At 46.1% G+C, this 52,113-nt stretch carries 42 protein-coding genes, 2 pseudogenes and 1 riboswitch (1 of these 45 cut by a window edge); of the genes and pseudogenes, 23 read left to right on the top strand and 21 right to left on the bottom strand.

What is annotated here, in order from left to right; translation table 11 throughout:
• Window positions 1-328: pseudogene (locus tag QUA23_RS14365) on the top strand (hypothetical protein); the annotation flags it as partial.
• Between the two features lie 31 nt (window positions 329-359).
• Window positions 360-977: a hypothetical protein gene (locus QUA23_RS14360; RefSeq protein WP_333075037.1), complete on the top strand. Its 618-nt coding sequence runs from the start codon at window positions 360-362 to the stop codon at window positions 975-977.
• Between the two features lie 91 nt (window positions 978-1,068).
• Here QUA23_RS14360 and QUA23_RS14355 read toward each other — a convergent pair whose 3' ends face one another.
• The gene (locus tag QUA23_RS14355; protein ID WP_333075036.1) at window positions 1,069-1,623 is read right to left on the bottom strand and encodes a GNAT family N-acetyltransferase; all 555 of its coding nucleotides are present in this window, start codon (window positions 1,621-1,623) and stop codon (window positions 1,069-1,071) included.
• 73 nt (window positions 1,624-1,696) lie between these two features.
• Window positions 1,697-6,283, bottom strand: coding sequence for a glutamate synthase large subunit (gene gltB, locus QUA23_RS14350; protein ID WP_333075034.1), 4,587 nt, complete (start codon window positions 6,281-6,283; stop codon window positions 1,697-1,699).
• Between the two features lie 417 nt (window positions 6,284-6,700).
• On the opposite strand from gltB, the gene QUA23_RS14345 reads away from it, so the two are divergent.
• From QUA23_RS14345 to QUA23_RS14335, 3 genes are all read left to right on the top strand, one after another.
• On the top strand, window positions 6,701-6,961 hold the full coding sequence (locus QUA23_RS14345) for a hypothetical protein (protein WP_333075033.1): 261 nt from the start codon (window positions 6,701-6,703) through the stop codon (window positions 6,959-6,961).
• A gap of 325 nt (window positions 6,962-7,286) precedes the next feature.
• The gene (locus QUA23_RS14340) at window positions 7,287-7,706 is read left to right on the top strand and encodes a cupin domain-containing protein (protein ID WP_333075032.1); all 420 of its coding nucleotides are present in this window, start codon (window positions 7,287-7,289) and stop codon (window positions 7,704-7,706) included.
• A 146-nt stretch (window positions 7,707-7,852) separates the two neighbouring features.
• Window positions 7,853-8,182, top strand: a complete 330-nt coding sequence (locus tag QUA23_RS14335; RefSeq protein ID WP_333075031.1) for an iron-sulfur cluster assembly accessory protein — start codon at window positions 7,853-7,855, stop codon at window positions 8,180-8,182.
• 532 nt (window positions 8,183-8,714) lie between these two features.
• On the opposite strand, the gene QUA23_RS14330 is transcribed toward QUA23_RS14335, so the two are convergent.
• The 6 genes from QUA23_RS14330 to atzF form a co-directional block, all read right to left on the bottom strand.
• Complete coding sequence (locus QUA23_RS14330) at window positions 8,715-9,713, bottom strand: glycosyltransferase (protein WP_333075030.1); 999 nt, start codon at window positions 9,711-9,713, stop codon at window positions 8,715-8,717.
• Between the two features lie 105 nt (window positions 9,714-9,818).
• Window positions 9,819-11,033 carry a response regulator gene (locus tag QUA23_RS14325; protein WP_333075028.1) on the bottom strand — a complete coding sequence of 405 codons (1,215 nt, stop codon included), beginning with the start codon at window positions 11,031-11,033 and terminating at the stop codon, window positions 9,819-9,821.
• Between the two features lie 216 nt (window positions 11,034-11,249).
• A complete protein-coding gene (gene yidD / locus QUA23_RS14320; protein WP_333075026.1) occupies window positions 11,250-11,480 on the bottom strand; it encodes a membrane protein insertion efficiency factor YidD in 231 nt (76 codons plus the stop codon).
• Window positions 11,481-11,629: 149 nt separating this feature from the next.
• The gene (truB, locus tag QUA23_RS14315; RefSeq protein ID WP_333075025.1) at window positions 11,630-12,571 is read right to left on the bottom strand and encodes a tRNA pseudouridine(55) synthase TruB; all 942 of its coding nucleotides are present in this window, start codon (window positions 12,569-12,571) and stop codon (window positions 11,630-11,632) included.
• A 234-nt stretch (window positions 12,572-12,805) separates the two neighbouring features.
• On the bottom strand, window positions 12,806-13,552 hold the full coding sequence (locus QUA23_RS14310; RefSeq protein WP_333075024.1) for a calcium-binding protein: 747 nt from the start codon (window positions 13,550-13,552) through the stop codon (window positions 12,806-12,808).
• A 40-nt stretch (window positions 13,553-13,592) separates the two neighbouring features.
• Window positions 13,593-15,407 (bottom strand): allophanate hydrolase, encoded by a 1,815-nt coding sequence (atzF, locus tag QUA23_RS14305; protein WP_333075022.1) that lies wholly within the window; start codon window positions 15,405-15,407, stop codon window positions 13,593-13,595.
• 475 nt (window positions 15,408-15,882) lie between these two features.
• Window positions 15,883-16,037: riboswitch (guanidine-I (ykkC/yxkD leader) on the top strand.
• A 144-nt stretch (window positions 16,038-16,181) separates the two neighbouring features.
• Here atzF and QUA23_RS14300 point away from each other — a divergent pair.
• The 9 genes from QUA23_RS14300 (at window position 16,182) to QUA23_RS14265 (ending at window position 27,821) form a co-directional block, all read left to right on the top strand.
• Window positions 16,182-17,249 (top strand): ABC transporter substrate-binding protein, encoded by a 1,068-nt coding sequence (locus tag QUA23_RS14300; RefSeq protein WP_333075020.1) that lies wholly within the window; start codon window positions 16,182-16,184, stop codon window positions 17,247-17,249.
• 107 nt (window positions 17,250-17,356) lie between these two features.
• The gene (locus tag QUA23_RS14295) at window positions 17,357-18,208 is read left to right on the top strand and encodes an ABC transporter permease (protein ID WP_333075018.1); all 852 of its coding nucleotides are present in this window, start codon (window positions 17,357-17,359) and stop codon (window positions 18,206-18,208) included.
• Between the two features lie 163 nt (window positions 18,209-18,371).
• Complete coding sequence (locus QUA23_RS14290) at window positions 18,372-19,148, top strand: ABC transporter ATP-binding protein (RefSeq protein WP_333075017.1); 777 nt, start codon at window positions 18,372-18,374, stop codon at window positions 19,146-19,148.
• A 293-nt stretch (window positions 19,149-19,441) separates the two neighbouring features.
• The gene (locus tag QUA23_RS14285; RefSeq protein WP_333075015.1) at window positions 19,442-20,173 is read left to right on the top strand and encodes an urea amidolyase associated protein UAAP1; all 732 of its coding nucleotides are present in this window, start codon (window positions 19,442-19,444) and stop codon (window positions 20,171-20,173) included.
• A 79-nt stretch (window positions 20,174-20,252) separates the two neighbouring features.
• A complete protein-coding gene (locus QUA23_RS14280) occupies window positions 20,253-20,894 on the top strand; it encodes an urea amidolyase associated protein UAAP2 (RefSeq protein WP_333075013.1) in 642 nt (213 codons plus the stop codon).
• A gap of 152 nt (window positions 20,895-21,046) precedes the next feature.
• Window positions 21,047-24,664 carry an urea carboxylase gene (uca, locus tag QUA23_RS14275; RefSeq protein WP_333075012.1) on the top strand — a complete coding sequence of 1,206 codons (3,618 nt, stop codon included), beginning with the start codon at window positions 21,047-21,049 and terminating at the stop codon, window positions 24,662-24,664.
• Window positions 24,665-24,789: 125 nt separating this feature from the next.
• Window positions 24,790-24,903 carry a WG repeat-containing protein gene (locus QUA23_RS31060; RefSeq protein ID WP_445243497.1) on the top strand — a complete coding sequence of 38 codons (114 nt, stop codon included), beginning with the start codon at window positions 24,790-24,792 and terminating at the stop codon, window positions 24,901-24,903.
• A 233-nt stretch (window positions 24,904-25,136) separates the two neighbouring features.
• Entirely contained in the window at window positions 25,137-26,363 is a 1,227-nt protein-coding gene (locus tag QUA23_RS14270) for an FAD-dependent monooxygenase (protein WP_333075011.1), read from the top strand.
• 192 nt (window positions 26,364-26,555) lie between these two features.
• A complete protein-coding gene (locus QUA23_RS14265; RefSeq protein WP_333075009.1) occupies window positions 26,556-27,821 on the top strand; it encodes an alpha-L-fucosidase in 1,266 nt (421 codons plus the stop codon).
• Between the two features lie 445 nt (window positions 27,822-28,266).
• Here QUA23_RS14265 and QUA23_RS14260 read toward each other — a convergent pair whose 3' ends face one another.
• Window positions 28,267-29,055 carry a class II glutamine amidotransferase gene (locus tag QUA23_RS14260; RefSeq protein WP_333075008.1) on the bottom strand — a complete coding sequence of 263 codons (789 nt, stop codon included), beginning with the start codon at window positions 29,053-29,055 and terminating at the stop codon, window positions 28,267-28,269.
• Window positions 29,056-29,598: 543 nt separating this feature from the next.
• Between QUA23_RS14260 and QUA23_RS14255 the strand changes: the two genes are divergently transcribed.
• Window positions 29,599-29,778: a hypothetical protein gene (locus tag QUA23_RS14255; RefSeq protein WP_333075006.1), complete on the top strand. Its 180-nt coding sequence runs from the start codon at window positions 29,599-29,601 to the stop codon at window positions 29,776-29,778.
• 79 nt (window positions 29,779-29,857) lie between these two features.
• Complete coding sequence (locus QUA23_RS14250) at window positions 29,858-31,777, top strand: iron uptake porin (RefSeq protein WP_333075004.1); 1,920 nt, start codon at window positions 29,858-29,860, stop codon at window positions 31,775-31,777.
• A 1,124-nt stretch (window positions 31,778-32,901) separates the two neighbouring features.
• Here the strand turns inward: QUA23_RS14250 and QUA23_RS14245 are convergent.
• Together QUA23_RS14245 and QUA23_RS14240 are read right to left on the bottom strand one after the other, a co-directional pair.
• Window positions 32,902-33,792, bottom strand: coding sequence for a thermonuclease family protein (locus QUA23_RS14245; RefSeq protein WP_333075003.1), 891 nt, complete (start codon window positions 33,790-33,792; stop codon window positions 32,902-32,904).
• A gap of 96 nt (window positions 33,793-33,888) precedes the next feature.
• Window positions 33,889-34,467, bottom strand: a complete 579-nt coding sequence (locus QUA23_RS14240) for an ACP phosphodiesterase (protein ID WP_333075001.1) — start codon at window positions 34,465-34,467, stop codon at window positions 33,889-33,891.
• A 43-nt stretch (window positions 34,468-34,510) separates the two neighbouring features.
• Here QUA23_RS14240 and QUA23_RS14235 point away from each other — a divergent pair, with 43 nt between their 5' ends.
• A complete protein-coding gene (locus QUA23_RS14235; protein ID WP_333074999.1) occupies window positions 34,511-34,798 on the top strand; it encodes a hypothetical protein in 288 nt (95 codons plus the stop codon).
• A gap of 113 nt (window positions 34,799-34,911) precedes the next feature.
• On the opposite strand, the gene acs is transcribed toward QUA23_RS14235, so the two are convergent.
• The 3 genes from acs to QUA23_RS14220 form a co-directional block, all read right to left on the bottom strand.
• Complete coding sequence (gene acs, locus QUA23_RS14230; RefSeq protein WP_333074998.1) at window positions 34,912-36,882, bottom strand: acetate--CoA ligase; 1,971 nt, start codon at window positions 36,880-36,882, stop codon at window positions 34,912-34,914.
• Between the two features lie 121 nt (window positions 36,883-37,003).
• The gene (locus tag QUA23_RS14225; protein ID WP_333074996.1) at window positions 37,004-37,366 is read right to left on the bottom strand and encodes a DUF5615 family PIN-like protein; all 363 of its coding nucleotides are present in this window, start codon (window positions 37,364-37,366) and stop codon (window positions 37,004-37,006) included.
• Entirely contained in the window at window positions 37,344-37,694 is a 351-nt protein-coding gene (locus QUA23_RS14220) for a DUF433 domain-containing protein (RefSeq protein ID WP_333074995.1), read from the bottom strand. The genes QUA23_RS14225 and QUA23_RS14220 overlap by 23 nt, the downstream gene beginning before the upstream one ends.
• A 221-nt stretch (window positions 37,695-37,915) precedes the next feature.
• Between QUA23_RS14220 and QUA23_RS14215 the strand changes: the two genes are divergently transcribed.
• Window positions 37,916-38,515 (top strand): restriction endonuclease subunit R, encoded by a 600-nt coding sequence (locus QUA23_RS14215; RefSeq protein ID WP_333074993.1) that lies wholly within the window; start codon window positions 37,916-37,918, stop codon window positions 38,513-38,515.
• 21 nt (window positions 38,516-38,536) lie between these two features.
• Here the strand turns inward: QUA23_RS14215 and QUA23_RS14210 are convergent, their stop codons facing one another.
• Entirely contained in the window at window positions 38,537-38,758 is a 222-nt protein-coding gene (locus QUA23_RS14210; RefSeq protein ID WP_333074991.1) for a hypothetical protein, read from the bottom strand.
• Window positions 38,759-39,023: 265 nt separating this feature from the next.
• Between QUA23_RS14210 and QUA23_RS14205 the strand changes: the two genes are divergently transcribed.
• The 3 genes from QUA23_RS14205 to galT all read left to right on the top strand — a co-directional run bounded on the left by QUA23_RS14205 (window position 39,024) and on the right by galT (window position 44,782).
• Window positions 39,024-40,319: an AAA-like domain-containing protein gene (locus tag QUA23_RS14205; protein WP_333074989.1), complete on the top strand. Its 1,296-nt coding sequence runs from the start codon at window positions 39,024-39,026 to the stop codon at window positions 40,317-40,319.
• Window positions 40,316-43,513: a WD40 domain-containing protein gene (locus QUA23_RS14200; protein WP_333110409.1), complete on the top strand. Its 3,198-nt coding sequence runs from the start codon at window positions 40,316-40,318 to the stop codon at window positions 43,511-43,513. Before QUA23_RS14205 ends, QUA23_RS14200 begins: the two co-directional genes overlap by 4 nt.
• Window positions 43,514-43,759: 246 nt before the next feature.
• Window positions 43,760-44,782: a galactose-1-phosphate uridylyltransferase gene (gene galT, locus QUA23_RS14195; protein ID WP_333074983.1), complete on the top strand. Its 1,023-nt coding sequence runs from the start codon at window positions 43,760-43,762 to the stop codon at window positions 44,780-44,782.
• Window positions 44,783-45,035: 253 nt separating this feature from the next.
• Here the strand turns inward: galT and QUA23_RS14190 are convergent, their stop codons facing one another.
• Entirely contained in the window at window positions 45,036-45,320 is a 285-nt protein-coding gene (locus QUA23_RS14190) for a hypothetical protein (RefSeq protein ID WP_333074981.1), read from the bottom strand.
• Window positions 45,321-45,476: 156 nt separating this feature from the next.
• Complete coding sequence (locus tag QUA23_RS14185; RefSeq protein WP_333074979.1) at window positions 45,477-46,454, bottom strand: acetamidase/formamidase family protein; 978 nt, start codon at window positions 46,452-46,454, stop codon at window positions 45,477-45,479.
• Between the two features lie 324 nt (window positions 46,455-46,778).
• Here QUA23_RS14185 and QUA23_RS14180 point away from each other — a divergent pair, with 324 nt between their 5' ends.
• The gene (locus QUA23_RS14180; RefSeq protein WP_333074978.1) at window positions 46,779-48,575 is read left to right on the top strand and encodes a metallophosphoesterase family protein; all 1,797 of its coding nucleotides are present in this window, start codon (window positions 46,779-46,781) and stop codon (window positions 48,573-48,575) included.
• A gap of 459 nt (window positions 48,576-49,034) precedes the next feature.
• Window positions 49,035-49,233: pseudogene (locus tag QUA23_RS14175) on the top strand (IS4-like element ISAva3 family transposase); the annotation flags it as partial.
• Here QUA23_RS14175 and QUA23_RS14170 read toward each other — a convergent pair.
• The 4 genes from QUA23_RS14170 to QUA23_RS14155 all read right to left on the bottom strand — a co-directional run.
• Window positions 49,199-49,396, bottom strand: coding sequence for a hypothetical protein (locus QUA23_RS14170; protein ID WP_333075039.1), 198 nt, complete (start codon window positions 49,394-49,396; stop codon window positions 49,199-49,201). The pseudogene QUA23_RS14175 and the gene QUA23_RS14170 overlap by 35 nt on opposite strands.
• Before the next feature lie 126 nt (window positions 49,397-49,522).
• Window positions 49,523-49,825, bottom strand: coding sequence for a hypothetical protein (locus QUA23_RS14165; protein WP_333074977.1), 303 nt, complete (start codon window positions 49,823-49,825; stop codon window positions 49,523-49,525).
• 269 nt (window positions 49,826-50,094) lie between these two features.
• Entirely contained in the window at window positions 50,095-51,834 is a 1,740-nt protein-coding gene (locus tag QUA23_RS14160; RefSeq protein WP_333074976.1) for a sulfatase-like hydrolase/transferase, read from the bottom strand.
• A 95-nt stretch (window positions 51,835-51,929) separates the two neighbouring features.
• On the bottom strand, window positions 51,930-52,113 hold the end of the coding sequence (locus QUA23_RS14155) for a peptidoglycan-binding protein (protein WP_333074975.1). 293 nt of this gene lie beyond the right edge of the window; only the last 184 of its 477 coding nucleotides appear in the window; its start codon lies beyond the right edge, outside the window; the stop codon is at window positions 51,930-51,932.

The following is a 52,113-nucleotide window of genomic DNA, read 5'->3' as shown; positions in this document are numbered from 1 at the left end:
TTGCACGATCTGTTCGATCGCCCTATCCCCTAAGCCTTGCTGTATAAACCTTTTAGCTAATTATTCAGCAAGCCCTACTTATTGCCAAGTGGGTCAGACTTTATCAATTGTTATTGATCGCACCCAATGGGGCTGTATCAACATACTCACGCTCGCTCTGGTATGGGAGAAAAGAGCTATCCCTTTATCCTGGTCGCTGTTACCAAAACTAGGAAGCAGCAATGTAGCTGAGCAAAAGGATGCGATCGCAGAAATTTTACCAATATTGAAAGATTATCAAGTAGTAGTACTGGGAGACCGAGAATTTTGCAGGCGTCGAGCTAGCTAACTGGCTGAGAGAGAAGCATCTACATTTTTGTTTGAGGTTAAAATGCTCTCTCTGTATCGAAACCGAGCCAGAGATTTGGGAACCGTTGAAAGAGGTCGGATTGCTTCCCGGAATTTCTCTTTATTTATCAGGAGTCAAAGTCCGAAAAACTCAACCTATCGAGGGATTTGATATTGCTTGTAAGTGGAAGAGAAAATATCGAGGGGTGTCGGTTAAAGAGGGTTGGTTTATTCTGACAAACCTAGGCTCGCTCAAGAAAGCGATCGCTGCCTATCAGAAGCGGATGGGAATTGAAGAAATGTTCCGCGATTATAAAAGTGGAGGCTATTATTTAGAGGGTACAGGCTTAAAAGGTCAAAGATTAATCACCCTACTTTTATTAATAGCACTCGCCTACAGTAGTGCGATCGTGCAAGGAACAAACCTGAAAATGAAAACAGTCAAAAAGTATATTGTTCGCCCTCAAGAGTCCAAGAGAAAGGATGCAAGACGGAGTACATGGGGTAGTGGTAATGATAGCCAATACTGGCTAACATACCTGGACAAATACTCCGAAGCAATTCAAGAGTTAATGACATTAACTCCTCAAAAGCGCTATTTTTACCAACAGGGGATGAGGGCTATAAGTCAGATTCAGTCTAGCTCCTAGCCATCCTTGTCACCCCCCCAGCTCGCTTCTGGTAATTCCTGTTAGGATCGATTGAGGTCGGCTTCTGCTGGGAGACTCACTCATAATAAATTCAAGTTTCTTTAAACAGCAAAATACTTTCATAATTTTGTAAATCTAGAAATAGGTCAATTTGCAAAGTTCCTATTTGTTCAAACCCCTGTTTTTTGTGAAATATTAGTGAACGATTATTAGCTATGGGGCGGGTAACAATAAACAGCGAAATAAATGAATTTGGAAAAACTTGATAAATTTCTTTATACATAAATCGAGCAACACCTCTACCCATCCAATCTAACTTTGTTGCTACTCTTTCGAGATAAAAATGCCGATCGCTGGTGACTCTTTTCTTAAAAGCCACATCTTTCCAGATAATTTTATCCAAGATTTCATCAGATATTTTGGGTTGTGATATAGCCACAAATCCCACAATTTCCCCATCGGTTTTAGCTGACACAAAATATTTGCATGAACTATTTAAGCTTTGGACAATCTCATCTTCAGTAATTTGTGTTAGCAAAAAACCGCGCTCGATCGACGTATTTTGACCGCGCGCATGAGAGTTGTGAATATTGACGATCGCCTCTATGTCATCTCGATCGGCTTCTCTAAAAATTAGATATTCCATTGCATAGTGTGTAGGAACTCGGACAAGGGGCTTACAGCCCCTTGCTACATGAGTAGAATTCTACCGCCGAACCCTAGCTACCGCCAATCCGAGCGACATCGCGAGCATTTTCTTCAAACGCAGCCGTCAGCGCATCATCACCGCTTAAACCGGATGCGATCGCCCTTTCAATAGCCTGCAACACCCGCTTGTAATCCCTCGGCATCACCTTCACAAACACCGGCACCATCGAGTCCCACGCTGCCAAAACCTTCGATGCCTTCGCACTTCCAGTCAAATCAAAATGAGTCTGAATTAACTGCCGCAAATCGCTAATTTCCTCAACATCCTCCAATTTTTCCAAATCCACCATCGACATATTGCAGCGAGTAGCAAAATCGCCCGCTTCATCCAAAATGTAAGCAACACCGCCACTCATACCCGCTGCAAAATTGCGCCCGGTTTGGCCCAAAACTACAACTTTGCCGCCAGTCATGTACTCGCAACCGTGATCGCCCACACCTTCAACTACTGCATTCACGCCGGAGTTACGCACCCCAAAACGTTCGCCCGCTATCCCTCGGATGAAAACCTCGCCGGATGTCGCGCCGTAAAGCACTACGTTACCGACAATTACGTTTTCTTCTGCGACGAAGGTAGAATCTGGCGACGGATATAGGATGATTTTGCCACCGCTGAGCCCTTTGCCCAAATAGTCGTTAGCTTCGCCTTCGAGCTCCAGGGTGACACCCTTGGGCACAAAAGCCCCAAAGCTTTGCCCAGCGCTGCCTTGGAAGTGCAGGTGCACCGTGTCATCCGGCAAACCTTCCCAGTTGCGTTTGGTGATTTCGTTGCCGAGAATTGTCCCGACAACGCGGTTGACATTGGTAATCGGCAGTTTGGCGTGTACTTTTTCGCCATTTTCGATCGCACCTTTGCACAAATCCAGCAGTACACTCATGTCCAGAGACTTTTCCAAACCGTGATCCTGCGCCATCTGGCAGTAGCGCCCGACATCCGCCCCAACCTCCGGCTGATAAAGGATTTTGGAGAAATCCAAACCCTTAGCCTTCCAGTGTTCCACAGCTTGTTTCGCTTCCAAAACATCAGTCCGCCCCACCATTTCATTCAGGGTGCGGAAGCCCAACTGCGCCATAATTTCCCGGACTTCCTGCGCGACGAAGGTCATAAAGTTTACCGTGTGCTCTGGGTCGCCGGTAAAGTTTTTCCGCAGCAGCGGGTCTTGCGTCGCAACGCCCACCGGGCAAGTGTTCAGGTGGCAAACGCGCATCATGATGCAGCCCAATGTCACCAGCGGCGCGGTCGCAAAACCGAATTCCTCAGCGCCAAGCAGTGCAGCAATTACTACATCGCGGCCGGTTTTCATTTGACCGTCAGTTTCCACCACAATCCGGCTGCGGAGATTGTTGAGTACCAAAGTTTGGTGAGTTTCCGCCAGTCCCAATTCCCAAGGTAATCCCGCGTGTTTGATCGAAGTTTGCGGCGAAGCGCCGGTACCGCCGTCGTAGCCGGAAATCAACACGACATCGGCGTGGGCTTTCGCAACCCCGGCCGCGATCGTCCCGACTCCAACTTCCGACACGAGTTTCACGCTAATCCGCGCTTCCCGGTTGGAATTTTTCAAGTCGTGAATCAATTCGGCCAAATCTTCGATCGAATAAATGTCGTGGTGAGGAGGAGGCGAAATCAAACCCACACCCGGAGTCGAGTTCCGCACCTTGGCAATCCACGGGTATACTTTTTTACCGGGCAACTGTCCGCCTTCACCTGGTTTCGCGCCTTGGGCCATCTTGATTTGCAGTTCCCGCGCTTGGGAAAGGTACAAGCTGGTAACGCCGAAACGGCCGGAAGCAACTTGTTTGATCGCGCTGTTTTTCGAGTCGCCCCGATCGTTCGTCCAAGTGTAGCGATCGGGATCTTCGCCGCCTTCACCCGTGTTCGATTTGCCACCAATGCGGTTCATCGCCACAGCTAAAGATTCGTGGGCTTCCTTAGAAATCGAACCATAACTCATCGCCCCAGTTTTAAAGCGTTTGAGAATAGATTCGATCGGTTCAACTTCCTCAATGGGTATCGATTCCCGCTGTTTGAATTGCAACAAACCGCGCAAGGTAAAATGCTGCTGGTTTTGTTCGTTTACCAGCCCAGAATACTGTTTGAAAAGCGTATAACTGCCATCGCGCACCGACTTTTGCAGCGCGTGAATTGTCTGCGGACTAAACAAATGCGCCTCGCCTTCTTTCCGCCACTGATATTCGCCGCCCACATCGAGAGTATGTCCGCTGGAAGGGCGATCGGGGAATGCGTGATTGTGGCGCAAAATTGCTTCTTGGGCGATGACTTCGAGGTCTACACCTTCTATCCGCGAGGCCGTCCAAGCAAAGTATTTATCGACTACAGATTTGTTTAAGCCGATCGCCTCAAAAATCTGCGCGCCGCGATAACTTTGAATTGTGGAAATCCCAATTTTCGAGGCAACTTTCGTCACGCCTTTAGTGGCGGCTTTGATGTAGTTTTTGCACGCTGTTTTGTACTCGACATTTAGCAGCAATCCTTCGCGGATCGAATCGGCGATCGTCTCAAAGGCCAAATACGGATTGATCGCGCCGCAGCCGTAGCCGATTAAAGTCGCAAAGTGGTGCACTTCCCTCGGTTCGCCGGATTCGAGCACGAGTCCCGCCCGCGTCCGCGTACCTTTGCGGATCAAGTGGTGGTGCAGGCCCGCAACTGCCAGCAGCGCCGGAATTGGGGCTTTGTCTGGACTGATCCCCCGATCGCTCAAAATGAGGATATTCACCCCGGATGCGATCGCGCTGTCTGCTGCTGCAAAAACCTCTTCTAACGCCTGTTCTAGACCTTTTACACCGCTTTTGGGGTCAAACAAAATCGGCACGGTGATGGACTTGAAATTGCCCTCATTTACGTGTTGGAGCTTAGCTAATTCTTCATTGCTGAGAATTGGCGTTTTCAGTTCAATTAAATGACAGCTTTCCGGTTCCGGTTTGAGCAAATTGCGTTCAGCGCCGATCGTAGTTTCGGCAGAAGTTACAATTTCTTCGCGGATAGAATCGATCGGCGGATTGGTAACTTGAGCAAACAACTGCTGGAAGTATTCATAAAGCAGTTTTGGGCGATTGGAAAGCACCGCCAGCGGCGTATCCGCACCCATCGCGCCGACAGCTTCCACGCCATCTTTCGCCATCGGCGCTAACAGCAACCGCAGTTCTTCAAAGGTGTAGCCAAAGGCCATTTGCCGCTGCAATAATGTTTCGGGATGAGATTCTGGCAATGTCGGCGCATCTTTGAGTTTGGCGATTTCAACCATGTGCTGGTCGATCCACTGGCGGTACGGGTGTTCTGTGGCGATTTTGGTTTTAATTTCCTCGTCAGAGACGATGCGGCCTTCCTCGGTATTTACCAGGAACATCCGCCCCGGTTGCAAGCGACCTTTTGATACAATTCGTTCTGGGGCGATCGGCAAAACTCCCGCTTCCGATGCCATAATTACCAAGTCGTCTTTGGTAACGCAGTAGCGGGAAGGGCGCAAACCGTTGCGATCGAGCACGGCCCCGATCGAAGTACCATCGGTAAAGGCGATCGAAGCCGGGCCGTCCCAAGGTTCCATCAAGCAAGAATGGTATTCGTAGAAAGCTTTTTTCTCGTCACTCATGGACTCGTGGGCTGTCCAAGGTTCCGGAATCATCATCATTACAGCGTGCGGCAAAGAACGCCCGGCCAAATTCAGCAATTCCAAAGCATTGTCAAAAATCGTCGAGTCGCTGCCTTCGATATTGATTAAATTGGGGATTTTCTTTAAGTCATCGCCGAATAGTTCCGACTCGAACAGCGATTGCCGCGCGTGCATCCAGTTAATGTTGCCGCGCATCGTGTTAATTTCGCCGTTGTGAGCGATGTAGCGGTAAGGGTGCGATCGTTCCCAACTCGGAAAAGTATTCGTGCTGAAGCGCGAGTGAACCAGGGCTAGAGCGCTTTCCATGTCGGGATCGTGGAGTTCGGGATAGTAATCTCCCACTTGCACCGGCATTAACATACCCTTGTAGACGATCGTCCGGCAGGAGAGTGTGGAATTATACCAGTATGGGTCTGTGTTAGTCCTGCGGATGGCATTGTGAGCCCGTTTGCGGATGACGTACAGTTTCCGCTCGAAAGCCGCCTCATCGATACCTGCGGCCCGCCGGAGGAACACTTGCTGCATGAAGGGTTCGCTAGATTTGGCGGTGTCGCCGAGGGACGAGTTGTCCGTGGGCACATCGCGCCAGCCCAGCACTTCCTGGCCTTCTTCTGCCGCGATTTCCTCAAAAATGCGTTGGCCGTTTTCGCGTTCAGTTCGATTTGGCGACGAGTAAATCGCGCCAACGCCGTACTCGCCGGCTTCGGGAAGTTCGATGTTTAGGGCCGCTGTTACTTTCTTCAGAAACTTGTGGGGTACCTGCATCAAAATCCCCGCCCCGTCTCCGGTGTTGGGTTCGCAGCCGCACGCGCCCCGGTGGTCGAGGTTCAAGAGGATTGTCAGTGCCTGCTCGACAATTTCGTGGGATTTGTTACCCTTCATGTGTACGATGAATCCGACTCCGCAAGCGTCGTGCTCGAACTGCGGATCGTACAGACCTTGCTTTTGTGGCAGTCCGTTGCTGTTCATTTTGATGCTCCTGTCAAAGTGGCGAAAAGATGTTGATCTAGAGTAGAGGATGGGATGCCGATCGCTCTAGTATCATGTATTATATGTGGATCTACTCAATTGGGTAGATGTACCCAAAAATCAAAGCTTATTCGATCCGAGTAAAAAAATAGTTAAAGCCGATAACTTAACTAGGGAACCCGGAAGTTAAAGATTTATGCTTAAAGACTCTTCGATTATGTGAATTATTAAACCGCAGAGGCCGCAGAGAGCGCAGAAGAAGAGAAGAGAGATGAGTAATTCCGATACTAACTCACATCTTGCACCCTTGTTAATAAGCTTTTCAAGGGCGGGCTTTCCGGCCCAGCCCACAAAATTTACTCTCTGTGGAACAGGCCGGAAAGCCTGTTCTTGAGAAATGAGTTTATAGCATTGTTAATGCGACTGTATCCTCAGCGTCTGGGTGACATTCTCCACCAGCATTTTGCCTTCTCAACAGTAATGAGTATTTCTGAAAAATTGCAAAAAGTCGATCGACTCAAAGCCTGGTTAGATAGCTTTCGGCCGCTTTCTCCCACCCTGGTTGCAGAATTGAAAAAACTCTACCACATTCGGTTCACTTATCAATGCTTCACAGAACTTAGCCAAACTTATTCAAGTCTAACTATTCAACCAGGTTTCATCCCAGAGGGTCTCTAACCAGATGCTAGAAGTTTTGCAACAGCAGTCTCAAGAGCTGGATTAGGATTCACCTTTAATCAATATTCAAGAACCAGCGCCCTTTCTATGAAGATTTGATGTAGATTGGGGCGATCGAGCAAATACCAGGTGACAACAGCTATGTTGGTTTTGCTATGGTTGTTAAGGCAAGTCGATCGGGCTGAGCACAACTCTTGCAAAACTCTACAGTCGGCTAACCAGTCCCCGCAGGTGGGCTTCGATTTTAACTATAGATTAGTTAATCTCAAAAAAACAACGTCGTTTACCAAAGGATTCAGCAAGCAATCCTCAAGGAGTGAAAATCATGGTTCAGATTCAAGAAATTTCTCAAGTATCTACCCTGCACGCACCTGCAGCACCCAACGCAATAGCCGCTACAGAATTGCGGCCTTGGGGCTCATTTACCACTCTAGAAGAAGGCCCAGGATATAAAATTAAGCGGATCGAAGTTAAGTCTGGACACCGCCTCAGCCTGCAAATGCACCACCACCGCAGCGAACACTGGATTGTGGTTTCAGGTACTGCAAAAGTTACTTGTGGCGAAACTGAACAAGTTCTGTTTACAAATCAGTCTACCTACGTTCCTCAGTGCACTTCTCACCGCCTGGAAAATCCGGGAGTTATCCCCCTGGTTTTAATTGAGGTGCAGAATGGCGAATATCTGGGAGAAGATGATATTATCCGCTTTCAAGACGATTATGCTCGTAATGAAAAGGCTAAGTAACTCACGTTGCTAAAAATATAGGGGTAAGGTGCGCGGCCCGGCGCACTTTACATTCTCCGGGTAAGGTAGACGCCTAGGCACATTCTACATTTTCAAAACTCAACATTACTTCCCAATTACCAATTATCAATTACCAATTACTCATAATGATTCATCTGAGCAAAACAGCAGCAACAGAAGTAACACGCCTCAAGTCGAAGCATCCGAACCCCAATGCTTTATTTCGTCTGGGCGTGGAATCGAGCGGCTGCTCCGGTTTGTCTTATACAATGGCATTTGACGATGCGCCAGCCCCAGAAGACGCTGTATGCGAGTCGGAGGGAATTTCCGTTGCGATCGACCCCCAGCACTTAAAATATATCAATGAGCTCACCTTGGATTATTCAGAAGACTTGATGGGCGGAGGTTTCCGATTTCACAATCCCAATGCCGCCCAAAGCTGTAGCTGCGGCAACTCCTTTTCTGCCAAGGAATAATCCCTAGGATGACACTGAAAGACTTATAAAAAGTCCAAAAAACCTTCAAATAAGCCGATCGAGACTACCAATATCGACGCCTGTTCAGGATTAGGAATTGACGGGAATATCCAACTCAGAACTCCCGATACTTACCCCATTAGGACTAAAGCCAACTGTCACAAATAGGGGTTGAAATTTAGGTATGTAGTTGCGCTTCAGCGCTGTTAACTTAGAGAAGAGCGCTAAAGCGCAACTACATACCTTTGTTTAATGTGCCAGTTGCGTAAGTCCTATATACCTAACTTCCTAGAAAACCAGTAGGGTAAGGTGCGTCGCACGAAACAATCTGCAAGTGTCATCGAGCATCTAACAATTTCGCACCTACAGATCAGCACCACATAATATATCCTTGATGAGCACAATTAAGTGTATCTCACCTCGCTGAAAAGCGCTATAGATGGTTGGTAAAACCAGCCTTTACGATCGCGCAACTTATACTATCATGAATCAACCAGAAATGACATACAAGCTCGATCGACTATCAACACAATCAAGCTGGCGTACCGAGAATAGTCCACTGCATTAACTGCTGCCACTCGGAAGATTGAGCTAATAAATCAGCATCGAATTCATTTCCCGCATCCTGCGAAAACTCGGCGAAAGCTTCCGCCCAATTAATTACTGTTTCCACAGGCAAATAAGGCGTATAATTCCAAGAACGCTGCAAAAACTCTACCATCTCAACAGAATGACCGGTGCGGTACAAATACCAAGCAATCCAAACTAAGGTACTGTACTTGATTTGCTTTTCTAACAAACGTATTTTATCCGGCAACTCGGGGCGGGCAAAAAAATTGTCCATGACTGCGGCGAGGGATTTAGCCTGGGGTAAACCTTTGTACATGGCGCTTTGTTCGTGCTGGCGGTAACAAACAGTTACTTGCTGCAACCACTCTGCTTCGCATCCCATTAAGGCTAAACGCAGCACTAAATCTGTATCTTCCGCCGGGGGAAATCGAGGATCAAATCCGCCGGCGTGCTCTAACCACTGACGGCGAAATACCATCGCGCTGGGTAATACTGGTTTCCACCGCAGCCACATTTCTAAGTCTAATTTAGGGACATTTAGCCAGGGTTTGACATCTTTTAGCGGTTCGCCTATACTATTAACTAGACGCCAGCCGCTGTGAACTATTCCTAAATTCGGTCGCGCTGCAAATACAGCCATTTGTGCTGCTAATTTGTCGGAAAAAAAGTAGTCGTCAGCATCAAGAAAGGCGATAAATTCTCCTCGCGCTAGCTCTATGCCGTGATTTCTGGCAATCGAAACTCCTTGATTTTGTTGGTAAATGTAGCGAATTCGATCGCCATATTTCTCTAAAACTAACTTGGTATCGTCTCTGGACCCGTCGTCTACGACAATAATTTCCCAGTTAGTATACGTTTGGTGGAGAACGCTATCTACGGCTTGGCCGACGTAAGCAGCGCAGTTGTAAGCCGGAATTACTACGCTCACCTGCGGGGTGCGATTGATCGTAACATTATTCATAATTAATTATCTTAAATTCGATTGCGTCTCTATTTTACAATGAGCTTAGGGTGCGTCAGGAACTGACGCACCCTGTAAGGGCTTCTTGTGTTCATTAATTTGGGGTCAAGAATTTGCCAAGGAAAGTTGGTGCGAGTTCAGTAAATCATGGGGGCGAATTGCGAAAGGGTAGCGATCGCCTTTTACCTTCAAATACTTGTCAGCTATTTGCAAAACCTGTTCGGGATTGGCTGGCTTGCTCAAAAAATCCGAAGCACCTGTCAATTTCGCTCGCGTGCGGTCAATTATACCGTCTTGACCCGTCAAAAACACGATCGGAGTTTCCCGAAAAGCCGGTGTCTTCCGCAAAAAATTGCACAAAGCAAAGCCACTTGTCTTCGGCATCACCACGTCCATAAAAATTAAAGCAGGCTTTTGTTTGGCAAGGATACCCACTCCCTGCATTGGGTCTTGAATTTTTAGGACTCGATATCCCTCCGGCAACAAAATTTGCTCTAAAAATTCGCATACTGTCGGACTGTCATCGATACAGGCAATCAAAGGGCGACCCGGCCCTGCAATAGCTGCGGCCAGGCGCCACTGTTCTATAGGCGACGGCAAGTCTGGTACTGTTCGGAAATTTACTAAACCCTGCTTGATGTAATTAACTAAAGCGCGAGTTGCCACTGTCACGCACTGCTTTTTCTTAAATGCTATATCCCAAAGAGTATTCTCGCCGTTGAATACGTTACCCAAAGCGATCAAAGAATTAGAACTAAATCGATTTTGCTGCAACTGAGCCGACGGTTTTAAAAGCGGTGCTTGTTCTGGATCTACCAGCCACAAACCCATTGCTTTCCACTTCTGCCAAATTTCTTCTGTACAACACAGAACTTTCTCTACTTCTGTTAAAGACAGCAGCAAAGAAGAGGTAATTGTAGAAAAATATTTCTGGGACGGACGCCACTCCCGGCGCAAACCCGATTGACCGATCAGAGCAAATAACACTTCGGAAAGGCTGGTCTGGACGATCGCCCTAGCTTGTTCCAGACTCATTTCGCTGGCTGCTATCCCTCGCTGAAGCAGTTGATATTCCCACAGTTCTCCAGCATCGAGGTCTCTGAGATCCACATGAAAGTTTCTACAGTGTTGCCCGATCGCCCTGTACCAGCGCCTCGATCTGTGCGACCCTCCCGTGGCATACACCAAGCTACCCTGAAAAAAGTAAAGCTGCCACTGTTGTTCCCCTTGCTCTAACACCAGTTTCCCCGTTGCTTGTTTCTGGCTGAGTACAGCCAGAGTATGGGACAACATTTTGTATCCGATTGCGGTAGCAGACATATCAACTCGCATCCCCTGTACTCTGTTTGTACCATTATATAGCTGCTGAGTTTTGAAAGATAACAGTGATATTACTGAATTTGGGTTAATAAAAACCACTAATTGTTCGACTTTAACCCCATCAGGGACTGATTCCCCTCGGTAGTTTTAGCCAGTAGGATGCCACGCCTCTTTACACTATTAACTAATCACTAAAATCCGTCTTCTAACTAATAACTAATTGCCATCGCTATCTTTGGGAGGTACTGGATCGTAACCCCCTGGATGAAAAGGATGACAGCGCAAAATCCGCTTAACTGCCATCGAACCGCCGCGGGCGGGCCCAAATCTTTCTATTGCTTCGATCGCGTATTGCGAACAAGTTGGCTGAAATCTACAGGCGTTAGGCAGGTAAGGAGAAATCCCCATTTTGTAGCCTCGGATTAATCCGATCAGCAATATTTTCACAATTTTTACCTCAGCGATTGATTAAATTAATAGCAAAATCTCGTCCCGTACCGCTGTAAGCTAGGTGAATCGAAAGCATTCCTAGCGGTTAGAGTTCCGTTAACTTTTCCAGTACCAATTATACCTATTTTCGTTTTTATTTTAGATAGCTACAGCACAATTTGAGGAGATAATATGGTACTTGTCTCTGAGTTCGCTACTTGACCGATACCTAAAAAATTACCGTCTCGATCGTACACCTGCAACGGATAGGGAGGTTGGAGTATTGGGTTGTCGGGGGGATTGTTCGTACTTTTCTCCTCTCCCCCGATCGGCGTTTCGGGAATCGGGAGGCGCTGTCCTTGAAACCAGCGTTTGGTATATTCAGGGGAAAGGACGATCGCCCCTAAATGTCCCAAAACCGCTGATGGCAAAATGGGGGAGAATTTATTTTCCTGCAATAGCAGTTCCAATTGTTCAAAACTGAGGCTTTCCTCGATCGAAAAACCGCTACTTTCGGTGCGAGTCAAACAAGCCAAAGTGCCGCCTGTATTCAACACCGCACCCAAATCCCGCGCGATCGCCCGAATGTAAGTACCCGCCCCGCAGGCGATCGACAAATCCAATTCAGGAAAATCCCCCGGTCGCCAATCTAAGATTTCCAGCCGAAAAACCTCGACCTTCCTAGCAGTAACTTCCACAGTTTCGCCTTTTCTAGCTAACTCATAAAGGCGTTTTCCTCCCACCTGAACCGCACTAAAACTCGGTGGAAACTGCTCAATTTTTCCTATAAATTTTGGCAGTGCAGCTTGCACTTTTTCCAAACTCAACTCTGGCACCGGTCGAGAATGGATAATTTCTCCTTCTAAATCGTCAGTAGCAGTAGTTAAGCCCAACCGAATCGTACCTCGGTAAGCTTTATTGTGTTGGAGATATTGCAGCAGTCTGGTTGCTTTGCCCAGGGCGATCGGTAAAACACCAGTCACAGCAGGATCGAGGGTTCCTCCGTGTCCGACTCGCTTGAGTTTCAATAGCCGGCGCACTCGCCCCACGCAGTCGTGAGAGGTCATGCCTGCAGGTTTGTTGAGATTGAGAAAACCGTCAGTAGTCATTAGGAAGTTCGGCAACGAGCAATGTACGGGATGTAACGGATATAACGGATGTCAGGAATAGGGAAGAAGGAAGCAGGAAAAAAGAAGATGAAAAGTTTTGAGATTGCTTTCCTTCGCATCGCGAAAGCTAACGTTATTCGCAACGGGAAAGCGTTTTTGAGTTAAAAAGTTCAACATTCAAAACTTAAAACTACAAAGTATCCGCCAACCCAATTCCCAATTCCCTATTACCCATTAAAGAATAAAGTCTGCCTGACTGATAGAACCGCGGGCAACTCCGAATAAAGTAGCGAGAGTTTCCTTGGTGTTTGTAAGCTGAATAATTGTACTCGGGGAAGTTCCGGTCCCAGCGGAAATGGTGAGTTCGCCAAAAGTAAGGCCGGCTGTCAAGCGAATTTGATCGATACCATCTGTAAAGTCTGTAATCACATCACCGTCTGCCAAACGCCCGATCGCAAAAGTATCGTTTCCGGCGCCGCCAGTTAAAGTATCTAGGCCGCGATCGCCCGATAAACAGTCATTGCCGATGCCACCAAACAGCGAATCATCGCCGGCACCCCCAAAAAGCGTGTCATCGCCCGCGCCTCCCAACAAAGTATCGGTGTCTTGGTTGCCAAACAGCAAATCATTGCCATCGTCGCCCAGCATGGAGTCAGAACCTTTGCCGCCGTAGAAAGTATCGCCGCCGGCGCCGCCCAAAACGCTGTCGCGGCCGGCACCGCCGAACAGCAAATCATTGCCAACGTCGCCCAGCAGTGAGTCATCGCCGTCGCCGCCGTAGAGGGAATCGTCTGCGCCTAAGCCCAAAATGCTGTCAGGGCCACCCAAACCAAATATCAAGTTAGCGCCCGCAGTACCTCTGAGGGAGTCGGGGCCGCTGGTGCCGCGAGTGCCGCCAGGTGCCCCTCCGGGACTGGTACCGCCGCCGGTGGGGGTTGGGGTGGTGACGGGAATTGGTCGAATTGGCACTGCTGATGGCATGATTCTGAAGATGGGTAGAAATTTGCCATTCTAACTTAGCTTAAAACCGGAAGTTATAAGCTCGCCAACCGCCGAGATGAGAAATATCGATCGCATCCGCCACAGCATAAGATTCGCACAAAAAGCCCTGCACCGTGGAGCCGTCCTCCAACACCAGCGTACCAATTCCCAGCGGCGGGGGAATTTTAGCGACAAATCCGCCGAAAGCCGCGATCGACAACTCCCAAACTTCCACCTCGATCGCGCTACCGCCCTCTATCTGACGCACCAATCCCGGCTTGCCCAGAGCAGTACCCGTCAAAGCGTACAGCTTGTAAATCGGGCTGGTACGGCAGGCGCGAACCAAAAATCCTCCCCCCTCGATTAGTTGATAATTCAGCGGCTCACCGCTCAAATGAGCGCCAACCACGGCTATTTTGACTCGTTCTTCTGACGAATGTTTGGCTGCGATAGCGGGCTCCGGGATGGTTGGCAGCGGTAGGTTGGTTGCGCCCATAGTTCCCCCCAAGCTAGCGTGGAAAGCAGCTCCCAGGCTGCAGAGCGATAAATCGTGCCACGCAGGAGCCATCAGTGTCAATCCTGCTGGCAATCCGCTGCTTTGAAACCCGCTGGGAACTGCGATCGCACACAAATCGAGCAAATTCGCAAAGTTTGTGTAGCGCCCCAGATTGGTGTTGAGCGCGATCGGCTCGGCTGCAACTTCTGCGACAGTATAAATAGTGCCTGTCGTCGGCACCGCCAACACATCCATTGACTGCCACTGAATTTCTGCTTGCTGGCGGAGCTCGGCCAACCGGTACGACGCGCGGTAGGCTGAGACAGCATCGTAGCGTTTGCCACCGCTGATAATTTCGTAGACGATCGGATCGATCGCATCTGGGTGCGCGTCGAGGAAATCGCCGATCGCGGCCAACCTTTCTGCTACCCAAGGGCCGCCGTAGAGCAGTTCGGCAGCATCCGCAAAGGGTTTGAAGTCAATAGGTGCGATCGTGCAGCCCAAAGATTGCAAGCGCGCGATCGCATCTCGGTAGCGCTGTTCGGCTTCTGCATTCCCGAAAAATTCGAGTTCGCCGTCTCCGGGAACTCCCACTCGCAAGCTGGATAAATCCGGCAAAACTTTCGTTTCAGGGTGGCGAGAAAACGCATCCTCAGCGTCAAAACCGCTGGCTGCTTGCAGCACGGAGGCTGCATCCGCACAGGTGAGAGCGAACACAGAAACGCAATCGAGCGATCGCACCGCCGGCAGCAGGCCGCGAGTGCCGATCGAGCCGCAACTTGGCTTCAGCCCGACAATGTTGGTAAAAGCAGCGGGAACCCGCCCCGAGCCTGCGGTATCGGTACCCAGAGCAAAACTCACCAATCCGGCCGAGACTGCTGCTGCGGAACCGGAACTCGAGCCGCCCGGAATGTAGCGCGAATCGAAGGGATTGCGGCAAACTCCATAAGGCGTGCGGGTTCCCACTAATCCTGTGGCAAACTGATCCATGTTTGTTTTGCCGATCGCGATCGCACCTGCCGCGCACAAACGCTCTACAACTGCGGACGATCGCGCTGGAGTGCGAGCAAACTGCGGACATCCCGCCGTAGTGGGAACGCCCGCCCAATCGAGATTATCTTTGATCGCAAAAGGTATCCCGTAAAGCGGCAATTGTTCCCGATCTAGGTTTTCCAAAGCTTTAGCGCGTTCGAGGGTTTCCGCCAGCGGTGCTAAATAAATCCATACCGCCGGATCTGCATAGCGCTCGATCCGATCGTACACGCTGGCGATTACATCTGCAGGCGCGATCGAGCCAGTGCGGTAGCGATCGAGCAGCGAATGAATGTCGAGACTGTTGCTGTAGTTAAATTTTTCCATAATGCACCGTCAGTCGATTTTAGATTTTAGATTTTAGATTTTAGATTGAACAATTGATTTTACAGGCTTTGCTGGGCGATCGTTAATTCAAAATAGCAGGTTACTTTACCGCATTGTAGATCGCACTTGCATTTAGTCTAGGGGTCGAAGTATTCCTCAATAAATACTCAACCCTGACCTTGCGGGTTTCGTCTTTTTGTACAGGTAAACTTCCCGATTTCCAATCGCGCCATCTCATCGCCTGGTTTAATCTTCCAAAAATTTTAATTTTACAAATTCGAGAAAAACTGTTTTTTGTAACATCTTACACATTTTCGTATCAAGTTTGCTGTTACCGTTTGAAACGTAGCAATCTAGTAAGATTGCAAACTACAGTATGCTTACCTTTCAAAAAGCTAAGTGCATTGCTGTTACGGACAGTCTTGAATAACTCCTTGGGTTGCAAACAGGACTTATACAGACAAAAAACTAAAAATTTAACCGCTTCTAGGGTTCCGATTTGACTTAGTTTCTAACTCAGCTTAGAAAGTTCAAGTGCTGGTCCGAGAGAAGCAGACTGGTTCTCCCAATATTTTCTTAATTTTAGGGAAACACTAGCCAGTTACACGGCGGGATAAAAGCCCGGGAGAAACGCGATCGGTCATCAAGACTCGGTTCGTTAGCTCTCGGGCTTTATCCTTGTATATCAGGGGGGTTTGCAGAAGCTAAGGAAGCCGAAGAAGGTGCAAAAGCTCGATCGACATATTCACCTCTAACCAGCCACCAGAATATGCTATGAATATCCGATATTGCTCCCCAAAAATAACGCGATCGCCCTTATCCTACTGCGCCCTATTTTTCATCACCTTGTTTTTCGCTGTCGGCTGCGTCAACCCGGCAATTTATATCAAAACTACGACAGAAAGCGAAGCAGCTTCTTCAGTAAGCGCTGATGCAGTTAGCCTCGGATTCAGCGCGTGGCCCGGCTGGTTTCCTTGGCAAATTGCCAAAGAACAAAAGATATTTGAAGCCAACAATGTTGCTGTAGACTTAAAATGGTTTGACGGCTACTTAGAATCCATCAGCACCCTCACAGCAGGACAGATAAATGCTAACAGCCAAACCCTCGGCGATACCGTAAACTCCATATCGGGCGGTGCCGACCAAGTAATTGTTTTAGTCAACGACAACTCGACGGGAAATGACAAAGTGATTGTCGCCGAAGGCATCAATTCCGTTGCCGATTTGAAAGGCAAAAAAGTGGCAGCCGAGGAAGGTACAGTCGATCACTTTCTATTGTTGTTAGGGCTGAGAAAAGCAGGCTTATCAGTGCAAGATATTCAATTTGTACCGCTGGAAACTGGCAAAGCTGCGGCGGCTTTCGTGGGAGGGCAAGTCGATGCGGTGGCAGTATTTGCGCCGTTTACCACGCAAGCATTAAAACGCTCGAACAGCAAGGAACTGTTTAGTTCCAAAGATTTTCCGGGGGCGATTTCCGACCATTTGGTATTCACGCGAAAGTTTATCGGCGAACACCCAGATCGAGTGCAAGCCCTGGTCAACTCATGGTTTGCAACGTTGGAATACATGAAAGCAAATAAAGAGAAATCTTACGAAATTCTAGCCAACCGCGCCGGAGTTAGCGTTGAGGAATACAAAGAATATGAAAATGGCACTAAGATATTTACGATTGAGGAAAACTTGAAAGCCTTTCAACCGGGAAATGACATGACATCATTGCAGTTTGCCGCGGCAGAAATGACGAAATTCCTCGTCGATGTAAATTTAGCCAAAACCCAACCAGATATCAGTACATTATTTGACGATCGCTTTATCAAAGCTTATGCAGAAGGTAAAAGCTAAAAGGCATAATTTACGCTTGTGCAGACACAAGAAACCTAAAAAAAAATACTTTTTATAATCGCCAAAAGCTACTTCAATTACTCGTTCAACTGTTCTGCAATTAAATCATGCCACCAAATCCCGATCCGCGATCGATCCAATCCCACCTCAAGCAAAAAAGCCTAAATCCCACCGTTTTCTGGCGGATTGCGGAAGAGATACCACAACCCCTCAATATTGGGTTAACGGTAACATCGATCGCACTGCCGCTGCTGCTATGGTGGCTAGTAACAACCTTCGCCAACGTAGACCCCAAATTTTTGCCTTCACCCGGCAAAGTTGTAGAGGCATTTGGTCGGCTGTGGAACACTCGCGAACTTTTAAAAGACACGGTAGCGAGTTTGTGGCGGGTGGGAGTGGGCTTTCTGTTCGCCTTGGTTTTTTCCATACCAATTGGCGTGCTGATGGGCAGTTTTCCCAGTATTCGCGCCTTGCTGGAACCCATGTTCGGCTTGATGCGATATATGCCCGCACCAGCGTTCATTCCCCTATTAATTCTCTACTTGGGAATAGGCGAAGAACCCAAAATAACGCTGATATTTATCGGCGTCTTTTTCTTCAATTCGCTGATGGTGATGGATACGGTCAAGTTTGTTCCCAAAGACTTGATAGAAGCTACTTATATGTTGGGCGGGAATCGCTGGGAAATCCTAACTCAAGTTATTTTTCCCCACGTTTTGCCGGGAATTCTTGATGCTAGCCGCATCAACCTAGCTGCGGCTTGGCAATTGGTAATCGTCTCGGAATTGATTGCCGCCACCGAAGGCTTAGGTCGCCGGATCAGCGTCGCAGGTCGATTTCTCCGAACCGATGAAATTTTTGTGGGGCTGATTGTCATTGGGGCGATCGGACTGACTTTTGACTTGCTTTTTCAATATCTGCTGCGGGTTTCTTGTAAATGGTCAAGTCAGAAACAGTAAGCAGATGTTGAAGTAAGAAGGAAGAAGGAAGAACGAAGAGGGAAGAAGGCAGTGGTGTAAACTAAGATTCAAACCCCGGCAAGATATCGTTTTTAGTCCTAAAATTTACCGATTTTGGGAATGAAAAAATCAATTTTTTACTTACAATACAGAGGATAAACTCATGTTTCTGCAAATCAACAACCTGCACAAAAACTTTGAAACGAAAAAGGGTAAATTAGTTGTCCTCAAGGACATCAATATGAGCATTAAGGAAGGCGAATTTATCTGCGCGGTAGGCGCATCGGGTTCTGGCAAATCAACTCTGTTGAGGCAGATTGCGGGATTGGACAAGCCGACAACAGGGGAAGTGAAAATTGATGGCAAAGAAGTTGTTTCACCTGGGCCGGATCGAGGTATGGTATTTCAGCATTACACTCTTTATCCTTGGATGAACGTGCAGGAAAATGCCGAGTTTGGCCTCAAACTTCAAGGCGTGTCCAAGAAAAAGCGGCGCGAACAAGCGAGCTATTATTTGAATGTGGTAGGATTGACGCAGTTTGCTTCGTCGCTGCCGAAGGAATTGTCGGGCGGGATGAAACAGCGGGTGGCGATCGCCCGCGCCCTCGCTTCTGAACCTAAAGTGTTATTAATGGATGAACCTTTCGGCGCATTGGATATCCACACTAAAGAATCGATGCACGAATTTATGCTCGATTTGTGGCGCCGCACTCAGATTACAATCTTTATGATTACCCACGATGTCGAAGAAGCGGTGTTTCTTTCCAATCGGATTTATGCTTTGGGCGCTCGTCCAGGTACAGTGAGAAAGGAAATGTCGATTAATTTGCCCGATCGCACTCCCAGCGTTAAACGCCACGCCAAATTCCACGATTACCGCGACGAACTCATGGATTTAATGCGGAAACACGGACAGGAAGCAGTTGCAATGGCTGCTTAAATAGAAATAGGTTTGTAGTTGCACTTTTTGCACCCGCGCCAACAGTACAACGGCCAACCTAAGTAAGTGGAAACTTAACATCTTGCACCCTTTTCAATTACCTATTTAGGAACGGGCAAGATGCCCGTTCCACAAAACTCAATTTTATTGTGGAACGGGCATCTTGCCCGTTCTTTAGAATCGTGCAAGATATCAGTGGAGATAAATATTACTTTGGGAGAGGGTGAGTTTTGCCACTACAGAATACTATTGTTTGGTTTCGCTGACCCCCCCAAATACATCAAGAGGAACTTATGGTGCAACTATCATCGATCGACACAAACTCAGAAATCGATTCAAGCCTCGTATTAATGCAAGAAACCGTACCGGGCGGCGCGTACTGGTCGGGGGTCATCAAGCGGGGTAACACCCTGCGAATCACCGATTTAGAAGGCTCTCGCGGCGTTTCCATGCTGTGCTACAACGCCGACAATGCGATCGAACGTTTCAACGCAGCAGACACCGCCAAAATTCAATTCAACGCCTTTCTCAAACAAGGCATGGCGATCTACACAGACATGGGACGCATCCTATTTTCTATCACCCAAGACACCTCCGGCTGTCACGATTTGCTAGGAGGATGCAGCAACGCCGTTAGCAATGCCAAAAAATACGGCGAAGGAGACTGGAAAAACTCCCGCGACAACTTCCTCAAAGCCCTAACTCGGTGGGGATTGGGCAAAAAAGATATCATGCCCAACCTCAACTTATTTACTCGCATTGCCGTCAAACCAGACGGCACGATGGAGTTTCGCGAAGGCTGCGAAAAACCGGGTAGTTTTATCCATTTGCGAGCCGAAATGAACGTATTGACCGTTATATCTAACTGCCCCCACATCCTGCATCCGGCTTCAATTTACGATCCAAAACCCATCCAAATTCAGATTGTGAAAACCCCCGCACCCGCACCAGACGACTTGTGCCGCACCGCCAACCCGGAAGCCGTGCGCGGGTTCACTAACACCGATGCTTTGTTCGTGCAATAAACCCCCGATTACACAACTCAATCTAGCCCGCATCAATCTGTCGTAAAAAATTCTGCACTTCAATCACAAAAAGTGAACCATGACTGCAACTACCCAACAAATTCTCGATCCAAAAACTGCAATTTATAACGAAGTTTTACCAGCCAGACATCCCTGGTCTCGCGTCATCAAAAAAGGACAGATTCTCCGCATTGTAGATTTAGGCGGAAATCAAGCAGTAGATTTTTTAGTTTACAACGCCGATGACCCTTCCGAACGCTACAGCGCCCCCGATACGATCGTCAATCAAGGCAACATCTTTGTCACTACAAACAGCCAACTCATTTCCAACGAAGGGCGAGCCATGATGACCATAATTGCTGACTCCTGCGGGCGGCACGATACCTCCGGTGGCGCCTGTAGCTGCGAGAGCAATTCGGTGCGGTTTGGGCTAGATAAAAAATACCAGCACGCCTGTGTTGAAAATTTCCTCGCCGCAATTCTTCCCCACGGTTTGGGCAAGCGAGATTTAGTCAGCAATATCAACTTCTTTATGAATGTTCCGGTTAGCGAAGATGGCACGCTTGAAATTGTTGACGGCATCTCCGATCCGGGAAGTACAGTTGATTTGCGAGCCGAAATGAACGCGCTGGTTGCTATTTCTAACTGCCCGCAAATGAACAATCCTTGCAATGCTTACAATCCTACGCCGATTCAGTTGATTGTTTGGGATGCGGTATAGGTTGTAGCTGCATACCCGCCAGAAACCGCCAGGGGTTTAAACCCCTGGCTAATAGCTAAAGTCCTCTTGCATAGGACTGAATAATCGATTGCCCATTAGCAATTATCAATTATCAATTAGCAATAACCAATTAGCAATAACCAATTACCTAAATGTTTAACAAAGTGTTGATTGCAAATCGCGGTGAAATTGCGTGCCGAATTATCCGCACGCTCGATCGCCTCGGAATTGCTTCGGTAGCAGTATATTCGGAGGCCGACGCCCACGCCAAACACGTTTTCGCCGCCAGCGAAGCCGTTTGTATCGGTGCAGCCGCAGCAGCCGAGAGTTATTTGCGGTTCGATCGCATTCTCGAAGTTGCGCGCCAAACAAAAGCTCAAGCTATCCATCCGGGTTACGGCTTTTTGAGCGAAAATGCTGAATTTGCCGAAGCTTGTGCAAGCGAAAATATTGCATTTATCGGCCCGACTCCGAGTCAGTTGCGCTGCTTTGGATTGAAGCACACCGCGCGGGAAATAGCCGCTGCAAATCAAGTGCCGCTAACTCCCGGAAGCGAACTTTTAGCAAGTTTAGAGGATGCGGAAAAAGCGGCTGGGGCGATCGGCTATCCGGTGATGCTCAAAAGTACCGCAGGCGGCGGCGGCATCGGTTTGCAGGCTTGTTTTGGCGATCGAGATTTGGCAGAAGCCTTTGAAAAAGTACAGCGTTTGAGTCAAAGCAATTTTAAACAAAGCGGCGTTTTTTTAGAGAAATACATTCAAACAGCCAGACACATAGAAGTCCAAATTTTTGGAGATGGCAAAGGAAATGTCATAGCCTTGGGCGAGCGAGATTGTTCGGTGCAGCGGCGCAATCAAAAAGTAATAGAAGAAACCCCCGCCCCTGGTATTAGCGACGAACAGCGAAATCATTTGTACGGTGCAGCCGTGCGGTTGGGAAAAGCGGTAAATTACCAGTCAGCCGGTACTGTTGAATTTGTCTTTGATGTCGATGCGAAACAGTTTTATTTTTTGGAAGTCAACACGCGCTTGCAAGTCGAACACGGCGTTACTGAAGCTGTCAACAATATCGACCTGGTTGAGTGGATGGTAAAACAGGCTTCTGGGGATTTGTTCCCCTTGGAAGAGTACCGCTATCGACCGCAGGGACACTCAATTGAGGTGCGAATTTATGCGGAAGATGCCGGCAAGAATTTTCAGCCGAGTTCCGGGTTGCTGAATCAAGTTGCGTTTCCCGAAAACGTCCGCTGCGACAGTTGGATAGAAACCGGCACGGAGGTTACTCCTTTTTACGATCCGCTGCTAGCCAAAGTAATCGTTTGCGGGGATAATCGAACCCAGGCGATCGCTCAACTCAAAGCTGCTTTAGATGCCAGTGAAATAGCGGGAATTGAAACTAATTTAGATTACCTCCGCCAGATTTTGGACGATTCCAGATTCAACCAAGGTGAACTGAGCACGCGCTTTTTAAACTCTTTTGAATACGCACCTTTAACGATCGATGTATTGGATGGGGGAACCTACAGCAGCATTCAAGATTATCCGGGGCGGATTGGCTATTGGGATGTGGGCGTGCCGCCTTCTGGGCCGATGGATCATCTGGCATTTCGATCGGCAAATCGTTTAGTAGGAAATCCCGAATCGACAGCAGGATTGGAATTCACAGCGACAGGCCCAACTCTGCGCTTTAATGCCGATACAGTTATTAGTTTGACTGGTGCAACTATGAAGGGAACGCTAAACGGCGAATCGGTGCCGTTTTGGACGGCAGTTCCCGTCAAAGCGGGCAGCATTCTTAAGTTAAAAGGCATTCAAGGTGGCGGCTACCGCACTTATTTAGCGGTAAAGCACGGCTTTAATGTCCCCGATTATTTGGGCAGCAAATCAACTTTTGTACTGGGCAAATTTGGCGGACACGCGGGCCGCACGCTGCGTCCGGGAGATGTGCTTAAACTGCTTCAAACTGCAACTCTGGAAGCGGAAATATCTTTGCCTCCGGAACTAATTCCCACCTACAGCAATAATTGGGAAATCGGCGTTTTGTACGGCCCTCACGGCGCGCCGGATTTCTTTACGGAGTCAGACATCGAAATGTTTTTCTCCACAGAATGGCAAGTACATTACAACTCGACGCGGACGGGCATTCGGCTGATCGGCCCGAAGCCCGCCTGGGCCCGTCAAGACGGAGGAGAAGCGGGTTTGCACCCGTCTAACATTCACGATAATGCTTACGCGATCGGCACGATCGATTTTACGGGGGATATGCCTGTAATTCTCGGTCTTGACGGCCCGAGTTTGGGAGGTTTTGTGTGTCCTGCTACTATTGTGCAGTCGGAATTGTGGAAAATCGGGCAACTGAAACCGGGGGACAGCATTCGCTTTCACTGTTTGAGTTTTGCTGAAGCTTTGCAGCGGGAATTAGCACAAAATAGGCAAATTGCTACTTTTAGTTTGCCTGTTTTTGAGAAAAATGCGGAGGAATTGCCCGCAGTTTCCGCTTCTCCTATTTTGCACGAAATTCCCGAGTCTCCGGAACAGGTTGCTGTTACTTACCGTCAAGCTGGGGATAAATATATTCTAGTTGAATACGGCCCGTTGGTGCTGGATTTAAATTTGCGTTTTCGGGCGCACGCATTGATGGAACAGTTGAAAGCAAATCCGTTGCCTGGTGTTATCGAATTAGTGCCGGGAATGCGATCGCTGCAAATTCATTTTGACAGCCGCCAGATTTCGCAACAGCAGCTAATGCAGGCGCTGATAGCGGCGGAGGCGGAACTTCCGGCGATCGAGGATTTGGAAGTGCCGGCGCGAATTGTGCACTTGCCTTTATCTTGGGAAGATGAATCGACGCTGTTGGCCATTGAAAAATATATGCAGTCTGTGCGATCGGATGCACCTTGGTGTCCCAGCAATATTGAATTTATTCGCCGCATAAACGGGCTTGACAGCATCGAACAAGTCAGAGAAATTGTATTTAATGCTAGCTATTTAGTGATGGGTTTGGGAGACGTTTATTTAGGTGCGCCCGTCGCAACTCCCCTCGATCCGCGCCACCGTTTGGTTACTACTAAATACAATCCCGCCCGCACTTGGACTCCTGAAAATGCAGTTGGCATTGGCGGCGCGTATTTGTGCGTTTACGGGATGGAAGGGCCCGGAGGTTATCAATTTGTCGGCCGCACGGTGCAAATGTGGAATCGGTTCAAACAAACGGCGGATTTCGAGTCTGGTAAACCTTGGCTTTTGCGCTTTTTTGACCAAATCCGATTTTATCCGGTTTCTCATGAGGAATTGCACCGCTGTCGGGAAGCATTTATCGAAGGGAAGTTTAAATTAAAGGTTGAGGAAATCACTTTTAATTTGAGAGAATACAATGAGTTTTTGGATTCTATTGCTAATAGTGCGGCTGAATTTAAAGCGCAGCAGCAGGCCGCATTTAATGCAGAGCGCGATCGCTGGGCCGCATCCGGGGAATTTGAAGCTGAATCTGCAGCAGAATCCTCGGCGGATGTCGCTTCTGAAACAGCGGCGGAGGTTACTTTGCCGATCGGTAGTGAGGCAGTTGTCGCTCACGTTTCGGCAAATGTTTGGCAGGTGCTGGTTAATGTTGGAGATGCGGTTGCTGAGGGCGATCGCCTGTTAATTTTAGAAGCGATGAAAATGGAAATTGCTATTACTGCTGATGTTGCCGGCACTGTTGCCCAGTTGTTTTGTGAAAAGGGGCAAACGGTGACAGCCGGACAAATTCTAGCGGCTGTTCAACCGAATTAATCCCTCTGTTGTCAGTTCGGGGACAGTCGGAAGCTAGGCAGCAACCAAATCAGTAACTACTCTCTGGGTTAGCCGCTGCATACGTTAGTTTTGATCCTCAAGGATTCTCTGCCAATTGGCGATTTATTGACCGCCGAGGTCGGTGGGCTGTCCGACCCCAATACCTGGATGTGAATTTCTTCTCCGAAGGATTTGCTGTTGTCGGTGGTTGGCAACAGTGGGACTTCATTCCCCGCTAGACCATCACGCGATCGCCTGTAAAACTGTTTGACCAAAGCGAATCGTTAATTTAGCATTTATAGTGTTGATATTTGTTGGCTCTGCACAATCAAGTTAAGAAAGGCGCAGATGAGCGAGATTGAGGAACATAAAGTTAATCTCCAGGTAAATTTAGAAATTTTTTTGGAGAGGTTCAGCCAAATCACCAGCCAAGTTCCTAAATTTTTTCATGCTGTACAGCTCACTCAATAATATGACTTCAGTATCAAAGGTAATTATCATCGGCGGTGGAATTGGCGGTCTGACCCTAGCCCGTGCCTGTCTTGATGTGGGCATTGCAGTTGAACTATACGAGAAGCGCGGTCTGGATGTTATGCTCTCAGGGCCCGGAGGGATATTCATCCAACGCAATGCTTTGCGCGTCTACAAGCTCTTGCAATCAGGGCAGATTTACCAGCGTTTTTACCAGCAGGGAGGCAAGATCCTCAAAGGTGGGTTTTTTGACCAAAAAGGGAAACCCCTCTACATTAACGCTCCTCAATTCATAGGCGAAGATGACTTGGGTGTCTGCCTCCTGCGACCTGAACTGCAGCAGATTTTATTGGAAGCCTTGCCAGAGGGAACGGTGCGGACTGGTCTTGCTTTTGATAAATTTGAGGACACGGGCAACGGCATTCGGGTCTTTTTCTCTGATGGTCACACTGCTGAGGGTGACATCTTAGTAGGGGCTGATGGTCTTTACTCCAAGGTACGGGCTAGGCTGAATGGTAATGAGCGGTTAGAGGAGCCTGTGTACAGTGGGACTTGCTGCTGGAGAGGCTACTTTGATGGCTCTGGCTTACCACTCGATTCACAATACAGTTGGGCCGAATTCTGGGGTCAGGGCACTCGTTTTGGCTACTTCGATGTCGGTGGCGGTCGGTTTGCTTTCTATGCTTTCAACAACACCCCAGCGGGCGGTAATGACGATGCGCTGGGCGGTTCCTTGAATGCCTTGCGCTCCCTGTTTAAAGGCTATGCTGACCCAGTACCAGCTATCATCGAAACTCTCGACGGGGAGAAGATTTACCGAGATGATATTGTCGATCGGCTACCGCTCGGAACCCAATGGGGGCAAGGGCGAGTTACCTTAATCGGGGATGCCGCGCACCCAGTTCAACCGAATATCGGTCAAGGGGGTTGTATGGCGGTGGAAGACTCCTTTGAACTAGCGAAACTGCTCTTGACTAGCCAAGGTGGTGGTGATACTGTTCCTTCTGTTTTGCGGCAGTTTGAAGCCAGTCGCACTCAACGAGTTACTCGTGTATTCAATAGTTCTAGACAAATAGGGAAATTGGGGCAGGCGGATACGGCGATCGGATGTTTGTTGCGGAACTACATTTACAAGCTCACTCCTACAAGGTTGGCTGACTTGCAGTTCAAGTGGTTGTTTGATTACCAACCTCAATGGAATCAGACCCGTACAAATCATTCCGCATAAGCTTGACATTGGGAAACACAAAATACTCCGTCAGTTTCCAACGATGACCATTGTTAGAAACCTCTGTGGCGTTACATTTGGGGCAGTTCATTTCAGCCGAATTCGACAAAGAAGTATACTCTAGCTTATTCATTTTACCTGAGAGTAAACATTACTCTTTCAGCAATACCCCCTATATTTCAGGGTGAACCCATGACTGAAGAAAACAAGTGGTTTGAGACAGCACGATTGGGAATGTTTGTTCATTGGAGTCATAGCAGCCAGTGTGGGTACGAAGTATCTTGGCCATTGGTGGGAGGCGTCTTTAGCCTGCCTTACTGCCAAGATGTCCCGGTAGCGGATTATCACCGCACCGCCCAAACTTTCAATCCGACTGAATACAACCCTCAAACTTGGGCGCATTTAGCGAAACGCTTGGGGATGCAGTATGTGATTTTGACGGCTAAACATCATGATGGATTTTCCTTATTTCATACCCAGCAATCCGACTTTTCTATCGAGTATGCGCCGTACAAAAAAGATATTGTCCGAGAATTTGTGGATGCGATGCGGGCGGAGGGTTTGCGAATTGGGTTGTATTTTTCCTTGATTGATTGGCATTACCCTGACTACCCAGCTTTTACAGAAGCCGATAAACCGTATCAGTTTGGGAAATTCAGACAGCCGACGACTTCTCAGTGGGAGCGCTACCTTGAATTTATGTTCGCTCAAGTCAAAGAATTGTTGAGCAACTACCGAAAGATTGACTTGCTTTGGTTTGATGGCGGTTGGGAACGAAAACCAGAACAATGGCAAGCTAAACAGCTACATGAAATGATTCGATCGCTGCAACCGCATTTGCTAATCAACGATCGCCTCCCTGGATTTGGAGACTTCGATACCTGCGAGCAATTCATTCCCCCCCAACCGCCTCCGCGCACTTGGGAAGCTTGCCTAACTCTGAATGAAAGCTGGGGTTACAACCCGAAGGACACCCAATTCAAGTCAGCTCGCCAACTTATTCATACCCTCTGTGAAGTTGCAGGTAAAGGTGGCAATCTGCTGTTGAATGTCAGTCCCACGGGCAATGGGCAGATTCAATCTGAACAATTGGAATTGTTGCAATCCGTAGAAGAATGGATGGCTGTCCATGCCCAGAGCATCGTAGGAACACAGCCGGGACTCGAACCTTGGCAATTCTACGGCCCTTCAACTCGGCGGGGCAATCGCTTTTACTTATTCTTGCTGATGAAGCCCTACGACTCAGTAACAGTAAGAGGTGTACCCATTAAACGGATTCAAGCAGTTTATCTGCTAGCTGGAGGGCAGTTATTGGAACACTCAACTCGCTGTGCCATTGTCGATTCTATGTTAAGTGCCGATCCTCTTGGGGAGTTAACGATTCAAGTGCCTGAACAAGCTCTCGATCCCTATGCTACGGTGATTGCAGTTGATATTGCTCCAGCCAACGATCCTTAGAACAAGATTTGGCCAGTGTAGCGATCGCACTTCTTCACTTCCTACCCCAGGAGCCGATCGCATCCAGCTCAATCTCACGATCGCATTTTGCATTCCATCTTATACAAATCATTCAGAATAAGCTTGACCGAAAGGAAACGTGAAATACTCTGTCAGTTTCCCAATGCGATAATTGGTAGTCCTCCATAGTCAGGGTTAAGAGAGTTTTCCTATCACTCACTTTTAGCATAGGAAGTACGAAAGAGCCGTTTGATTATTTGCCAACAGTTAACAGGAGGATGGAGAAGGTGTTGGAGGAACAAACCTGTGAAAACCTTTATGCTCTGCCTGGTCAGCTTAACAACTATATCTTATCGATTTGTCCGTTAGCTGCAAGATAATGGTGACGTGCGTCACACACAGCAGGTTATGGCTTTGTTTAGGCTTTAAATTTGTTTAAGTCCCGTTAACAGGACTCCAGCCGCGCAAAATTGAGCGGCAAACCATCCTGAAATACCAGCAATTCTCCCGGCAGAATTTGCGTCCAAACTTCGTTATCTGTCAGCGGAAAAGTGGCAATAACAGCCACGCGATCGTCCTCGTTGGTCAACTCCCGAAAATCGACTGTTACATCTTCGTCGATCGAGTGAGCGCTAGCAAAAGGTGCTTGTCGCACAATATAATGCAGATTAGTAGAACAGTGGGTAAACAAGTGTTCTCCATCGGAAAGTAAATAATTAAAAATTCCGTGTTCTGCCAAAGTTTTAGTAATTTCCTCCAGTACCGGGTAAATTTCCGCTAAAGCAGGCTTACTTTGAGGAAAAGTGGAGCGCAGCTTTTCTAATATCAAACAGAATGCTTTTTCGCTGTCAGTTTTGCCAACCGGTTTGTAAACTCCGGCACATTCTGGATAAAAATTTTCGAGATTTCCGTTGTGAGCAAACACCCAATAACGTCCCCAAAGTTCCCGAATAAAAGGGTGGCAGTTTTCCAGAGCAATTTCGCCTTGGGTAGCTTTGCGGATATGAGCAATGACGTTAGTGGAATGAATGGGATAGCGACGCACTACTTCTGCAACCGGAGAAGCAATCGCAGGTTTAGAGTCTATAAAAAGGCGACATCCTAAACCTTCAAAGAAAGCAATTCCCCAACCGTCTTGATGAACATCTGTTTTGCCCCCCCTTGCAGAAAAACCCTCAAAAGAAAAGCAAATATCTGTCGGAACATTGCAGTTCATTCCCAGTAATTGGCACATAGCTTTTAAGTCTCTGGAGTGTGGATCGATCGCGCAGCTATTGGCAGCTACAGATTTGCGGTGATAATATTATAGTATTAACGGGTTAAATAAGTTAAATACACTTAATATTTGGGCTGGGTCAACGGTAATGATACTGAACTTAAAAAGTTGGCAAGCTAAAACAATCGATTGTGTTTCTGTCGGAACGATGTTACACGCTCACTCGCTCCGCACCTTTTACGTGCATACAGCGAGGATAAAGTATTAGCGCCATGGAAAAAACGATATAATTTTGATTATTTTGTGACCTCGTGTGAAGGGAAATAATAACCGTTCGCAAATTCCCAAAATAAAAAAATATTAATTTACTCAAAATTTCAAAAATAACTAACTTATCTGTTTATATAGTTTTATAGTTGTTAAAACAATTAAGTGATAACAAAAACCACAAAAATGGATTTTTATCGATTATAGGCCAGTCTCTATTATTAGTGTTACTACTTTTTTGGGGTTGATATCGATAGGTTTTGATTAAACTAAAAGACAATAGCAGAGGAAGGTTTGAGTCAAAAATATCACATATTTTTGACTCTTCATTCATTACAAAAGCTGTTAAAAAAAACGGGAACCGGATTGTCAATCAGCCGTCACATACTGGAAGAAAGCGAGGGTGGCAGTTTGACTTGTTCGTCGGTTTTGGGAGAAGGAATGCAATTTACGATCGCCCTTCATCTCGAATAGTGCGTGAAGCGTAGCTATTCCGTAGGAAATAACGCTTTTTCTCACTTTTTTAGCTTTTTGCTCACAAAGTATAAATAACATGAAAAATCATAAGTGCGATCGACAAATTTGGAAAATCCTTAGCAGCTTAATACTAGGATTCGGATTGCAGGCATTATTCAGCATTCCAGCCTTACCAGAAACGACTGATCCTGAAACAACAGCAAATAGTGCAAATTCGGAATATCCAGTTAATGAATGGTATCAATTACCCGCACCGACCAATAATCTAGCGGATAATTTCGATCCTAATCTCGATCGGCAATTACTCGAAAAATCTGACAATGTAGATGAAACTTCACCGATAAACCCCACATTGCAGCCACCCGTACCTATCGCGAGTGAGATAGAAACTCACGTATCCGAAGCCAGCGAAACGCAGCCCGTGCCCATACCCGCATTAGTGGAAGAAAATAAATTAGAAAATCCCCCATTAGTTTACCCTGCTGAAAACTCATTAGAACAAGTTACATTAGTTTCCCAACTCAGCGACGTACAGCCCACAGACTGGGCATTTCAAGCACTGCAATCCTTGGTAGAGAAATACGGCTGCATAGCTGGATACCCCGACGGAACCTATCGCGGAAACCGCGCTATAACACGCTATGAATTTGCAGCCGGAGTCAATGCTTGTTTAGATACAATCCGCGAGTCCATCGCCAAATCAACTGAAAGTCTAGCTAAGCGAGACGACTTAATAAAACTGCAAAAATTGCAAGAAGAATTTGCCGCCGAAATTGCCACAATCCGAGGTCGAGTGGATGTGCTAGAAGCGCGAACGAGCGAACTAGAAGCCAATCAATTTTCGACCACAACTAAGCTGTCGGGATTCACAATTTTTGGAATACAAGGGCGCACGCCCAACCGTGCGGATCGGACTCCCAGAGACGGCAAAAGAGATACCAAGGACCCCGGTACAAATGTCAACATCATTAACCTAAATCAATTCTACTTAACCACTCAATTTAGTCCTCGTAGTAACTTATTGATCGGTTTTTACAACCAGAACGGAAGCAATTCACCACAATTAACCGAAGACGTAAACGTTGCTTATAATTTAGCCGAAACTTCTGGATTAACTGTTAGCGACCTCAACTACCGCTTTCTGGTCGGCGACAAATTGGCAGTGTTTGCAGGAACAGCAGGAGTTAACATGATTACCGCTTTTCGAGGGCCAAATCGGGCCGAAAGTGCAGCTTCCGGTCCCCTTTCTGCGTTCGCCCAAAGAAACCCAATTTTGAACACTGGTTTAGGTTTAGGCGGCATCGGCATTGACTGGCAATTTGCGAATAGAGCCAGTTTGCAAGCAGTTTATTCAACTAACATTTCTGGATTTTTTGTCAGTTCTAACGGGTCTAAAGGACACAATACATTGGGTGTACAACTAACTCTTACACCAGCAGATCCAGTTGATGTTACTGTCTATTATGTTAACGATTATTCGCCGGACGGTAATCTGATTAGTTTGGCAGGGGATAGCCAATTGACTGCTATCAATCCTAGCACAAATAACTCCGAACCTTTGCAAACAAATGCAGTGGGAGCAAGTTTAAATTGGCGCATTTCATCGCGAGTTTCTCTGGGAGGTTGGGGTGGTTATACTAATTCTCGCATTCCTGGTAAATCTGGTACGGTAGCCACTACAAATTATATGGTTTTTGTAAATTTTCCCGATTTGTTTAAAACCGGAAATTTAGGAGGAATTTATATCGGGCAACCTCCTAAAATTGTCAGCAGCAATTTACCTACAGGCAATAACGTTCCTGATTTTTTAGATACGGGTTTAGGGCGATCGGGCGGGCAACCCGGAACCACTACTCATGTAGAGGTATTCTACCGCTGGCAGGTGAATGATAATATCAGCGTCACCCCTGGATTGATCTTGATTTTTCAACCCGGTCACACTCCCGATAGCGACCCGATCTCAGTTGGTGTACTGAGAACTTCATTCTCCTTTTAAGAGTTTAATCCTGTGGGGCCGGGTTTAGTAGATCGATCGCCAATTGCAAACCATTTTGGTGAACTCGGCCCGGAGGAACGGCCCACAAGAAAACTTAATTTTGTGGAACAGGCCTCCGGCAGCATCTCATATTTGTAAAAGGCGTTGCTTAATCAGGGTATGAAAAAATAACTTTCAAATCCCAAAGCTTTGTGGGTAATGGTTTCTCTGACTGGCATATTTAGCGTTTATACCATAAATCAGCAACGCCTTGTAAAAATACTTCTTCTGGCCCTTCCTTCTGCGTCTTTCCTTCTGCCTCCTGCCTCCTGCCTCAATCAAAACTTAGATTTCTAGCTTGGCTGCTTTCATTAAGATGCTCCCCAGACCTCCTGCCTGTTAAGCGAGAAAGGTGTTCTTCGGTAAACAGACAGTGATTAAAACCCTCGCGGGATTTCCTAAGATTTTTTATCAGTAAAAACCCGCTATCTTTACTGCAACTTTACATTTAGTAGTAATTTCCCCGTTTTTATCTTTTTTTCCTACATACAAATACCTAATTATTTAGTTTAAAAAAATACGCATAAACACGCTTGAAACATAAGTTTTCCTAACTTAATCTATTATTAGGAGCATTACTAATAGTTCTTAAGTTTAGGTTTAGATAAATATGATTAAATCAACGGGCTATTTTGGGTTTCTGAGCTTGGCTGTAATTTCTGCTATGACTGCCTATCCGTGTCAGGCACAAACCACTGTCAGATCGCAGACAAGTGTCAATGCAACACAGGAGATTACAATTACCGAATCACCAAATCTTGCTAACACTTCTGCCAGTCCTCTCTGGAAAAATCCTAACATTTCTAAATCTTTTACCGTCTCAGAATTGAATAGCACACCTTCTACCTCTAGTCCTCCTATAACCACTCCTCAAAATCAATCTGCACGCACAAATCCATTAGGATGTAGATTTTTCACGACTCCTTCTATGCAGCAATAAATTTTCCTGGACCTCTGGACAAAAGAATATCATGGCTGAATAGATGGCGATCGTTTTTTAGCATCGCCCTCTATTTGTGCTATCGTACTTCCGAAGAAGATTAGAACCCATAAAAAAGATGAAATAAAGTCTGGTTTAAAAAATATTATCGGGGAAAATCCGAAAGTTGTTTGATATCCCTCAAAACAATTTGAGGCTTCCCTTTGTACTGTTCTACCTTTCCACTGACATACACATATCCCCGTCCCAGGCCCGCATAACGCTTCTCGATTAGCCGCTTCAAGGGTGCTCTTTCATCAGTTTTAGCATCTGGTATCCACAAATCTAGTTTATGATACACTGAACCAGCATAAATTAGAGCGCTCCCGCCAATCCATTTAGTAATTCCCGCCTGCAAATCGCAGAAAATAGTAATAGATTTAGCTCTCTCAGAAGCCGCTAATATTTTCGGGTAGTGCAACCTCAAAGAAAGCGCTCCTGCCGTTGCTTCCGACAACCGAAACTCTTCAACAATTGAGGCGCGCATCGACCACCAAGGCAGTAAATTAGCATAATTGCGAGAGGGAATCTTGGCATTGATAATCGGATTCCAAATCATCAGATTGTAAGCTTTTGCTGCCGATTCTGCCTCAGTCATTTGGCGGTGATACAATCTGGAGCGCCCGTATTTGACGAAGTAGGGACTCCAGCCTTCTTCAATCAGTTTAAGATTGTAATTTTCTGCGTCTTTATGTACGTAACAGAGGAGACGCCCGTAGTTGTCGCGGTGTTTTTGTAGAGCCACTTCAACCGAATCGTCTGTATCAAATTCTATGTCAATTTGAGCAAGTCCGCCATCTGCTGTGGCGAAGTATTTTTTAGCCATTTCTGAAGCTGCTTTCCCCGCCGCAGTTACAGGTTTGGAGCCTCCCGAATGACTTTCTTCTGTATCGACGCAAATCAGGCGCAGAGACTCGGTTTTGCCGTTGAGATAAATTTTGATGCTGTCGCCATCAACTACTTTAGTTATTTGCAGGTTCGGAATTCTGGTTGCCATATTTTGAACCCTTTTGCATTTGAGATTTCATGCAGGTATCGCTTGGATTATACACGAGTTCGTTATCACTAGCAACAAGAATTTTTGTTTTTTATATTAAAATTTGCCAACAGTCGCGTATTTTATCAAATCAGGAAAAAAATCCCGAAAATCCGATTCTAAGCGTTGATAGTTAGCTGTCAAATCTTCTATGCCGCTTGCCAAGTTATTTGTCCGTTTGAGGCGCGCCGACATTCTTGTAAGAGTGATGCCGATTTCGGCAATTTCCTGATAAGATGAAAGCAAGTCGCGGGCAATTATTGTGGGCAACACCCGCTGGAGAGAGTCAGGTAATATATCGCGGTTGTCTTGCAGGATTTTATAGACATCCTGAGAAAAATCCCGGAGCGGAATTTCTGAATACTCTAGCCAATTTTTAGCTAAGAAGTGGTCGTAAAACACGTCAATCAAAACTCCAGCAAACCTTCGTCTGTGGGAAGAAACAAGGCTTTTACTCGATCGCACTATTGGGTGAGAGTCCGTGTAGCTATCTACTTTGCGGTGCAAATCGATGCCTTTTCTAATTTCCTCGGAATAAAGGTTGACGGCAGAACCTTTGACAAAATCTCCTAAGAGGTTGCCAATCAGGGATTCTGGCGTGCCTTCTGATAAGAATAGATGAGCCAAATAATTCATTGCTACAGTAAAAATATCTAAGATAGCATAAGGAGAAAGAATTATGGCTGTTCTAGAATGTGTAAAACCGGGTGCTAAACTCGGTCAAATTATTCTTGCCGTCGATCTTACTGTTACCGGTGCTGTCGATCGCGTTTTGGCAAAAATTCAAGACTTGGGATATGACCCAGAAATTCGTCATGTCAACTATCCGTCTGGAGTTCACGTCTTGGCAATTCTCAAAGACGAACAGCATTCAGAAGCAGTCGATGATGACTACTTGTTAGACGAGTGGCTGCAAGTAAGAGCGGAAATTAACCCCGATGCGGTTCATTTGTGGCGCGGTAAATAAACCAATTAACACTTAAACCGCAGATAAACGCAGATAAATGCAGATGAGCTGATGGGAATTTCATCTGCGTTCATCCGCGTTAATCTGCTAAAATCTGCGGTTACAAAATACCCCTAAGAACCGCCGCGCAACTTATCCAAAACCGTCCGGTCTTCCAAAGTCGAAGTATCCCCAGAAACCTCTTCTCCCGCAGCTAAAGAACGCAGCAACCGACGCATAATTTTGCCGCTTCGCGTTTTCGGCAAAGCATCAGTAAATCGAATTTCGCCTGGACGGGCGATCGCCCCAATTTCCTTAACAACGTGCTGCTTCAATTCCTTAGCCAATTCATCGCTAGGTTGCTGCGAGTTGTCCAGCGTGACAAAAGCCACAATGTCCTCACCTTTAATCTCATCGGGTTTACCAACAACCGCAGCTTCCGCCACGGCTGGATGCGATACCAAAGCTGACTCGACTTCCATTGTGCCGAGTCGGTGACCGGCCACATTAATTACATCGTCAACGCGGCCCATTACCCAGAAATAACCGTCTTTGTCCTTGTGCGCGCCGTCCCCTGCAAAGTACACGAATTCGCCATCTTTCGGGTGCAAATATTCCCAATAGGTGCGGCGGAAGCGATCGGGATCGTTGTAAAGCGTCCGCATCATTCCCGGCCAAGGATGTTTCACCACTAAATAACCGCCACTTTCGTTAGTTACTGGTTCGCCATCTTGGTCAACAACATCGACCACAATTCCGGGGAACGGTAGGGTTGCAGAACCGGGTTTTGTAGGAATTGCACCGGGCAAAGCGGTAATCATAATTCCCCCGGTTTCTGTTTGCCACCAAGTATCGACGATCGGACAATTCGAGTTGCCAATTACGCGCTGATACCACATCCAAGCTTCAGGATTAATCGGTTCGCCGACGGTTCCTAACAATCGTAAAGATGACAAATCTCTGGCATTTGGCAATTGTTCACCCATTTTCATAAAGGTGCGAATTGCGGTGGGTGCCGTGTAGAAAACTGTGACGCCGTATTTTTCAATTACATCCCAAAAACAGCCGGGATTAGAAGGGCGAGGAGCACCTTCATACATTAAAGTTGTCGCACCGTTGGACAGCGGCCCGTAGACTATGTAACTGTGTCCCGTAATCCAGCCGACATCAGCAGTACACCAGTAAACATCGGTATCTTGGAGGTCGAATATCCACTTGGTTGTCATGTGGGTATAAAGGTTATAACCACCGGTTGTATGGACGACTCCTTTGGGTTTTCCGGTACTTCCAGAAGTGTAAAGAATGAACAGCAAATCTTCGCTATCCATCGGTTCGGCCGGACAGTCAGCGGATGCACCTTTTTGCAATTCATGCCACCAAAGATCGCGCCCCGGTTCCATGTCAATTTGCTGTTTGGTGCGCTGAACTACCAGAACGTTGGTAACGCTGGGTACGGCATTATTTGCTAGTGCTTTGTCTACTTGTGTTTTGAGCCCGACGGCGGTATCTTTGCGGAAGCCTCCGTCGGCGGTGATGACGAGTTTTCCTTGGCCGTCGTTGAGTCGATCGCGCAAAGCTTCTGCACTAAATCCCCCAAAAACAACACTGTGTACGGCACCGATTCTGGCGCAGGCTAGCATGGCGATCGCAGCTTCGGGAATCATGGGCATATAAATGCCGACGCGATCGCCCTTTTGAACTCCCAATTCTTTGATGACGTTCGCCATTTGGCAGACTTCCCGGTGGAGTTGCGCGTAGGTGAGGGTGCGGGAGTCTCCGGGTTCCCCTTCCCAAATCAGGGCGGCTTTATTTTTGCGCCAAGTGGTTAAGTGGCGATCGAGACAATTGTAAGAAATATTAATTTTACCGTTGACAAACCATTTAGCAAAAGGCGGCTGCCAGTCGAGCACTGTATCCCAGTTTTGGAACCAGTGCAATTCTTGGGCAGCGAGTTCTGCCCAGAATGCTTGGGGGTCAGCTTTGGCTTTGTCGTAGAGGGCTTGGTACTCTTCTAGGCTTTTGATGTGAGCTTTTTCGGAGAATTCAGCGGACGGCTGAAATAGCCGTTTTTCTTGCAGAATTGATTCGATGGTATCTTGTGACATCGTTCTTAACTTTAGCTTCGGTTAGTCTTTGTAACTATTGTTTGCATAAGTTGGGGCAAAAGTATGTTTATTTTCCTTAAGACTTGGGGGAATTTTGTAAGTGTTGGGACTGTATTAGAAATTATGGTAGCGGTAAATGCTCAATTTTATCTTGGTACTCATCATCCAACGAGCCTTGATAAATCAAAATCAGTTCATCAATATTTTGACCAATACTCATCTTGGAATTCAGGATAAATATTCCGGGGATATGGCGGTTCAGCTCTAGATGATCTGTTAAATGAACTGGCATAGAGCGACGGTTGTTGGTAACAAGAATGAAATTGTGAATTTCACACCATATAAGAATTTCTGGATCGAGAGTGCCTTTGGAAGGTGCTGTTAGTTCTCCCACTGCTAGAACAACCAGATCGGGATTGCGTCTGCGAATTTGGTTGACATACGCAGGATCGACATTTTCATCAAAGAGATACTGGATTGGCATCAGCCTTTCTCCTTGCATCTCTTTCTGCTCTCAGTTTGCGGATTTTTTCATATACTGGACGAGGATTGCGACGTTGTTCTTCTCGCATTTTTTCGCCCCATTCCACCCATTCGGTTATGTATTTACCGACTGCTTCTTTGTTGTGCAAGTAGTACAAAATTGTCGCATAAACCTGTTCGAGGGTGAGGGATGTATAAATGTTGGCAATTTCTTCGGGAGTTCGAGCGCGAAACAGGTACTCATAAAGAATGGTTTCGATGCCAATACGGGAACCTTTGATCCGAATATCGTCAGGTCTCAGGAAGTTGAAGTAGTCTTCTAGTTGCATAGCTTGGTGGTTAGGATAAGGGTTGATAATATTATAATACCTGAACAGAAGATGGTTTGATGTGTTTTTTTGAGGTTAATAAAAATAAATAAAACGGGTTTCACTCTTATTATAATGCCTCTATAATATAGTTTACTGGATCAGCCGATCGCACAAAAGCTAGGACGCAAAATTTAGAAGCAAGCCAACTTTCGCTAAATGACGTTTGCCACCTTCTCAAATTGGAAGAGCGAGAAGGAGACGCCTTCACCGATTTTTTCTCTTTGGAACCGCTGTCAGAATTAGAACAGCAGGAAATATTAAAAATTAGAACTGACTTTAGACGCTACTTATCCGCCGGAAAAGTTTCAGAAGAACTCGTTAAATTTTTAGTGCTTTCACCGTTAATGAGATTAGCAGGATTTTTTGATATTCCGATCCTGCTGACAATGGAAGATAGCATCCCGATCGAGGTTGAGGATGGGGATACTTTAATTAAAGGGCGCTTGGATATTTTAGCGGTAAATCAGCAGGATGCAGAGCTCGCGGCTGCACAGTTTTGGATTTTGGTAGTCGAGGCGAAAAATAGTGCGATCGATCCTTGGGCCGGTTTGCCGCAATTGCTGACTTATGCTTATAAAAGTTTGCAGCAGCAATCGTCTGTTTGGGGATTGACGACGAATGGACGTAACTATCAGTTTGTGTATCTGACGCGGGGCAATCCTTGCACTTATCAGATTTTACCGGAATTGAATTTGATTGACCGAGAGCGATCGCTCTTGTTGGTGCAAGTCTTGAAAACTATTTGCAAGTTGCAGAATGTGCAGTTGCAAATAGCTTAACAAGGGCGATCGCATTCGATGTTATGGTGAGGGTGGAGTCCTGTGATTGATCGCGGGATTGGGCGGTTGTTGGGTATTTTGAGTGGTGATGTACGTTGTTGCTAACGGAATTAGGGCGATCGCGATCGGTACTACAACTTTCTCGATCCACCACTTGATGTTGGAGTTGTCAGATTTTTTCACTTGATTTACCTTTTTAGCTGATGTATTCTTCTTCTGGGGTAGCAGGTTTAAGTTTTTCATTTAGTTAATTCCAATGTCTACAATTTCGATAATAAACTCACTTTCTTACTATTATTTTATTGGCAAATAAAATAGACAAAGTTGTCAATTGCCTGGGACTGATCCGATTTGTTCACAATTGAGTTGAACGGTTTGTGAAAAAATATTCACAAATTAGCTGGTGTTTGTAAATTTGTGAAATTAAACTGACTATCGGGGCTGAAGCTGACACCTGTGGTAAATTAGTAAGAGTGGTAGGTAAAGTGTTAAGGCAGGTATGCGGAGCATGAATCAAAAAGAGTTTGACACCATTTATCCAACAGGGCTAACACCCAAACAGCATGAGGTACTAAAGCTGTTTTTGCAAGGGAAGTCAGACGAAGATATCGGTAAATCTTTATACATCACAGAATCAAGTGTCAGACACCATATTTCAAATATCTGCAAATTATTTGGTTTTAAAAATGAAGAGGGCGAACGTTGCCGACAGCGTGATGAATTAAACCCGCTATTTGTCCAGTATAAACCTGAATTAGTTAGCGATAAATCAAAAGCAAGTTGTGAAAGTTACCCTGACAATCCAGAACAAGTTAAATTCTACTATGTAGAGCGCCATTGCGAAGATAAATGTTATGATAAAATTTTAGAAAAGGGAGCGCTCATTCGGATTAAAGCTCCTCAAAAAATGGGCAAGACTTTACTGGTGGATAAAATTCTCGATCGCGCGTCGCAAGAAGGTTACAAAACTGCACTCCTCAGTTTTGAGGAAGCTGATAGTGAAGTTTTGGGGGATTACCGGAAATTATTGCAGTGGTTGTGTGTTACTCTGGGCGACTTACTGGAGTTGGAGAATAAATTAGTGGAATATTGGGATGAATCTTTAGGTATTAACCATAACGTCAATAAATATTTAGAAAGGTATTTATTCAAACATTTTTCTCAACCTTTGGTACTGGTATTAGAAAAAGTAGACCTGGTTTTTGAGGAAGCTACTTTTAATGTTGATTTTTGTCGCTTACTGCGCGCGTGGAATGATGCAGCTAAAAGGAATGATCGCCGCAGTGCAATCTGGCAAAAAATCCGGTTAATTGTTGTTCACGCTACAGAAGTTTACAGTTCTCTTGATATCAACTCATCCCCTTTGGCCGGTGTTGGGTTGACTGTACCTTTGCCAGATTTTACCCCGGAAAAAGTGCAGCAGTTAGCGGGGCAGTATCGACACAATTGGCTGAGCTCAGACGAAATTCAACAACTTATGCTAATGTTTGGTGGTTATCCTTATCTGGTGCAAACTGCTTTTGCTTACCTGCAAACACCTCAATCTTCTCTGACTAAGCTTTTGGAAATTTCACCTACTGAAGAAAGTCCCTTTATTAATCACTTGCGAGAACTTTTAGGCAAGCTCAAACTCTGTCCCGAACTGGCAAACGTTTACCGAGAAGTCGTAACTAAAAATCAACCGATGAGGCTGGAAACTCATCAAACATTTAAGTTAGAAAGTATGGGATTGGTGCGAGTGGAACATAATGATTGTTTTCCCCGCTGCGATTTGTACCGTCAATATTTCTCGGTGCGTCTATGACTTATCAATATATAGCTGAATCAACTCTCCCAGAAGATACCGAAACCTATGTAACGCGAGAAGCTGATAGTCAGCTTTATCAAGCGTTGCTGCAAGGCAAATTTTGTTATGTTTTCAATTCTCGCAAAATAGGTAAGTCTAGCTTAGCGCTTCAAACTATCAAGCAACTGCGAATCGCAGGCATTCGATCGGTTTTTATTGAGTTGTCTGGCGACGAAACGAAGTTAGAGCATCCCGAACAGTGGTATGCTAATATACTTGATACTTTTGCTTATGAATTAGACCTTGATGTTAATTTAAAAAGCTGGTTGCAGGAACGAAATTGGCTGTCTCCCTTGCGTAGATTTCGGGAGTTTATTGAATCCGTGATGCTGTCGCAATTTCCCGAAAAAATAGTTATTTTTATTGATGAAATAGATAGCGTTCTCAGTTTAAATTTTTCGGCAGACGATCTATTTGCTTTTATCAGAAGCTGCTACAATCGCCGTACCCAAAATGCAGACTACAATCGCATCACTTTTTGTCTGTTGGGCGTGGCAACACCTTCAGATTTGATTCAAGATAAAAAGCGCACCCCCTTTAATATCGGTCAAGCTATTGAATTAAAAGGTTTTACTCAGGAACAAGCTGCACCTTTAGCGAAAGGCTTAGAAGGAAAAGTCGATCGTCCCATTCAGGTTTTAAATGAGATTTTAGACTGGACGGGCGGACAGCCTTTTTTGACTCAAAAACTTTGTAAAATTGTCCTAGAACAAGCAGAAACCAGCAATCCTGACATGGCAGAACTGGTACAAGCTTACATTATTAACAATTGGGAAGAAAACGACAATCCCGAACACCTCGGAACAATTCGCGATCGCATCCTCAGCAACCAACAGCGTACCAGCAAACTCCTCGGCATCTATCAGCAAATTATTACCCCCCCTAACCCCCCCTTGCTAAGGGGGGGGAAAGATAGCACCGCTCCCCCGTTACTAAGTATGGCGAAAGATAGCACTAATTCTCCCTTAGCAAAGGAGAAAAAAAACAATCTTACTCCCCCCCTTAGCAAGGGGGGGCTGGGGGGGGTGGCCGCTGATAACATTCCCGACCAAATGGAGTTACAACTCTCAGGATTGGTCGTCAAACGCAACGGATATCTACAAGTTTATAACCCCATATACGCAGCTATTTTTAACCTCGATTGGGTACAGCAAGAATTAGCAAAACTCCGCCCGTACCAGGAAAACTTCGCCGCTTGGATCGCCTCCAATCGTCAAGATACTTCCCGACTGTTGCGCGGCAAAGCGTTGGATGATGCGTTGCAGTGGAAAGTGGGGAAACGTTTAAGCGATGAGGATAATGATTTTTTAGATGCCTGTCAAGCTGATGAACGGCAAGAACTGAAGAAAAGTAATGAATCATTAAGAGAATTCCGTAAACAATTCAGGGAAGTTTTCAAAATCGAAGAAGCTGGACGCATGGCGTTAAATCTTTTTCAGTCGGAGGGACAGCAAATAGAAGCCTTGCGGGCAGCTATCAAAGCAGGAGAAGATTTAAAAAAGTGGATACCAAAGAATCCCCCGCTTTCCGAATATCCCGTTACCAATTCTCTGTTAGTTTTGCAGAAGATTCTTGCTAAAATCCGCGAACGACGCCAGTTTGTTGGACATAATGACTCGGTAAATAGTGTCTATTTTAGCCCGACTGGAGATGCGATCGCTACTGCCTCACATGACAAAACCGCGAAATTGTGGGACTTGCAGGGCAACAGCTTGGTAACATTCACCGGACATAAGGACTGGGTAAGAAGTGTCTATTTTAGCCCGACTGGAGATGCGATCGCTACTGCCTCATCTGACAAAACTGCCAAATTGTGGGACTTGCAAGGCAACAGCTTGGTAACATTCACCGGACATAATGACTCGGTAACAAGTGTCAGTTTTAGCCCCACAGGGGATGCGATCGCTACTGCCTCATCTGACAAAACCGCGAAATTGTGGGACTTGCAGGGCAACTGCTTGGTAACATTCACCGCACATAATGACTGGGTAACAAGTGTCAGTTTTAGCCCCACAGGAGATAGGATCGCTACTGCCTCACATGACAAAACCGAGAAATTGTGGGACTTGCAGGGCAACTGCTTGGTAACATTCACCGGACATAAGGACTGGGTAAGAAGTGTCAGTTTTAGCCCCACAGGAGATGCGATCGCTACTGCCTCATCTGACAAAACTGCCAAATTGTGGGACTTGCAAAGCAACAGCTTGGTAACATTCACCGGACATAATTATTCGGTAACAAGTGTCAGTTTTAGCCCCACAGGGGATGCGATCGCTACTGCCTCATTTGACAAAACTGCGAAATTGTGGGACTTGCAAGGCAACAGCTTGGTAACATTCACCGGACATAATTATTCGGTAACAAGTGTCAGTTTTAGCCCCACAAAAGATAGGATCGCTACTGCCTCATCTGACAAAACTGCCAAATTGTGGGACTTGCGGGGCAACTGCAAGGTAACATTCACCGCACATAATAACTCGGTAACAAATGTCAGTTTTAGCCCCACAGGAGATAGGATCGCCACTGCCTCAAATGACAAAACCGCCAAATTGTGGGACTTGCTGGGTAACTGCTTGGTAACATTCACCGGACATAATAACTCGGTAACAAATGTCAGTTTTAGCCCCACAGGGGATGCGATCGCTACTGCCTCATCTGACAAAACAGCCAAATTGTGGGACTTGCAAGGCAACTGCAAGGTAACATTCACCGGACATAATGACTCGGTATGGAGTGTCAGTTTTAGCCCGACAGGGGATACGATCGCTACTGCCTCATCTGACAAAACAGCCAAATTGTGGGACTTGCAGGGCAACTGCTTGGTGACTTTCAGCGGACATAATGACTCGGTAAGAAGTGTCAGTTTTAGCCCCAAAGGAGATACGATCGCCACTGCATCACAAGACGGCACAGCCAAATTGTGGGACTTGCAGGGGAATTTACTTGCAGACTTTAGCGGCTATAAAGGCAATTTGCTCAAAGGTGAAGTAGATTTTGTGGAGTTGAAAAGCCCGATTTATAGTGTTTGTTTTAGTCGGGACGGGAAGTCTTTAATAACAGGTTCGGAGGATGGAAAGGTGCGGTTTTGGCCGATCGAAAGTTTGGACGAGTTGTTGGCGAGGGGGAGGAAATGGCTTGGTGAGAAATTTTAACCCCTGATCCACGCGGATGATTTGAATTTAGCAACGATTTTACGATTCTTTTTCACTTGTTCAAACTGCTATTAGCTTTACCCACTTTAGACACCAGAATTATTGAATAATTCGGGTATCTAGCCGACTACAAGCCGGAAATTTAAAAGTCAAGATTTATTAAGATTTTACAAAAAAGCGATGACAAATCACAAATCATGTATCTAAAATAAGAGACAATTTGACCCGGAAACTGAAGGTAAGAAAATGTCTGAACTTAGACAAAATCTAATTACCAGAGATTGGGTAATCATAGCCACCGAACGGGCGACAAGACCGGATCAATTCGCAAACAAAAAAAAGTGGGCTGCCGTAGTGCCACCGCACCGTGCCGATTGCCCCTTTTGTGTGGGAAATGAGGAAGACGGAACCTTAGAAACTTGCCGTTTGGGCGATCGCACAGGCTGGAAAGTCAGGGCAATTTATAACAAATATCCCGCCCTCTCCCCGACAGCAGAATGGATGAGGATATCATCGGGAATTCACCGCACTATGGCGGGAATCGGCGTTCACGAGGTAATTGTCGAACACCCGCGACACGATTTGACGACAGCTTTGTTGAGTGTTGAAGAAGTTGCAAACATACTTTTAGTATACCGCCAGCGGTATGTAGAAATTAGAAAAAATCCCCACATTGAAACAATTATTATCTTCAAAAATCACGGGGAAACTGCCGGAACTTCTCTCGAACACCCCCACTCGCAGATAGCAGCGACACCCGTGGTACCCAGTCAATTTCGCAGCCGGATCGACGAAGCTATTAGATATTTTGACGACACGGGAGAATGTCTGTTTTGCCGCACTTTGGAAGATGAATTAGCGGCGAAGGAAAGAGTGATTTGTGAGAGTGAACATTTTGTGGCTTTTATCCCTTACGCTGCACTTTCACCGTTTCACACTTGGATTTTTCCGCGCCGGCATTCCTCTTCGTTTGATGAAATTACTGATGCGGAACTTACCGATCTTGCTTATACTTTGAAAACTGTACTGGCTAAGTTTTATTACGGATTGAACAATCCCGATTACAATTATAATATTCGATCGGTGCCGATCGCTCAACGGGCAACAAAATACTTTCACTGGTATATCGCAATTATTCCCAGAGTGACGAAGCAAGCTGGGTTTGAGTTGGGCAGCGGGATGTTTATCAATACTGCTTTGCCCGAAGAAAGTGCCGCGTTTTTGCGATCGATCGAATTTCCTAGCGACAGTAATTTCCCCCCCATCTAAAGTATCCTACATCACAATAGTCCAATTTACTTCAAATGGGGGTGGAAATGCACGCAGGCAGTCTGAATTGCGAGTCTGTCTTGGGGGAGGAAAGTGATATTATTTGAGATTTGATATTTGAGATTAAAAAATTGGGGATAACGAACGATCTAAGGGTTTAGATTACCCGGCTACAGTTGCATTCTTTTGTGAAAGTGGTATCATTTACGAGCTCAACTTATGAAGGTACGAATACTTAGGGATTGTACCAAACTCACAATAAACTTTCGACATATTGCCAGCCGTCGTCGCTAAAAGTAGCTCTCAACATATCTCTAATTTTGGCATCGATCGATAATATCCCCTCGCCCGCATCACCATTCTCGCCGATTTCGCAACTGTCTTCAGACATATGTTCTTGGATGTGGGCCAGAGTATGGGCGAAATTAGCCAGAAAATAATGTTCGTGCACCCACGCTGTCGGATCTGGTATTTCTGCACTCCCAAAAGCTCGATCGACTAAATCTTTTTTGGCAACATTGTCAGTCTGGTTTTTCATGTTGAGTTCGATTTAGGTAGAACTGGTAACTTATCTCATTTTAAGCTTAATTGTCAACAGGATCGCGATCCAGATCGACCACAGCAGTGACAAATTTGTGTCGTTTGTGCGATCGCGATCCTAATTTTTTTGGCGATCGCGTGTTATCATTTCACCTCAAACTCCGTGACCAATAATTTTCACTTCGGGCAAAATACACTTGGGCATCATTCCGTGAACTCCTTTTTGGGGATTGTTGACAGCCTGCGTAATCCGAAAATTTACCGCGATTGAACACAAAACATAAGCCTCTTCTTCTTTGAAACCTGCAAACTTTTGCAACCAAGAAACCGTCTGTTTGACCGCCATCTCAAACGCTTCATCTAATGTTATACCGAATCCCATAATTACAATATGAGTGGGCGTTTCTGCAAACGGAAACATCAAAATAAAATCCTTGCGTAAGATGATTTGAATAGTCCCGTTCATCGAAGTTTCTATAGCAGTACCGTCAACTTCACCGTCTCCTTGTGCCGAATGTCCATCGCCTATCGACAGTAAACCGCCGCGCAGAAAAACAGGTAAAAATAACCGCGTTCCTGCTTGGAGTTCCTGATTGTCCATATTGCCGCCGTAGCGCTCTGGAGGAATAGAAGAACGGTTGATTTCGGCATTGGCGACGCCGATAATTCCAAAAAAAGGATGCAGAGGAATCCCAAGGCGGCTACCTGGGGGAAATTCAGCAGTTTTTTGCTCTAAATCTAGCGGAATAAACCGCAATTTAGGTTCGGGAAAATACTCAGGCAAAGCTCCCCATCCGGCGCGAATTGCATTAAATCCTACTGGCAAACTTGGGTAAACATCCTCAATGTGAATTTTTAAAACGTCTCCCGGTTCGGCATTGTTAACATAAATTGGGCCTGTCAGCAAGTGGGGCCCTGGGCCAACTTTGCGGTGGGGAGGAAAATTCTGACAAATATCTAAAAATTCGGGGGTGAGAAATTCCGGCGGGGCCTTGTCAGCAACATAATATCCTGAATAGGTTTCGATGTCGATGCGATCGCCGGAATCTACCCTTAAAGCAGGTTCGATATTCGGAGAAAAACCGCCCAAGTGTACGGTTTTGCAGTTGGCTTTGAGAAGGTGGCGAGTCATGGGATTTTGGATTTTAGATTTGAGATTTGAGATTGAAGGAAGCGTGTTAAGAATGTTATATCGCAAGTCTCAATCATTTTTGAGAATTTTTTTTACTGAACCACAGAGGGCGCAGAGGGCGCAGAGAAAGAGAATGGAGAGATCAGAAAATATGAAAAAATGGTTAAAGTTTGTTAGATGTGAGATATTTTACTAATTTCTTAACTTTTTGATAACGTTGGTAGTTTAAAATTTAAAATTGGTGGCGCGGGTTTATATGTATTTGGGTGGGGAGTTCTGTTTTGCTGGTGAAACCCGCCCTTACACACTAATGACTAATGAATTATGTTAACACCATTGCCCAACCAAGTAGGAAATCCCAAAGGTTATTCTCGCAATCCCTGGTTGTTTGCTGTTTTGATGTTGATTGTCCTATTGCTAGGTTTCATGATGCCATCTAACCTCAACGAACCTCAGCTTTTAACCGATCCGTTTTTGCAAGTCCCAAAAGCAAACTCGGTGCGAGTTGTCTGGTTCACCGAGTTTGCTGGGACTCGCAACACTGTTGCTTACGGCGAAAATTTGAATCAAGTTGTGACGGCAAATACTACCAAGCTAAGCCGCACTCGCGAAGACAAAGACTCGCGCATTTCCGATGAAATGAAACAAAGCATCATTGACAGCAATCCAATTGTCCGCGACATCTGGCGCCACGAAGCAGAAGTTTCCAATTTAATACCCGGTGCTCGCATTCCTTATCGAGTCACTAGCGAAAGGAAAGACGGCGCATCTGTCAGCAGCAAAGTTTTCACTCTTTCTCCGACACCAGCAGCAGGAAGGCCGCTCAAAATCCTCCTCACTTCCGACCATCAATTGATGCCTATGACAGCAGCAAATCTCCAGAAAGTAGCCGAAACAATTGGGAGAGTTGACGCGGTTTTCATGGCTGGGGATTTAATTAATATACCCGATCGCGCTTCTGAATGGTTTGACGACTACCAAGGCCGCGCCTTCTTTCCCGCGCTGCAAGGTCGCGCATTTTCCGAACTCGACAAAAACGGCATCAAAACCGTTTACAGCGGCGGCGAACTGATCCAACACGCGCCTTTATTCCCCGCCATTGGCAATCACGAAATCATGGGTCGCTTTGCAACCAACAGCACACTCTATGACCAATTTAATGATCCTTTTTCCCGCGCTGCTGCCGAGAAAATATACGCTCAACGTGCTGCCTCTTTGAATCCTAATAATGACCCTTCAGTGCGGGAAATATGGCTAAAAAACAATAGTTTTAATAGCGATACCTATGACGATATTTTCAATTTACCTGGAGGCAAAAATTACTATGCTGTGACTTTTGGTGACGTGCGGTTAGTGACTTTATACGTTGCGAATATCTGGCGGACTCCGAATTTAGATCCGGGTGCGAGAGGCAGGTATCGCGAACGGGACGCAGATTTTAATAATCCCGAAAAATGGGGATACGGACAGCATATTTTTGAGCCTATTGTCAATGGCAGCGCTCAATATACTTGGCTGCAACAAGAGTTAAAGAGTGCGGAATTCCAGCAGGCAAAATATAAAATTGTGATGTTTCACTACCCGCCACATTCTCTGGGTGACAATATTGTACCTGCTTATACTGATCCAGTGCAAATAGTCGATCGCGCTCTCGATGGCGAGATTAAAATGGTGCGTTACGAGTATCCTAAACAGCAAGATTATCTGATTCGGGATGTAGTGCCACTACTAGAAACAGCGGGGGTGCAGTTGGTATTTTACGGACATTCGCACTTGTGGAATCGGTTTGTAAGTTCCAGCGGAATACACTTTTTGGAGACTTCTAATGTGGGCAACAGTTACGGTGCTTTTGTGGGGGAAAAGCGCCGATTTGTGCCGCCGGCATATCGGGAAGATTACAGCGCTATTGGAGACCCGAATGGGTTGGAACCGGTGGTGCCGACTCTTGCGCCTTTGTTGGGAGAAGACGGGCGGCCGCTGCCATATATTGATAGCAACGATATTACGGCTTTTACTATTTTTGATACGGGGGAGGGTACGGTTAGCAGTTACTATTTTGATACGCGGAAACCAGATTCGGAAGTGGTGAAGTTTGATGAGTTTAAGTTAAGAAATTCGTAAATTGATTTAGTAGGGACAGGGCAGTGTTCAAAGCGTCTCAACTTAAGACTACACCCCTCTATTTCTCTCGTTTATATCCAAGTCTCGATCCCCCTGAATCGCCCTTAAGAAGTAGGGTGGATTAATGGTCGCAGGAGCAATGTATTATAGAAGAGGCGATCGGGTACTTGGAACTTGTAAGACTATCAAGTCATGGAGTGCATCAACAATCAATTTAATTGAAGCAATTAAATCTGTTCCCGACCATCGACAACCGAGAGGAATTCAGACATCCTTTATGGCTGATACTAACAATAATTTTATTAGGCAGTTGTACGGGATATTGGGGCTATAAGCCCTTGGTTGATTTTACCACAAATCATCGAGCCACCCAGAAGTGTTGAAAGTGAATAAATAAGTGATAAAATTTGCCCAATATCTGTTAAAATTGGGCTAAAGATGAAAAACTATTTATTAATAATGATTGTAAATCACTTTCCCAAGATTGTCAAAGATATCCTCAAAGGGGTAGCAAAAAATGATTATCCAGTTTTGAATAGCCGCCTTTTTGTCGAGTGTTAGTTAGCTTATGTCCTGGATAATAGCTTAACTCGTCAAGCGCGATTTGTTTAAACGAATAAACCCTACAGGATTTGAGGTTGATATTTCAACCTTTTCCCTCTACTCGCCTTGAGTTTTCCTATTTCTTGTTCTAGCTCTAAAATTCTGGAGTTTAGTTTAATTGTGACGCTCGCCTGAAAGACAATGATTTCCACCAGTTGTTCCGGAGCCAACTGTATCAGGATTTCACGGTCTAGTTCAAGAGGGAGGTTTTTTTGCATAATTGTTGTAATATTCCGCCGAGAATGTCACACTTGTCAATACCCTCTGACCTGAATCCTGACACCGAATGTCTATGAGCCAATCTACGCAATTCAACAGAGAATGGCTGTTAAAGCCCTTTTAAATTAGTGGGATTTGTCAGCAGAAAGAGCAGCCTGAACATCTTGATAAACAGAGCGTAAATGCTGGAGTAACTCTTGTTGGGACAACTCATGAATCTGAAGCTCTCTGATCAAGAACGCCAGCCTTTGTAAGGCACCATTGTGAATTTCTGCCTCAAGCAGCTCTATTAACTGTTGCTGTGTTAGCAGTTGTTGTTCCAAACAACGCATTCGTCGCCACCAATAAAGTCCATGATAGACAACGCACGCAATTAATCCCGCTGTACCAAACATAATTAGGCTGGACACAAGAGTTATCTTATCCATTAGTCTTCCTCCTTCCCTGGTTCATCAAAAAAAAGGTGAAGTCTAACCAGACTTCACCTGGCTTAAGTTAGGAATTGCTAAGTCAGCCTTATTAACTTTTCCGGAGTGCTTTTTCTAGAACTGACTAGGTATTATTCCTAACAATTCCATCAGTGCTTAAAGCGAAAATTGATGTGGTTTAACAGTGGCTTCGGAATCAGGCATGGGGTTTTTATACCGCACCGCCGATTTCAGGTACCCCAAAAATTTTCGCTCTATGTGGCGCGAAGCTACAAATTAGCAATTGCAGCATTTAACGCCAGGAGTTGTTCATCTGTTTTATCCAGCCTGCTTTTTGTCCGGGTTGTCTGGTCGGCGAAGGACAAATAGTCTTTTAAGGCTTGTTGTTGCACGGCTTGCAGTTCGGGTGTAGGTAGAGGTTTACGCAACTCATTGGGAATAGCGTCGTTAAAGAGATGGCTCACCAGTTGAGAGTACAATCTAAGTTCAGAGTTCCTGACGTTATCTAATTCCTGCTTTCCTCTAGCTGTACTGTAGTTGTAAAGTTCTGCTTCCATACCTTTGGTTTGAATATCGATGGTGCCAGAACGCCAGAAGTTATAAGCTCCTAGTTTCGCTTTGTCTGTGCGATATCCAATCACATGATTTGGAGCATCGCCGGCGAGTAGCAAAGCGCCCAACAAATCTAAGATCAGTTCATCTGTCGTATGAAGAATGTAAGGGCGACCGGACGCATTTGGTTGGCGCAGGATTTGGGCAATATCCAAGCGCGTCTTTAAATGTGAAAATGCCCGTTGGGTACGCCATCTATTATCTCCACTAGCGAGGGTAAGTAACAAGGGAACAACATCTACGCTAGAGCAAAGTTGTGTCCGTTCTGTTCCTGGGGTGGAAACCCACTGTTTAGTTGGGTCTTTGATGTAAAGAGGAACGTTAATTGATTCTTCATAAACACCAGCACTTTTACCGCGCAACCCGTGAGAACCGCCATACTCGCCGTGGTCTGAGGTAAACACGACGATCGTATTTTGGGCAAATGGGGATTTTTCTAACATATCAAGTGCTTTCCCGATTTCAGCGTCCACAAATTGTTGGAATAGTAGGTATGAATCCAACAGTTTCAGCCAGGGTTCTCCGAATTTTGGCGGTAAGTAGCCAGCCCCTAAGTTTCCTGCTCGGCGGAATGCTTCTTGCAAGCGGGGCTTTTTCGCTAAGCCGATGGGGTTTTCAAAGTTGGGAATTCTATCTTTGAAGACACTTGGCGGGTTGCTTTCTGCGGGTATGTCCTTCGTCCCTTGGGGGTACCAAGAAATGTCATGGGGGTTGATTAAGCTGATGGTCGTACACCAAGGAGTATTTTTGGCATTGTTGGAATTGAGCCACTCGGCGAACTGTGCGGTGGCTTGAATCCCTTGAGGAGGCGTACCGCCTTTGACAATATAAGGGTCTACTTCTAAACCTTCTCCGGGATTACCATTGGGGGAAGGATAAGTTCCTCCACTAAATCCGTAGGGTTCCAGGGAATTTCCGGTGGATAAATGCCATTTACCGAACCACCACGTACTGTAACCAAAGTTGTCTCGCAACAGTTTTCCCCAGGTAGGAAAGCCAGGATTAAGACTTGGCGCTGGCGCTGGAAAGAGTATGCTACTACTCTCACCACCCTCATTCAAATGCGTATCCATCACAAATGTTTGCTGGGAGTATAAACCTGTTACCAATGTGCCGCGAGCCGCCGTGCAGGCTGTTGCTGCTGTATAGTACCGCGTGAAGTTGACTGAACTCTTTCGCAATTTCGCGATCGCGGGTAGATATTTGTCGAGAGTGGCTTGTGCTGGAAACCATTGGGGAGTGCGTAGTTGGTCTACGACAATCACAAGGATATTAGGCTTTTTATATCCCGATGTTTGTGCAATTGCCGGAGTGTCTGATTTATTCAGAAGCTGAGACCCAAGTAGCGCAGCTCCTGTCAAACCTGTTGCTGATAGAAATGTTCGTCTTTTCATCATCTTGATTGAATTTTACAAAACATAAGAATTTTGTCCGGTGAAGTCTAATCAGACTTCACCCTGGCTAGGCATTAGTAATTGCTTTATCACCCGTGTTAGCTTTTTAAGAGCGCGTCTTCTAGAATTGTCCAGGTATTATTGCCAACAATGCCATCAGCACTTAAATGGAAATCGGATTGAAATTGTTTCACTCGCGTCGCGGTTGTATTGCCAAAGTTGCCATCTACAGCAATCGTCATTGTCCCTGATTTCCCTTGTCTTTTGGCTTGATTGAGCCGC

It is taken from the genome of Microcoleus sp. Pol1C5, assembly GCF_036701115.1.
Taxonomy (GTDB): Bacteria; Cyanobacteriota; Cyanobacteriia; order Cyanobacteriales; family Microcoleaceae; genus Microcoleus.
Note: the sequence above shows the minus strand (reverse complement) of the source record. Positions and strands in the feature narration are given on the sequence as shown.

Bases quoted from the DNA above. Each gene is read 5' to 3' on its own strand.
- QUA23_RS14355 (WP_333075036.1), bottom strand. From the start codon at position 1,623: ATGGAATATCTAATTTTTAGAGAAGCCGATCGAGATGACATAGAGGCG.
- gltB (WP_333075034.1), bottom strand. From the start codon at position 6,283: ATGAACAGCAACGGACTGCCACAAAAGCAAGGTCTGTACGATCCGCAG.
- QUA23_RS14345 (WP_333075033.1), top strand. From the start codon at position 6,701: ATGCGACTGTATCCTCAGCGTCTGGGTGACATTCTCCACCAGCATTTT.
- QUA23_RS14340 (WP_333075032.1), top strand. From the start codon at position 7,287: ATGGTTCAGATTCAAGAAATTTCTCAAGTATCTACCCTGCACGCACCT.
- QUA23_RS14335 (WP_333075031.1), top strand. From the start codon at position 7,853: ATGATTCATCTGAGCAAAACAGCAGCAACAGAAGTAACACGCCTCAAG.
- QUA23_RS14330 (WP_333075030.1), bottom strand. From the start codon at position 9,713: ATGAATAATGTTACGATCAATCGCACCCCGCAGGTGAGCGTAGTAATT.
- QUA23_RS14325 (WP_333075028.1), bottom strand. From the start codon at position 11,033: ATGTCTGCTACCGCAATCGGATACAAAATGTTGTCCCATACTCTGGCT.
- truB (WP_333075025.1), bottom strand. From the start codon at position 12,571: ATGACTACTGACGGTTTTCTCAATCTCAACAAACCTGCAGGCATGACC.
- QUA23_RS14310 (WP_333075024.1), bottom strand. From the start codon at position 13,552: ATGCCATCAGCAGTGCCAATTCGACCAATTCCCGTCACCACCCCAACC.
- atzF (WP_333075022.1), bottom strand. From the start codon at position 15,407: ATGGAAAAATTTAACTACAGCAACAGTCTCGACATTCATTCGCTGCTC.
- QUA23_RS14300 (WP_333075020.1), top strand. From the start codon at position 16,182: ATGAATATCCGATATTGCTCCCCAAAAATAACGCGATCGCCCTTATCC.
- QUA23_RS14295 (WP_333075018.1), top strand. From the start codon at position 17,357: ATGCCACCAAATCCCGATCCGCGATCGATCCAATCCCACCTCAAGCAA.
- QUA23_RS14290 (WP_333075017.1), top strand. From the start codon at position 18,372: ATGTTTCTGCAAATCAACAACCTGCACAAAAACTTTGAAACGAAAAAG.
- QUA23_RS14285 (WP_333075015.1), top strand. From the start codon at position 19,442: ATGGTGCAACTATCATCGATCGACACAAACTCAGAAATCGATTCAAGC.
- QUA23_RS14280 (WP_333075013.1), top strand. From the start codon at position 20,253: ATGACTGCAACTACCCAACAAATTCTCGATCCAAAAACTGCAATTTAT.
- uca (WP_333075012.1), top strand. From the start codon at position 21,047: ATGTTTAACAAAGTGTTGATTGCAAATCGCGGTGAAATTGCGTGCCGA.
- QUA23_RS14270 (WP_333075011.1), top strand. From the start codon at position 25,137: ATGACTTCAGTATCAAAGGTAATTATCATCGGCGGTGGAATTGGCGGT.
- QUA23_RS14265 (WP_333075009.1), top strand. From the start codon at position 26,556: ATGACTGAAGAAAACAAGTGGTTTGAGACAGCACGATTGGGAATGTTT.
- QUA23_RS14260 (WP_333075008.1), bottom strand. From the start codon at position 29,055: ATGTGCCAATTACTGGGAATGAACTGCAATGTTCCGACAGATATTTGC.
- QUA23_RS14250 (WP_333075004.1), top strand. From the start codon at position 29,858: ATGAAAAATCATAAGTGCGATCGACAAATTTGGAAAATCCTTAGCAGC.
- QUA23_RS14245 (WP_333075003.1), bottom strand. From the start codon at position 33,792: ATGGCAACCAGAATTCCGAACCTGCAAATAACTAAAGTAGTTGATGGC.
- QUA23_RS14240 (WP_333075001.1), bottom strand. From the start codon at position 34,467: ATGAATTATTTGGCTCATCTATTCTTATCAGAAGGCACGCCAGAATCC.
- QUA23_RS14235 (WP_333074999.1), top strand. From the start codon at position 34,511: ATGGCTGTTCTAGAATGTGTAAAACCGGGTGCTAAACTCGGTCAAATT.
- acs (WP_333074998.1), bottom strand. From the start codon at position 36,882: ATGTCACAAGATACCATCGAATCAATTCTGCAAGAAAAACGGCTATTT.
- QUA23_RS14225 (WP_333074996.1), bottom strand. From the start codon at position 37,366: ATGCCAATCCAGTATCTCTTTGATGAAAATGTCGATCCTGCGTATGTC.
- QUA23_RS14220 (WP_333074995.1), bottom strand. From the start codon at position 37,694: ATGCAACTAGAAGACTACTTCAACTTCCTGAGACCTGACGATATTCGG.
- QUA23_RS14210 (WP_333074991.1), bottom strand. From the start codon at position 38,758: ATGAAAAACTTAAACCTGCTACCCCAGAAGAAGAATACATCAGCTAAA.
- QUA23_RS14205 (WP_333074989.1), top strand. From the start codon at position 39,024: ATGAATCAAAAAGAGTTTGACACCATTTATCCAACAGGGCTAACACCC.
- QUA23_RS14200 (WP_333110409.1), top strand. From the start codon at position 40,316: ATGACTTATCAATATATAGCTGAATCAACTCTCCCAGAAGATACCGAA.
- galT (WP_333074983.1), top strand. From the start codon at position 43,760: ATGTCTGAACTTAGACAAAATCTAATTACCAGAGATTGGGTAATCATA.
- QUA23_RS14190 (WP_333074981.1), bottom strand. From the start codon at position 45,320: ATGAAAAACCAGACTGACAATGTTGCCAAAAAAGATTTAGTCGATCGA.
- QUA23_RS14185 (WP_333074979.1), bottom strand. From the start codon at position 46,454: ATGACTCGCCACCTTCTCAAAGCCAACTGCAAAACCGTACACTTGGGC.
- QUA23_RS14180 (WP_333074978.1), top strand. From the start codon at position 46,779: ATGTTAACACCATTGCCCAACCAAGTAGGAAATCCCAAAGGTTATTCT.
- QUA23_RS14170 (WP_333075039.1), bottom strand. From the start codon at position 49,396: ATGCAAAAAAACCTCCCTCTTGAACTAGACCGTGAAATCCTGATACAG.
- QUA23_RS14165 (WP_333074977.1), bottom strand. From the start codon at position 49,825: ATGGATAAGATAACTCTTGTGTCCAGCCTAATTATGTTTGGTACAGCG.
- QUA23_RS14160 (WP_333074976.1), bottom strand. From the start codon at position 51,834: ATGATGAAAAGACGAACATTTCTATCAGCAACAGGTTTGACAGGAGCT.